This window comes from Oceanobacillus caeni (assembly GCF_019037185.1).
Classification (GTDB): Bacteria; Bacillota; Bacilli; order Bacillales; family Amphibacillaceae; genus Oceanobacillus; species Oceanobacillus caeni.
Genome location: NZ_JAHHXM010000020.1, coordinates 1 through 57,671 on the forward strand (window position 1 = coordinate 1; position 57,671 = coordinate 57,671).

54 protein-coding genes and 2 riboswitches (1 of these 56 running past the window's edge) are annotated in these 57,671 nt (G+C 36.1%); of the genes, 36 read left to right on the forward strand and 18 right to left on the reverse strand.

Annotation, left to right across the window (positions count from 1 at the left end; all coding sequences use genetic code 11):
• Positions 1-285 precede the first annotated feature (285 nt).
• Positions 286-364, forward strand: a riboswitch (glycine riboswitch).
• A gap of 162 nt (positions 365-526) precedes the next feature.
• The 3 genes from KM885_RS11465 (at position 527) to KM885_RS17920 (ending at position 3,477) form a co-directional block, all read left to right on the forward strand.
• On the forward strand, positions 527-1,891 hold the full coding sequence (locus tag KM885_RS11465) for an amino acid permease (protein ID WP_216883999.1): 1,365 nt from the start codon (positions 527-529) through the stop codon (positions 1,889-1,891).
• 111 nt (positions 1,892-2,002) lie between these two features.
• A complete protein-coding gene (locus tag KM885_RS11470; RefSeq protein WP_244986997.1) occupies positions 2,003-3,214 on the forward strand; it encodes a multicopper oxidase family protein in 1,212 nt (403 codons plus the stop codon).
• 2 nt (positions 3,215-3,216) lie between these two features.
• Positions 3,217-3,477: a multicopper oxidase domain-containing protein gene (locus tag KM885_RS17920; protein ID WP_338113678.1), complete on the forward strand. Its 261-nt coding sequence runs from the start codon at positions 3,217-3,219 to the stop codon at positions 3,475-3,477.
• 69 nt (positions 3,478-3,546) lie between these two features.
• On the opposite strand, the gene KM885_RS11475 is transcribed toward KM885_RS17920, so the two are convergent.
• The 5 genes from KM885_RS11475 to KM885_RS11495 all read right to left on the reverse strand — a co-directional run bounded on the left by KM885_RS11475 (position 3,547) and on the right by KM885_RS11495 (position 8,278).
• Entirely contained in the window at positions 3,547-3,828 is a 282-nt protein-coding gene (locus KM885_RS11475) for a hypothetical protein (protein ID WP_216884000.1), read from the reverse strand.
• A 27-nt stretch (positions 3,829-3,855) separates the two neighbouring features.
• Positions 3,856-4,113 carry a hypothetical protein gene (locus tag KM885_RS11480; RefSeq protein WP_047186808.1) on the reverse strand — a complete coding sequence of 86 codons (258 nt, stop codon included), beginning with the start codon at positions 4,111-4,113 and terminating at the stop codon, positions 3,856-3,858.
• 302 nt (positions 4,114-4,415) lie between these two features.
• Positions 4,416-5,753: a CitMHS family transporter gene (locus tag KM885_RS11485; protein ID WP_216884001.1), complete on the reverse strand. Its 1,338-nt coding sequence runs from the start codon at positions 5,751-5,753 to the stop codon at positions 4,416-4,418.
• A gap of 172 nt (positions 5,754-5,925) precedes the next feature.
• Positions 5,926-6,648, reverse strand: coding sequence for a response regulator (locus KM885_RS11490; protein ID WP_047186810.1), 723 nt, complete (start codon positions 6,646-6,648; stop codon positions 5,926-5,928).
• A 4-nt stretch (positions 6,649-6,652) separates the two neighbouring features.
• On the reverse strand, positions 6,653-8,278 hold the full coding sequence (locus KM885_RS11495) for an ATP-binding protein (protein ID WP_216884002.1): 1,626 nt from the start codon (positions 8,276-8,278) through the stop codon (positions 6,653-6,655).
• Positions 8,279-8,544: 266 nt separating this feature from the next.
• Between KM885_RS11495 and KM885_RS11500 the strand changes: the two genes are divergently transcribed.
• On the forward strand, positions 8,545-9,162 hold the full coding sequence (locus tag KM885_RS11500) for a DUF47 domain-containing protein (RefSeq protein ID WP_216884003.1): 618 nt from the start codon (positions 8,545-8,547) through the stop codon (positions 9,160-9,162).
• 13 nt (positions 9,163-9,175) lie between these two features.
• Entirely contained in the window at positions 9,176-10,162 is a 987-nt protein-coding gene (locus KM885_RS11505; protein WP_216884004.1) for an inorganic phosphate transporter, read from the forward strand.
• Between the two features lie 44 nt (positions 10,163-10,206).
• Here the strand turns inward: KM885_RS11505 and KM885_RS11510 are convergent, their stop codons facing one another.
• Both KM885_RS11510 and KM885_RS11515 read right to left on the reverse strand, forming a co-directional pair.
• On the reverse strand, positions 10,207-11,820 hold the full coding sequence (locus KM885_RS11510) for a glycoside hydrolase family 43 protein (RefSeq protein WP_068674197.1): 1,614 nt from the start codon (positions 11,818-11,820) through the stop codon (positions 10,207-10,209).
• A gap of 129 nt (positions 11,821-11,949) precedes the next feature.
• Positions 11,950-13,146, reverse strand: a complete 1,197-nt coding sequence (locus tag KM885_RS11515; RefSeq protein ID WP_216884005.1) for an ROK family transcriptional regulator — start codon at positions 13,144-13,146, stop codon at positions 11,950-11,952.
• 162 nt (positions 13,147-13,308) lie between these two features.
• Here KM885_RS11515 and KM885_RS11520 point away from each other — a divergent pair, with 162 nt between their 5' ends.
• From KM885_RS11520 to KM885_RS11530, 3 genes are all read left to right on the forward strand, one after another.
• Entirely contained in the window at positions 13,309-14,616 is a 1,308-nt protein-coding gene (locus KM885_RS11520; protein WP_216884006.1) for an extracellular solute-binding protein, read from the forward strand.
• A 118-nt stretch (positions 14,617-14,734) separates the two neighbouring features.
• The gene (locus KM885_RS11525; RefSeq protein WP_216884007.1) at positions 14,735-15,613 is read left to right on the forward strand and encodes a carbohydrate ABC transporter permease; all 879 of its coding nucleotides are present in this window, start codon (positions 14,735-14,737) and stop codon (positions 15,611-15,613) included.
• A 14-nt stretch (positions 15,614-15,627) separates the two neighbouring features.
• Positions 15,628-16,449, forward strand: coding sequence for a carbohydrate ABC transporter permease (locus KM885_RS11530; protein WP_216884008.1), 822 nt, complete (start codon positions 15,628-15,630; stop codon positions 16,447-16,449).
• A 43-nt stretch (positions 16,450-16,492) separates the two neighbouring features.
• Here the strand turns inward: KM885_RS11530 and KM885_RS11535 are convergent, their stop codons facing one another.
• Positions 16,493-17,110, reverse strand: coding sequence for a YesL family protein (locus KM885_RS11535; protein ID WP_216884009.1), 618 nt, complete (start codon positions 17,108-17,110; stop codon positions 16,493-16,495).
• A gap of 170 nt (positions 17,111-17,280) precedes the next feature.
• Here KM885_RS11535 and xylA (KM885_RS11540) point away from each other — a divergent pair, with 170 nt between their 5' ends.
• From xylA (KM885_RS11540) to KM885_RS11595, 12 genes are all read left to right on the forward strand, one after another.
• Entirely contained in the window at positions 17,281-18,606 is a 1,326-nt protein-coding gene (gene xylA, locus KM885_RS11540; protein ID WP_216884010.1) for a xylose isomerase, read from the forward strand.
• Positions 18,607-18,690: 84 nt separating this feature from the next.
• Positions 18,691-20,190: a xylulokinase gene (gene xylB / locus KM885_RS11545; RefSeq protein WP_216884011.1), complete on the forward strand. Its 1,500-nt coding sequence runs from the start codon at positions 18,691-18,693 to the stop codon at positions 20,188-20,190.
• Positions 20,191-20,296: 106 nt separating this feature from the next.
• Positions 20,297-20,947, forward strand: a complete 651-nt coding sequence (locus KM885_RS11550) for a ThuA domain-containing protein (protein ID WP_216884012.1) — start codon at positions 20,297-20,299, stop codon at positions 20,945-20,947.
• Between the two features lie 46 nt (positions 20,948-20,993).
• Complete coding sequence (locus KM885_RS11555; protein WP_216884013.1) at positions 20,994-22,073, forward strand: Gfo/Idh/MocA family protein; 1,080 nt, start codon at positions 20,994-20,996, stop codon at positions 22,071-22,073.
• A 64-nt stretch (positions 22,074-22,137) separates the two neighbouring features.
• Positions 22,138-23,106, forward strand: coding sequence for a sugar phosphate isomerase/epimerase family protein (locus tag KM885_RS11560; protein WP_216884014.1), 969 nt, complete (start codon positions 22,138-22,140; stop codon positions 23,104-23,106).
• Between the two features lie 23 nt (positions 23,107-23,129).
• Entirely contained in the window at positions 23,130-24,260 is a 1,131-nt protein-coding gene (locus KM885_RS11565; RefSeq protein WP_216884024.1) for a Gfo/Idh/MocA family protein, read from the forward strand.
• A gap of 59 nt (positions 24,261-24,319) precedes the next feature.
• Positions 24,320-25,303, forward strand: coding sequence for an aldo/keto reductase (locus KM885_RS11570; protein WP_216884015.1), 984 nt, complete (start codon positions 24,320-24,322; stop codon positions 25,301-25,303).
• A 305-nt stretch (positions 25,304-25,608) separates the two neighbouring features.
• Positions 25,609-26,214: a polysaccharide deacetylase family protein gene (locus KM885_RS11575; protein ID WP_216884025.1), complete on the forward strand. Its 606-nt coding sequence runs from the start codon at positions 25,609-25,611 to the stop codon at positions 26,212-26,214.
• A 273-nt stretch (positions 26,215-26,487) separates the two neighbouring features.
• A complete protein-coding gene (locus KM885_RS11580) occupies positions 26,488-27,999 on the forward strand; it encodes an endo-1,4-beta-xylanase (RefSeq protein ID WP_216884016.1) in 1,512 nt (503 codons plus the stop codon).
• A gap of 162 nt (positions 28,000-28,161) precedes the next feature.
• Entirely contained in the window at positions 28,162-29,487 is a 1,326-nt protein-coding gene (gene xylA / locus KM885_RS11585) for a xylose isomerase (RefSeq protein WP_216884017.1), read from the forward strand.
• A gap of 228 nt (positions 29,488-29,715) precedes the next feature.
• Entirely contained in the window at positions 29,716-31,149 is a 1,434-nt protein-coding gene (locus KM885_RS11590; protein ID WP_244986998.1) for an MFS transporter, read from the forward strand.
• A 109-nt stretch (positions 31,150-31,258) separates the two neighbouring features.
• Positions 31,259-32,308 (forward strand): aldose epimerase family protein, encoded by a 1,050-nt coding sequence (locus tag KM885_RS11595; protein ID WP_257455782.1) that lies wholly within the window; start codon positions 31,259-31,261, stop codon positions 32,306-32,308.
• A 131-nt stretch (positions 32,309-32,439) separates the two neighbouring features.
• Here the strand turns inward: KM885_RS11595 and KM885_RS11600 are convergent, their stop codons facing one another.
• Positions 32,440-33,630: a coenzyme F420-0:L-glutamate ligase gene (locus KM885_RS11600; RefSeq protein WP_216884019.1), complete on the reverse strand. Its 1,191-nt coding sequence runs from the start codon at positions 33,628-33,630 to the stop codon at positions 32,440-32,442.
• A 109-nt stretch (positions 33,631-33,739) separates the two neighbouring features.
• Here KM885_RS11600 and KM885_RS11605 point away from each other — a divergent pair, with 109 nt between their 5' ends.
• The 5 genes from KM885_RS11605 to KM885_RS11625 all read left to right on the forward strand — a co-directional run bounded on the left by KM885_RS11605 (position 33,740) and on the right by KM885_RS11625 (position 39,151).
• Positions 33,740-34,630, forward strand: coding sequence for a LysR family transcriptional regulator (locus KM885_RS11605; RefSeq protein WP_047186815.1), 891 nt, complete (start codon positions 33,740-33,742; stop codon positions 34,628-34,630).
• A gap of 82 nt (positions 34,631-34,712) precedes the next feature.
• Positions 34,713-35,291, forward strand: coding sequence for a DUF7010 family protein (locus tag KM885_RS11610; RefSeq protein ID WP_047186816.1), 579 nt, complete (start codon positions 34,713-34,715; stop codon positions 35,289-35,291).
• Between the two features lie 358 nt (positions 35,292-35,649).
• Complete coding sequence (locus tag KM885_RS11615) at positions 35,650-36,666, forward strand: DUF1646 family protein (RefSeq protein WP_047186818.1); 1,017 nt, start codon at positions 35,650-35,652, stop codon at positions 36,664-36,666.
• A 249-nt stretch (positions 36,667-36,915) separates the two neighbouring features.
• Positions 36,916-38,496 (forward strand): FMN-binding glutamate synthase family protein, encoded by a 1,581-nt coding sequence (locus KM885_RS11620; protein WP_047186819.1) that lies wholly within the window; start codon positions 36,916-36,918, stop codon positions 38,494-38,496.
• A 79-nt stretch (positions 38,497-38,575) separates the two neighbouring features.
• Positions 38,576-39,151, forward strand: coding sequence for a uracil-DNA glycosylase (locus KM885_RS11625; RefSeq protein ID WP_047186820.1), 576 nt, complete (start codon positions 38,576-38,578; stop codon positions 39,149-39,151).
• A gap of 122 nt (positions 39,152-39,273) precedes the next feature.
• Here KM885_RS11625 and KM885_RS11630 read toward each other — a convergent pair whose 3' ends face one another.
• Positions 39,274-39,876, reverse strand: a complete 603-nt coding sequence (locus KM885_RS11630) for a hypothetical protein (protein ID WP_047186821.1) — start codon at positions 39,874-39,876, stop codon at positions 39,274-39,276.
• A gap of 225 nt (positions 39,877-40,101) precedes the next feature.
• Positions 40,102-40,179: riboswitch (ZMP/ZTP riboswitch) on the forward strand.
• Positions 40,180-40,525: 346 nt separating this feature from the next.
• Between KM885_RS11630 and serC the strand changes: the two genes are divergently transcribed.
• Both serC and KM885_RS11640 read left to right on the forward strand, forming a co-directional pair.
• Positions 40,526-41,608, forward strand: a complete 1,083-nt coding sequence (gene serC / locus KM885_RS11635; protein WP_145524083.1) for a 3-phosphoserine/phosphohydroxythreonine transaminase — start codon at positions 40,526-40,528, stop codon at positions 41,606-41,608.
• A gap of 15 nt (positions 41,609-41,623) precedes the next feature.
• Positions 41,624-42,823 carry a phosphoglycerate dehydrogenase gene (locus KM885_RS11640; protein ID WP_060668612.1) on the forward strand — a complete coding sequence of 400 codons (1,200 nt, stop codon included), beginning with the start codon at positions 41,624-41,626 and terminating at the stop codon, positions 42,821-42,823.
• 59 nt (positions 42,824-42,882) lie between these two features.
• On the opposite strand, the gene KM885_RS11645 is transcribed toward KM885_RS11640, so the two are convergent.
• The gene (locus KM885_RS11645; protein WP_047186824.1) at positions 42,883-43,692 is read right to left on the reverse strand and encodes a YitT family protein; all 810 of its coding nucleotides are present in this window, start codon (positions 43,690-43,692) and stop codon (positions 42,883-42,885) included.
• A gap of 264 nt (positions 43,693-43,956) precedes the next feature.
• A complete protein-coding gene (gene csaA, locus KM885_RS11650) occupies positions 43,957-44,289 on the reverse strand; it encodes a chaperone CsaA (protein WP_047186826.1) in 333 nt (110 codons plus the stop codon).
• A gap of 146 nt (positions 44,290-44,435) precedes the next feature.
• On the opposite strand from csaA, the gene fabF reads away from it, so the two are divergent.
• The 3 genes from fabF to KM885_RS11665 all read left to right on the forward strand — a co-directional run bounded on the left by fabF (position 44,436) and on the right by KM885_RS11665 (position 46,836).
• A complete protein-coding gene (gene fabF / locus KM885_RS11655) occupies positions 44,436-45,677 on the forward strand; it encodes a beta-ketoacyl-ACP synthase II (RefSeq protein ID WP_204798564.1) in 1,242 nt (413 codons plus the stop codon).
• Between the two features lie 125 nt (positions 45,678-45,802).
• Positions 45,803-46,417 (forward strand): YpjP family protein, encoded by a 615-nt coding sequence (locus KM885_RS11660; protein WP_047186828.1) that lies wholly within the window; start codon positions 45,803-45,805, stop codon positions 46,415-46,417.
• Between the two features lie 122 nt (positions 46,418-46,539).
• Positions 46,540-46,836, forward strand: coding sequence for a rhodanese-like domain-containing protein (locus tag KM885_RS11665; RefSeq protein ID WP_047186829.1), 297 nt, complete (start codon positions 46,540-46,542; stop codon positions 46,834-46,836).
• Positions 46,837-46,884: 48 nt separating this feature from the next.
• Here KM885_RS11665 and KM885_RS11670 read toward each other — a convergent pair whose 3' ends face one another.
• Positions 46,885-47,601 (reverse strand): NAD-dependent protein deacylase, encoded by a 717-nt coding sequence (locus KM885_RS11670; RefSeq protein ID WP_047186830.1) that lies wholly within the window; start codon positions 47,599-47,601, stop codon positions 46,885-46,887.
• 140 nt (positions 47,602-47,741) lie between these two features.
• Between KM885_RS11670 and htpG the strand changes: the two genes are divergently transcribed.
• From htpG to KM885_RS11685, 3 genes are all read left to right on the forward strand, one after another.
• Complete coding sequence (htpG, locus tag KM885_RS11675; protein WP_047186831.1) at positions 47,742-49,619, forward strand: molecular chaperone HtpG; 1,878 nt, start codon at positions 47,742-47,744, stop codon at positions 49,617-49,619.
• 441 nt (positions 49,620-50,060) lie between these two features.
• Complete coding sequence (locus KM885_RS11680) at positions 50,061-50,675, forward strand: TetR/AcrR family transcriptional regulator (RefSeq protein ID WP_047186832.1); 615 nt, start codon at positions 50,061-50,063, stop codon at positions 50,673-50,675.
• Positions 50,676-50,726: 51 nt separating this feature from the next.
• Positions 50,727-51,137 (forward strand): Spx/MgsR family RNA polymerase-binding regulatory protein, encoded by a 411-nt coding sequence (locus tag KM885_RS11685; protein ID WP_047186833.1) that lies wholly within the window; start codon positions 50,727-50,729, stop codon positions 51,135-51,137.
• Between the two features lie 602 nt (positions 51,138-51,739).
• Here KM885_RS11685 and KM885_RS11690 read toward each other — a convergent pair.
• Positions 51,740-52,801: a YkvI family membrane protein gene (locus tag KM885_RS11690; RefSeq protein ID WP_216884020.1), complete on the reverse strand. Its 1,062-nt coding sequence runs from the start codon at positions 52,799-52,801 to the stop codon at positions 51,740-51,742.
• Between the two features lie 113 nt (positions 52,802-52,914).
• Here KM885_RS11690 and alr point away from each other — a divergent pair, with 113 nt between their 5' ends.
• Complete coding sequence (gene alr / locus KM885_RS11695) at positions 52,915-54,081, forward strand: alanine racemase (RefSeq protein ID WP_216884021.1); 1,167 nt, start codon at positions 52,915-52,917, stop codon at positions 54,079-54,081.
• 63 nt (positions 54,082-54,144) lie between these two features.
• Here the strand turns inward: alr and KM885_RS11700 are convergent, their stop codons facing one another.
• Together KM885_RS11700 and KM885_RS11705 are read right to left on the reverse strand one after the other, a co-directional pair.
• Complete coding sequence (locus tag KM885_RS11700; RefSeq protein ID WP_216884022.1) at positions 54,145-54,336, reverse strand: H-type small acid-soluble spore protein; 192 nt, start codon at positions 54,334-54,336, stop codon at positions 54,145-54,147.
• A gap of 153 nt (positions 54,337-54,489) precedes the next feature.
• Positions 54,490-54,828, reverse strand: a complete 339-nt coding sequence (locus tag KM885_RS11705; protein ID WP_052771799.1) for a hypothetical protein — start codon at positions 54,826-54,828, stop codon at positions 54,490-54,492.
• A gap of 322 nt (positions 54,829-55,150) precedes the next feature.
• Between KM885_RS11705 and KM885_RS11710 the strand changes: the two genes are divergently transcribed.
• Positions 55,151-55,714: an NADPH-dependent FMN reductase gene (locus KM885_RS11710; RefSeq protein ID WP_047186837.1), complete on the forward strand. Its 564-nt coding sequence runs from the start codon at positions 55,151-55,153 to the stop codon at positions 55,712-55,714.
• Between the two features lie 79 nt (positions 55,715-55,793).
• On the opposite strand, the gene KM885_RS11715 is transcribed toward KM885_RS11710, so the two are convergent.
• Positions 55,794-55,949: a small, acid-soluble spore protein, H family gene (locus KM885_RS11715; protein ID WP_128715745.1), complete on the reverse strand. Its 156-nt coding sequence runs from the start codon at positions 55,947-55,949 to the stop codon at positions 55,794-55,796.
• Positions 55,950-56,074: 125 nt separating this feature from the next.
• Complete coding sequence (locus KM885_RS11720) at positions 56,075-56,629, reverse strand: CDP-alcohol phosphatidyltransferase family protein (protein ID WP_047186839.1); 555 nt, start codon at positions 56,627-56,629, stop codon at positions 56,075-56,077.
• 377 nt (positions 56,630-57,006) lie between these two features.
• Between KM885_RS11720 and KM885_RS11725 the strand changes: the two genes are divergently transcribed.
• Positions 57,007-57,671: the 5' portion of an acetyl-CoA C-acetyltransferase gene (locus KM885_RS11725; RefSeq protein WP_216884023.1), read on the forward strand. Its footprint extends 520 nt past the window's final position; only the first 665 of its 1,185 coding nucleotides appear in the window; its start codon is at positions 57,007-57,009; its stop codon lies beyond the right edge, outside the window.

Consider the following 57,671-nt stretch of genomic DNA (forward strand, 5'->3'; position numbering starts at 1 on the left):
AGAGGGTTAGCTTGGTCAAATTCGTCAGCTACCAAAAGTGGCGATTACCCAAGAAGCCCCCACTTCAAGCAACCCGTGAGGGTGGTAAGAGGGGGTAGTTCACTTATTAAACTATAGCAAAAACAAACTAGAATAGATAGGGGGTTATAAGGATGGGTAAAAAAATTTACTATTGACAAATGGTACTAGCAGTTTTACAATTTACTATTATTAAGAAACAGTTTCTAGTTTTTAAGATAATTTAATAATTAGCTAGCTATGAATGCTATGGGTCACACTATAGCGGGAGCAGCTTCTGGAGAGACCGCTTGGTTAGCGGCGCCGAAGGGTTCACAATCTCAGGCAAAAGGACAGAAGAGTAATAAATATGTATTTGTTAAGCTAACGATTGCTAGCGTAACAAATGGTATTTACTATTCTTATGACCACGAGATTGGAGGACTTCCAATCTCTTTTTTTAATGTTCTTTTATCTGCTCCTTATTTCACATTGAAAGGCTAAACAAATTTTTTTGGAGGAGATATCATTGGCACAACAAGGATTAAAGAAGGATTTAGCAAGTCGGCATGTACAATTAATTGCCATTGGCGGTACGATTGGTACAGGGTTGTTTTTAGGATCAGGTAAAGCCATCCAACTTGCAGGTCCATCTATTATATTTGCATATTTAATCGTAGGAATGGCACTCTTTTTTGTAATGAGGGCACTTGGGGAGCTTCTGTTGTCAAATTCTGGTTATCAATCACTTACAGATATTGCTCAGGATTACCTAGGACCTCGGATAGCGTTCGTAACTGGTTGGACGTATTGGTTTTGTTGGATTATGACGGCTATGGCTGATATCATTGCAGTCGGTGTCTACGTAAGGTACTGGTTTGATATTCCACAATGGATACCTGCTGTCGTATGTTTGGTCATTTTATTAGGATTGAACTTACTTACTGTAAAACTTTTTGGGGAATTGGAGTTTTGGTTTGCCTTAATCAAGGTTGTTACGATTCTCGCATTGATTGGTATCGGAGTGATCATGCTAGTAATGGGCTCTAAGACAGATGCTGGAATAGTAACGATTCATAATCTGTGGGGGCATGGGGGGCTATTTCCGAATGGAGTTTCAGGTTTCTTACTTTCATTCCAGATGGTTGTGTTTGCCTATGTCGGTGTGGAATTAGTTGGTGTATCTGCAGCAGAGACAGCTAATCCAGAAAAAAATATTCCATCAGCGATTAACAAAATACCATTTAGAATTCTCTTTTTCTATGTGGGTGCACTTATCATTCTATTATCTATTAATCCATGGACGGAACTAAATGCGTCGGAAAGTCCCTTTGTTAAAACGTTCAGCTTAATTGGAATTCCACTTGCTGCTGGAATTATTAACTTTGTCGTATTAACTTCTGCGGCATCTGCTTGTAACAGTGGAATGTTTTCAACGAGTCGAATTCTCTTTAGTCTAAGCAATAATGGACAAGCACCTTCTAAAATGACGAAATTAAATAAAAATCACGTACCAAGTCATGCATTATGGATATCCACCATCGTCGTATCTGTAGGTGCTCTTTTGAGTAAGCTAATTCCGGAGCAGGCTTTTGGAATTGTGACAACCATCAGTGCCATTTGTTTTATTTGGGTTTGGGGTGTGATTTTAGTTTGCCATTTAAGATATAAGAAACAACGTCCTAAGTTACAGGCAAAATCAACATTTAAAGCACCGTTAACGCCATTTGTTAATTATGCGGTACTAATATTATTTGCAATGGTTCTTATCATTATGCTAGTGGCCAAAGAAACACGGCCAGCCTTATTGTTAACACCTCTATGGTTTATTATTTTATTTACTTTGTACTTATTTAAAGGAAAAAAAGAAAAAGATATAAAATTATCAGCTTAGCAGGGATATAGGGACAGAGTACATTGTCTCGGTCTGTATAAGTAATTTTGGGACAGTGAACCTGTCCTTGTGGTTCTTTTTTTACGGAATAGAAAGGAAGTAAAGCAGAAATTGAAATTATATAGGAGATTAATAGTTCCATTCGGTTTATTACTTGTCTTCGGATTGGCTGGTTGTAATAGTAACGAAACAGTAACAAATGTGGGGAAATTAGAATTTCAACAAGCCTTAAAAATACCGGAACTTCTCGAACCTACCATAGAATCCGATGGCACGAAGCACTTTTCCCTAACGATGGAGCCAGGAACTACAGAGTTTTTTCCAGGTGAAATAACGGATACATGGGGGATTAATGGTTCCTATCTTGGTCCTACTATTAGGGTTTCAAGGGGTGATAAAGTTTCGTTTGATGTAGTAAATAAATTGGGAGAAACATCAACTTTGCACTGGCATGGAATGATGCTACCTCCAGCTATGGACGGAGGCCCACATCAGATGATTGAAGCAGGAGAGACGTGGTCACCCCATTGGACAATTGATCAGCCATCTGCCACTACTTGGTACCATCCTCATTTGCATGGGAAAACAGCGCAACATGTGTATCGGGGGCTTGCAGGAATGTTTATCATCGATGATGAGGATTTTAAGAAACTACCTTCTAATTATGGGGTAGACGATATCCCACTCATCGTGCAAGATAAATTGTTTACTAGTGATGGGCAATTATCCGAGGATGACGATACACCCTATGGGATGCTTGGTGATGAAATACTCGTGAATGGGACATATGACCCTTTTCTTAAAGTTACGGCTAGTCAAGTTCGTTTTCGACTGCTAAATGGTTCAAATGCAAGAGCATACAATTTTGGCTTTACAGATGGTCGTTCTTTCCAACTAGTAGCAAATGATGCTGGTCTCCTAAATGAACCAGTTACATTAGAGCGTTTCATGTTAAGCCCGGGGGAACGTGCGGAAATTGTCGTGGCATTTGAACCGGAAGAGGAGACTATTCTTCGTAGTTATAGCAGTGGAGCTGGAATTACAAATGGTGAGTTTGACCTGCTGAAAATAGTAGCAGATTCCGAATTAACAGGGTCATCCCCAATTAGTAAGCAACTTTCTAGCATAGAGCCAATCGAGGTACCAGCAGATGCGAAGGTACGTCAATTTAAACTGACGATGGAGAACGAGATTAATGACAAATTGATGGATATGTATCGTATTGATGAAGTGGTTCCAGCAGGTACTAAGGAAATATGGGAAATTCACAACTTTGGCTCGGAGCATAATTCCATATTCATGATGCAGCATTCCGAGTACTAGATATTAACGATAAAGAGCCTCCAGAGTACGCAAGGGGAAGAAAAGATACTGTGTTCATCCCTCATGGAGCAAGCGTTAGAATTGCTGTGGAATTTGGGAACTATACGGATCTTAATTACCCGCTTATGTATCATTGTCATCTATTAAAGCATGAAGATGAAGGAATGATGGGGCAATTTTTACTTGTAGAACCCGGAACAGAATCACAAGCACCAACTGAACTTCGCGATGATGGAGTGGAACATCCACATAATGGTCATTAAGTTTTGAAAAATGGTAAATAAAACTTAAGAAAAAAGGCCGCCAATGACAATATGTTATCATTGGCGGCCTTAAATAAATTTACTCCGCACCACGATTTTTATCAAATTCGCCTTACTACCCTTTTCAAGTTCCATATTTGTTTCTTGAGGGTTTTCGTTATGTGCGCCCTGTTCTTTATCTCTTATATGATCCTCGTTAATTTCATCTGTGTTTGTCTCATCATCATATTTGACGGGTCGATAATCTACGTTTTCCGGGTCATTTGTTTCCTGTTCTTGGTTATTGTCTTCATTCATATTACAGCCTGCTAAAAAGGCTAAAGATAGAATGCCGCTAGAAGCTTTTTCCATTTACTTATCATTTTTATCATCCTTTTACTATAAAAATTGATTGATATGCTTAATTTGTGCAAGAAACAAAATTTTAGTCATAAAAGGAAGGATTATCCCGACATTTGGATTAGTTGCCTGGGTCTGATCTGTTTTCACTTCTGTTTCTGGCTCATTGTTTCCAACAAGTAAGCCACCAAGCGCCCCACCAACAACAAGGCCCCCAACGGTTAAACCAGAGTTTTTCAAAAAGTTTATCCTGGAATTGTTTGTTTCTTCTAATTTATCTTTATCCTTGTCTGACATGAAAAACCCTCCTGCTTCATAATTAGAAAAACAAAGGTATTGGGTTTTACCTTATTTAGATTGGTAAACTTTTGAGTAAAAACTAAATAAAAGGCATAGGTATTGCATTTTCCAAACAGTCTAGCCAATTTAAAATAAACATTTAATCTAAGAATTTTTAAGTGTTATGGGGAAAGATACCTTGTCTAAATAAATAAAGCACATAGCTACAAGGAGTGAACCTACTCTCTGTAGTTATGCGCTTTCGTACCGAAGGTTTTGTTTTCTTAAGAAAAGTGGAAGGGTGAATTTGTCCACCAGTATTAAATTTGAATGGTACCGATAAGTACAGCAATTGCTAATAAGACAAGACTAAGACCCCACATCCAAAATAGGGAGTAGCGTAAATGGCGTCCCATTTCTAATCCTGACAACCCTAGTGCAAGCCAAACCGCCGGTGCTAAAGGACTGACAAATGTACCGACGATATTTCCAATAATCATGGAATATGCTGTCGATAAGGAGTCTACACCAAAACCTGTTGCAATTTGTTCTACGACAGGGAATAAAGCAAAGTAATAGGCATCCGTACTTAATAATAAATCAAATGGAACTCCCAAAATACCAATAATGATATGCAAGTAAGGTGCAATTACCCCAGGAAGGACACTAACTACATCATTTGCTATGGCTGTTAGCATTCCTGTTCCGTTAAGAATTCCTAAGAATAAGCCTGCTGCAAGAATGATGGACGCCATTGTTAGCGCACTTGGAGCATGAGCTTGAATTCTTGCCATTTGATCTTTAACATTAGGGAAATTAATTAGTAATGCAATACTGACCCCTATCATAAACGCTAATCCTGCCGGGATAATGCCTGATACGAGTACACCAATAACAGCTAAAGCAAGTATAGCATTTACCCAAAGTAATTTTGGTCGAGCTAAATTTCCTTCTTCCGTAGGGGCATTTGAATTATCCGTGTAAGGATCAGATTCTACTTGTTCGGTGGCTGCCGCAACTTCTAAGGATCCATAATTCTTAATGATTCGACGTTGTTCTCTCATCCCAAGTAAAACAGCTAAAACTATCATTAGAACAACACCAATCAATTGAATTGGTATAAGTGGCCTCCATAAATCGGTTACATCTATACCAAGAACAGAAGCGGTTCTGCCTAATGGCCCTGCCCAAGGGAGCATATTCATAATACTTGCAGCTCCAGCTACTAATAAAAGCAGTAGATATGGATTCATTTTTAAACGTTTATATACTGGTAGAAGTGCTGGAACCGTTATTAAAAAAGTAGAGGCTCCGGATCCATCTAATTGAGCAACTACCGCAATAAGAACAGTTACTACACTAACTATGACCACATTCCCTTTTGAAAGGGCGACCATTTTATTAATCATCGGGTCAAATAGACCAACATCCTGCATAATTCCAAAGAAAATAATGGCAAATATAAACATGACGGCGACAGAGATTACAGATGCTACGCCATCCTCAAAAAAGGTGCCAACTTCAGAAAATGTAAACCCAGCTATAAGGGCCCCTATAATTGGTGGTAAAACCATCGCAACAATTGGAGTTACTTTACCACTAATAAGCAAAGCTACAATAACTAAAATAATAATAAAACCAATTAAACTAAGACTCATATTGTCTCCCCCTTCTGATAATCCCTACTTATAACATAATTAGCATCTACGTTGAATGCGTTTACAAGTTACACGGACAAGAACTATCTCCTAAAAGTTTAGATTAATATGAAAATAACACAAGTTTAGGAAGGAGGTAAATAATTTATCCATAAGTAGAATAAACTATATATTACTCATTTTGTTCATAAGTTTCACGGAGAATATATCTGCGTTCTGGTCTTCCAACACTTCCATAAATAAGTTTTGTTTCAATCTTATTTATGGAAACCAAATACTCTAAATACCTTCGTGCAGTGGAACGACTTGTCCCAATTTGCTTACTGAGCTCTACAGCAGTTATTCCTTCTATGTTTTTTTCCTTAAATAAACGATTAATCTCATTTAATGTAATAGAATCAATTCCTTTTGGTAGATTTGTTGTCGTTATCGTGGCAGAATTAGGTAATTCCTGAAAACCTATAATCCGATCAATCTCCTTCTGACTCAATTCTTTGTTTAATTCTAATTGTTGTCGGAAATCTTTATACCTTAATAGTGTTTGCTCAAAGCGTATGTTATCAAAAGGTTTAACTATAAAGTCAAAAATCCCACCACGAAACGTCTCCTGAATGGTTTCTACTTCCTTTGCTGCTGTAACAACTATAATATCAATTTCATGATACGTTTTACGAATTTCCCAAAAGAGGTTAACACCCTCCACATCAGGTATGTAAATATCCAATAAAATTAAATCAGGTAAACATTTTGTGTTTTTAAGAAAATGTAACGCATCTTTTCCACTATTAACCGTATCCATGACTTTAAATCCATTTACTTTTTCAACATATTGCCGATGAATTTCAGCTACTCTAAAATCATCCTCCACGATGAGTACAGAAAAATTTTGACTCATTTGTTTATCCCCCTAGTTCCTTTGGTATGCTAATGATAAAATAAGCTCCCCCTAATTCCGCTTCTTCTAAAATAATCTCCCCACCTACGGCATATACCGCTTGCTTGGACAATGCTAATCCTGTACCATGATGTACTCCCGGTTTAGTTGAGAATCCTTGTTCAAATAAGTGGGGAATATCCTTTTGTTCAACCCCTGCTCCAGAGTCTTCTATTTCAAATACAACTTCTTTTCCGATATCTGTAAAGAAAATAGATACTTTGCGTTCTTTCTCCATATTATTCTTCACTGCTTCGAATGCGTTCTCAATGATGTTGCCTAAAGAAGTTAAGATGGCATCCTGTTGAGCTTCCGAAAGTTTATATGTTAGCTGACTGTAAGGATTAATCGATAAAGTAACTCCAAGCTCAAGTGCTTGGTTGGATTTCCCCAGTAATAAAGCATGTATCAATGGATCAGTTACATTCTCTGTTAAAAATTTCAATCTTTCACTTTGCAGGTTATTTTCCTTTTTAATAAAATGTATGGCTTCTTTTATTTTATTGTTTAACAATAAGCCAAGTATAATATGCAGTTTATTAGAATGTTCATGTGTTTGTGCTCTTTGCGCGTTTGCATATTGCTTAATACGAGATAATTCTTCGGTTATTTTTTGTAGTTCGCTTTTTTTACGAAAAGTAATGACTGCTCCCGTAATAACATTTTCCGAATACACGGGTGTTTGGTTTACTAATACGACTTGGTCACCAAGAACCATTTCCCTATCATGAAATATCTCTTCCCTAGAATCAGTAATTGCTGGTAAGATTTGCTTGATTGAAGTCTTTTTATAATCATAATCTTGTTTGCATTGGAGAATTTGCATTGCGGCTGAATTGATGGTTGTGATAAATCCGTTATGATCAATCGCAATAATTCCCTCATGTGTGGACTGTAAAATAGCTTCATTCTGCAAATACAAATGAGAAATCTCCTCTGGTTCCATATTATACAATAATCTTTTTATATGATAGGAAATAATAATAGCGCCTATAATTCCAATTAGAACAATAATGCCTAATGTATACCAAATGGACTTACTCTGATTGGTAATAATATCTTGAATACTATCATTTAGAAAACCGACAGATACGACACCTATAATCTCTTGATTAGCGTATATTGGTGCTTTTCCCCGAATAGATAAACCAAGCGACCCCTCTTTTTTGGATATGTATGATTGGCCATGTAACAAAGCCCGATCATTGTCTCCCCCGACCATTTTCTTGCCAATTTTATTAGCATCTGGATGTGAATACCTTGTCCCGTTCCTATTGCCTACAACAATAAATTCAGCACCAACTTCTTCTTGTATAGGAGTGACAATATCCTGAATAACAAGTGAGGGATCCCCTAAAGAAAAGGCATTTTTTATCTCCGGAATATTTGCTATACTTTGAGCAACGCTTAGTGCTCTTTTGCCCATTTGATCTTCAATCGTTTTTGATAGGAAATGATGTAGAAATAAGGCAAAAGTAATACATATTCCGACAAGTAATAAGCTTATTAGCGTTATCATTTTCAACTTTAAATTAAACTTTACTTTCGGGTATATGCCAATTTTCCTTATATTTCGCTTCGTATTCGCCATATATGGATGACACCTCAAATTTTGAATGAATATATATCTATTATAGCAATTCAGGTGTCATGGGGATAGATTCCATTCCTACTAGCTGAAAAAAATTAAAGAAGATGACTTCTGGAAGTCATCTTTCTTTAACTTCTTTGAAAGGTAATGGTAATATTATATGGTAATTCCATTTTAGACATTTTAGCACCCTATTTTACATGTTATTCATAATAATGGGGAAGATAAAAAAACGTAAATTAGGGATGTATATTGGAGGATATAGCATGTTCAAAAAAGCGCCTGATAAGTTTTTACTTTATTTAGTGGATTTTGCTAAACATCTAGACAACACAGTGGAGTACTTTGTAGAGTATAAAGTAAAGGATGCAGAAACACTTAAGGAGTTTGCAGAAAAAATCAAAGAGTACGAATCGATTGCAGATGATAAGGTACATACAATCATCAAAGACTTAAATGAAACTTTTATTACACCGATTGAAAGGGAAGATATCCTTCAATTAACGATGAATTTGGATGATATTGTTGATGGAATGGAGGAATTCACCGCTTATATGGAGATCTTCCAAATTTTATCATCCAATGAATTTATGAATAGATTTACCGAATTTATTCATAAATGTTCCAAGGAAATAGTAACTTCCATAGAGTTATTAGCAAATGGGCGATTAAAGGATTTGGAAAGCCATGCGATTCAAATCAAGGATTATGAGAGTAAATGTGATAGTTTGTATCACGACTCATTAAAAGACCTTTTCCAAAATGAAAAGGATCCAATTAAGGTCATTCAATATAAAGAAATATACGATACGTTGGAGGATATTGCTGATTGTTGTCAGGATGTTGCGAGTACACTTCAAAGTATTATGATGAAAAACGCGTAATGAGGGATAACCAATGGAATTAGTCATCATATTAATAGTCATATCTGCATTAGTATTTGATTTTATCAATGGTTTCCATGATACTGCTAACGCCATTGCAACATCTGTATCAACAAGAGCATTGTCGCCAAGAAGGGCAATTATCCTTGCTGCTGTCATGAACTTTGTAGGTGCGTTAACGTTTACAGGTGTTGCACAGACGATTACAAGTGGAATTGCGAATCCTTTCGAGTTAGAAAACGGCCTAACTGTCATTCTGGGTGCTTTATTTGCTGCGATTGCTTGGAATTTAATTACTTGGTATTTTGGAATTCCGAGTAGTTCATCCCATGCCATTATTGGAGCAATTACTGGTGCTGTGATTGTTGCAGCTGGTCTTCAAGCTGTTCATTTCGGTGGATTTTTATCTATTTTAGAGGGACTTCTTCTTTCACCGATTATCGCATTTGTTGTTGGTTACTTAATTTATGCCATTATTAAAGTTCTTTTTAAAAATGCTAATCTTGCCAAGACAAATAAACAGTTCCGTAGCGTACAAATATTAACCGCAGCCGTTCAATCCTATGCACATGGGACAAATGATGCCCAGAAATCAATGGGGATTATCACGATGGCATTGATTGTCGGTGGTTTACATGATACAACAGATGTCCCTTTCTGGGTTCAACTTTCTTGTGCCACGGCAATGGCGCTTGGAACATCAGTTGGTGGTTGGAGAATTATTAAGACTGTCGGCGGTAAAATTATGAAAATACGCCCAGTGAATGGGGTAGCGGCTGATTTGACGGGTGCTGCTGTAATCTTTGGGGCAACTTTAATTCATTTACCTGTAAGTACTACCCATGTTATTTCCTCAGCAATTCTAGGTGTGGGATCATCGCATCGTGTTAAAGGAGTTAACTGGGGAGTAGCGAAGCGGATGGTCATTACTTGGGTTATTACCCTCCCAATTTCAGCTATTTTAGGTGGACTATTCTGTTTTGTTTTAAATCTATTTTAATTAAAAATCCCTAAGCATACCGATATGCTTAGGGTATTTTTAACCTATTTTTCTTCAGGCTTGTAAACAAAATAATCAAAGTCTGCAGCCTTTCCTTCACCAGAAGTATCTTGACACTGCATCCCAACAAATGCGCCGGTGAAGAATCCACCGCCACGGATATAATCATCAGATAGTTTGTAGGAGTAGAATTCTACAGGGATCCTTTCCCAATTGTCACCGTCAAAGGAATACGAATATTGATAAATGTTCGTTTTCACATCGACGCGAAGGTAAACATATTCCACGTCCTTAGGTATCACAATTTCATTACCTTGAAGAGGTTGATTAAAGGTAAAGTTATCACATGTTGTTAGATCAAGTACTCTTCCCTTTTCTTCATTCCAAGTAATCTGAAGGGCAGTCCAGTTTTCTGTATTATAGTAATTGACGATCCCAGCAGCTTGCTGGAAGGATTCTGGTTTGAATGCTACTTTTGTTTCTGCTGTGAAGTTGAAGTGCTGCCAACGTCTTGCTACATGAGCTTGTGTAAATTTAGAAGTTAAAGATTCCCTACCATATAGTCGTAAGTGGCCTGGATTATCTTTTAATGAAACAATGTTCTCTCCTAAAGGAATTCGTAAGGTTTGGAAATTTAAATTTAGTTTATCCGAATCAAAATCATCTTTTTCATTGTAATCGGGTTCCCATTTTACTTCGTCAATAGTTGGACCTTCTATTTCTAGGGAAGGCTGGTTTCCACCAACGATATAAGGCCAAGCATTTTTCCACTCTAACCGTTGAATCGCAGTTTCGCGGCCAAGTGGGCAAAATCCGCGTGGGTCTAGTAAAGGTTGTCCTTCTTTTGGTAATGGACGGCCTGTTAAATGAACCAAGAACCATTCGTCTGTGTGTGTTTGTACAATAGACGCATGCCCTGCTTTTTGCAATGGATTTCTTGGATGTGCAAAAGATGAGATTAATGGGTTATCAGGATGTACTTCGTATGGCCCTAAAAGGTCTTTGGAACGTGCAATGGTTGCTTGGTGATCATACTTGGTGCCACCTTCTGCTGTTAACAGGTAATAATAGCCATTCAATTTGTACAGATGCGGTGCTTCCGTTAATTTTATGTCAGTACCTTTGAAAATAACTTCTTTTTTACCAACAAGCTTTTGCTTTTCTGCATCATATTCTTGCAGTACAATACCATAAAAATTATGATTGCCGATGCGATGATCCCAAAGCATATTTAGGAAATATTTTCTTCCATCATCATTGTGGAATAGAGAAGGGTCAAACCCAGAGCTATTTATGTGAATTGGTTCGGACCATTCACCATCAATTGTATCGCAAGTAACAAGGTAATTATGGCTATCTTTCCACTGTCCTTCCGTTACTTTAACATCTGTATAAATGAGCCAGAACTTACCATCACTATAGGAAAGCGCTGGAGCCCAAATACCACCAGAATCTGGGTTTCCCATCATATTTAATTGACTTAAACGGTTTAATGGTCTAGAAACTAAACGCCAGTTTTTTAAATCTTTAGAATGGTAGATTCCTACTCCTGGGAACCATTCAAATGTGGATACCGCAATATAATAATCTTCACCTGCACGACAAATGCTAGGATCTGGGTTAAACCCTGTTAAGATTGGATTTTGTATTGTTGACATGTACCTTCACCTCGGTCAATTTTTTAGTATTAAAGAAAACCCTTACTTAATGTGAAAAATAGAAGGTCTATTAGGTTTAAATAGACCAGAGACTACAATGCTATACTATCATGCTATTTATGAAGCAATTTAAATTACTGAAATGTCATCATTGTATATATTATGATATAAAAAGTCCTCAGCAGAAAAGGCTGCAACTCCTAATGCGGTTGAGTGAGTTAATAGGTTGGAAAAGTCTACTTTAAGATCTTTCTGGCTAAACCATAACGTTTGATTTTTAATCCAATCAATTAATGGTTTCCTTATCCATTTTTCGGCCTCTGCCATACGATTACCAATAATAACCTGTTCAGGGTTAAATATATTAATTATATTGTTAATACCTACACCTAAATATTTTCCGGTTTTTTCAAATAAGTGTATAGAGTCAGATTCTCCAGAATTAGCACGATCAATAATTGTTTCTAGGCTGAAATCTTCTGTATTTTGTAAGTCAGACCGTTTTGCATCTAGTAATAAAGATTTTTCCGAAGCATATAACTCCCAGCAACCTTGATTTCCACAGCTGCATTTTGTTCCATTCACTTCAATCGTCATATGGCCCAATTCTCCAGAAAAGCCATTATTTCCACTATACAGGTTTCCGTTTAAAATAAGGCCAACACCAATCCCAATACCAACACTTACATAGACAATATTATTATGGTTTTTTCCAACTCCAAATTTTTTCTCACCATACGCTCCAGCGTTTGCTTCGTTTTCTATGATAACAGGAATGTTGTATTTTTCTTGTAATATTCCTTTTAAATCTACGTTTCTCCAATTTAGGTTTGGAGCAAGTAAGATTTTCTTATCTTTGTCTACTATTCCTGGAACACCAATTCCAATTCCTACTATTCCATATGGGCTTGATGGGGTAGAAGCGACAAGGGCGTCAATGATTTCGTACAATTCCTCAACCATTTCCTCGTACGTTAATTTGTTAAATGATACCTTCTTCTCAGAGCATATATTACCTTTTAAGTCGGTTAATATCCCTAAGATATAATTAACGCCTAAATCAATACCTATGGAATAACCAGCTACTTGATTAAAGAGTAGCATAACTGGTCTTCTTCCACCACTTGATTTACCTGGACCAGATTCATTTATTAATTTTTCATCCAGTAGTTCATTTACTAGAGATGATACCGTTCCCTTATTTAAACCGGTTGAACTAGCAATATCTGCTCTTGAAATAGGGGAGTTTTCTATTATTTCCTCTAGCACTAAAGATTTGTTTTCCTTTTTCACAACATGTTGGTTCCACGTTTTGTTCTGCCTCATGACTTTCCACTCTTTCTCCGATTTTTAAATAGTATAGCATGACATCATTTTAACACAAAATTAAACTTTGTTCATCCACTAGACAAACGTTGTTGTTTTTGCTATTATAAAAACAAGCTTATGAGAAATAAGCAAAAAAAATAATCCTGAGGGGGTTTCGTAATGAATTTAAGGAAAGCGATTACACTATTTGCGGTACTTCTAGTTTCAGTAGTAATGCTAGCTGCCTGTGGTGGAGGGGATGAAGAGAAAGAAAGTGAGTCTGCTTCTGGTGCTAAAACTGTAAAATTTATGCACTTATGGCCAGAGGGTAGTTCTGCTCAACACTACAAAGTTGTAAACGAAATCATAGCAGATTTCGAGAAAGAAAATCCAGACATTAAGATAGATTTAGAAGTGTTAAGTAACGAGCAATACAAAGATAAAATAAAAGTTCTTTCTACTTCTGATGAATTGCCTGATGTTGGTATGACATGGGCAGCTGGATATATGGAACCATATGTAAAAGGTAATATGTATGCACCACTTGATGACATAATTGAAAGCGATTTATCTGATAGTTTTGTATCAGGAACGACAGAAGCTTTTGCTGTGGATGGTACAACTTATGGTCTACCATTAGAATTAAATATTTCTACTATTTTCTATAACAAAAAAATATTTGATGAGTATGGATTAGAAGAACCACAAACATTAGATGAATTAAAAGAAATTGTCGCAACTTTAAATGAAAACGGTGTAAACCCAATTGCGCTTGGTAATAGAGATGCATGGACAGGTTCTATGTGGTATATGTATTTAGCTAATAGACTTGGCGGAGATGAAGATGTATTAACAAAAGCAATTGAGCGTGAAGGATCTTTTGAAGACCCAGCATTAGTTCAAGCTGCTGATGAGGTTCAAAAATTAGTAGATGAAGATTCCTTTGTTCAAGGATTTAATGGTCTTGCTGATGAAGAAGCAAAAAGTATGTTTATGGGAGAACAAGCAGCAATGTATTTAATTGCGACTTGGGATCTACCAAACTTTACAACAAACGAAGATGTTCCACAAGAATTTAGAGATTCTGTTGGTTACTTCAAATTCCCAACTGTAGATGGAAAAGGAGATACAAATAGTTATGTAGGTGGCCCTGGTGTAGGTCTGTTTGTATCGGAAAACTCTGATGTTAAAGAAGAAGCGAAGGCTTTTGCTTCCTACTTTGTACAACAATGGGGAGAAAGAGCAGTAACGGATGTAGGAATTATTCCTGCTACAAAAGTTAATGTCGATTCTCTAGATCTTCCACAAATGTATGTAGATGTTTTAAATGATTTAAACTCAGCAACGAATATTACTTTATATGCTGACGTTCAAATGAGTGCTGATGTAGCACAAGTACACTTAGATATGATTCAAGCACTATTTGGTGGCGAAATAACACCAGAAGAATTTGCGAAGACGCAAGAAGATGCACTTGCAGCAGAGTAATAAAACTCATCGATTAGATTTGTAATTCATTTAATTAATTGAAATAGAAAAGGACGTATCCTTATTAAATAATGGATAGTCCTTTTCCACTCTTAATAAAATTATGGGGTTGAGTGATATGAATAAAGTAATGTCCAATAAATGGATAATTTTCCTATATACGTTTCCTGCCCTCCTTTTAATTGCAGTACTTATTGTTGTTCCATTAATTCTGTCCGGATATTTCGGGTTAATGGACTGGGATGGTATAGGGGCGATGGAATTTATTGGTTTAGATAATTATATCGCTGCATTGCAAGATTCAAAGTTTTGGGAAAGTACATTACATTCCTTTTTACTAGCATTGTTTTCTGCAATCAGTTTAATAGGGTATTTAGCAGTTGCATTAATATTAGCTTCGAAAATTAAAGGTGCAAACCTTTTGAGAAAAATATATTTGATACCTATGCTTTTATCTTCTGTTGCTATTGCGCAACTATGGATTAAAATCTATAATCCCTCAAATGGTATGTTGAATAGCATTTTAATGTGGTTTGGAGTTGACAACCCACCAGCATGGTTAGCTGATCCAAACATTGTACTATATGCTATCTTTATTCCAATTATCTGGCAATATGCTGGGTTTTATATCTTAATCTATTATGCTGCACTAAAAAATATTCCAGAATCATTAATTGAAGCAGCAAAAATTGACGGAGCAACACCACTGCAAATCGCATTAAAGATTAAAGTTCCTCTAATTATGAATGTATTTAAAGTGACCATTGTCTTATCTATTGTTGGATCGTTGAAATACTTTGACCTAATTTATGTAATGACGAGTGGCGGACCAAACGGTGCTAGTGAAGTAATGGCGTCCTATATGTATAAATTAGCCTTCTCAAGTTATGACTTTGGCTATGGTAGTGCAATAGGGTTCTTATTACTAATCATAACTTTGATTGTTACGGTAGTTATTCAGAAATTAACTAAAAGCAAAGATGAGATTCAATATTAAAGGAGGTTCAAAGCATGCGTCGAATAGGTTATATCCTACTTTATGTTTGTTTAGGGCTTGTTGCTGTATTCCAAATATTTCCGATTTTATGGTTATTCATGTTCTCTTTAAAAACAAATCAGGAAATCTTTGCTGGTAATCCATTTGCTTTTCCTACTGATCCTAAATGGGAAAACTATTTAAAAGTATTTGATGGTGGAATTGGAACCTATTTCTGGAACAGTATATGGATTACAGTTGTTGCAACAGTTCTAACTATTTTGGTTGCAAGCATGGCAACATTCGCGATAACAAGAATGAAATGGAAAATGAGTGGTCTTGTTTTAGGATTAATTATGGTTGGTCTTATGATCCCAATTCACTCTGCGTTGATTCCATTATATAACATGTTTTTAAATGTAAACTTAATTGATAATCCGTTATCCATCGTCATTACGTATGTAACGTATAACTTACCAATTACTGTTATGATCTTACTCGGGTTCTATACAACCATACCACGAGAGATTGAAGAGGCAGCAATTATTGACGGAAGTTCGATTCATCGATTGTTTTTCCGAATTATTTTACCAATATCGGCACCGATTATGTCTACAACAGTTATCATCAACATGATTTATAACTGGAATGAATTCGTATTTGTTAATACATTTATAAGCTCTGATAAATATAAAACATTAACAGTAGGGATTCAAAACTTTATCGGACAGTATATGACTGACTGGGGCGCAATCGGGGCTACATTGGTTATCAGTGTACTTCCTATCATTATTGCTTTCCTATTCTTTAGTGACAAGATTATGGAAGGTATTACAGCGAGTGCGGTGAAAGGTTAATAAGAACACCTCACCATGCAAGTGATGAGGTGTTGGTTACTTCCTAATTATTCTGCTTCGCTTGTATTCTATCAAAGGCGTATAAACAAAGCCATGTTGTAAAAAAGGCAAAGGTTGTACCACCAAAGATGAAGAATAGAGCTGGAATTGCTCTCATGATAAAGTAAACAGAAACTAAGCAAATGACAATTAAAAAGGTGTAAAGTGGACTAATTAACATAATTAAAAAGGAATTTTTTATCAACTTTGGGATTTTAAGTTGAAAATGCACAAAGGCTGGAAATAAGTAAAAGATAAATAATAAGAAAATAAGCATAAAGGCAAATAAAGGAATATAGGTGAATGATAATAGATCATTATTGTTAGATTTAATATAGAATAAATCTAACCCAATTAGTATAATAATCAAGTCTAACAGTATTCCGAGTATGTTGCTCTTGATAAAGTCTCTTTTAAAGTATTTCCAGAATGTCTTGAATACAGGTAAGTCGGGATTGCCACGCAGCCAGTCTCTGACAATGGCAAACATGGCTATGGTAGATGGGTAAAAACCAAAGATAACCCCACCAACCAAGGTGAAAAGAATCCATAAAAGATTCACATAGGCAAATTTCGTGATCCATTCTAATATGGTATAAATTGCTGAGTATGTGCTATTCATAAAGGTATCCTCCTAGTGTAGTTCCATATAAATATATAATTAGTCTGTCTGATATGTAATATTTAATAAGCATGTCAATTATACTTTAATTGAGTACGTATACACAACTTTGTTTGTTCAATAGATGAACTTTGTGGTAAGATAATTAACGAATCGGAGGTAATGTAATAATGACTTATTTTAATAGTATCAACAACATCAAATATGAAGGACCAAAATCAAACAATCCATTAGCATTTAAATTTTATAATCCAGAAGAAACAGTCGGCGGAAAAACGATGGAAGAAATTCTTCGTTTTGGTGTCGCATACTGGCATACATTTACAGAGGATTTATCAGATCCATTCGGGACAGGTACTGCCATCCGCCCATGGGATAAATACCAAGGCATGGATCGTGCCAAAGCACGTGTTGAAGCAGCATTTGAATTCTTTGAAAAACTAAACGCACCATTCTTTGCCTTCCATGATGTGGACATCGCACCTGAGGGGGACACGTTGGCAGAATCCAACAAGAACTTAGATACAATCGTTGCGATGATTAAAGATTACATGAAAGATAGCAAAACTAAATTACTATGGAATACGGTAAATAATTTTAGTCATCCTCGTTTCGTCCATGGGGCAGGTTCATCAAGCAATGCAGATGTTTTCGCTTATGCAGCCGCGAAAGTGAAAAAAGGTTTAGAAGTTGGGAAAGAATTAGGTGCAGAAAACTATGTGTTCTGGGGTGGACGTGAAGGATATGAAACCCTATTAAATACAGATATGAAACTAGAAATGGACAATCTTGGCCGCTTCTTCCATATGGCGAAAGATTATGCGAAAGAAATTGGCTTTGATGCCCAATTCCTAATCGAACCAAAACCAAAAGAACCAACATCACATCAATATGATTTTGACGTGGCAAGTGGCTATGCCTTCCTACAAAATTATGGTTTAGAAGATGTATTTAAATTTAATATTGAAGCAAACCATGCAACACTAGCTGGTCATACATTTGAACATGAATTACGTTATGCACGTATTCACAATATGCTAGGTTCTGTGGACGCAAACCAAGGACATCCATTACTAGGATGGGATACCGACGAATTCCCAACAGATCTTTATGCAACTACATTAGCAATGTATGAAATCTTGAAAAATGGTGGACTTGGCCGTGGTGGCTTGAACTTTGATGCGAAAGTTCGCCGTGGATCATTTACTCCAGATGATTTATTCCATGCGCACATCGCAGGAATGGACAGCTTTGCCGTAGGATTAAAAGTGGCTCAACGTTTAATTGATGATAAAGTACTAGAAGATGTAGTAGAAGACCGTTATGCAAGCTATAAAGAGGGTATCGGTCTTGACATTGTGGAAGGAAACACAGATTTCCATAAACTCGAAGAACATGCCCTAGGCTTAACTGAAATTAAAAACGAATCTGGTAAACTAGAACGCATCAAAGCTACGATTAATCAATATTTACTAACGACATTTGCTGGTGAATAATCGGCATTTTTAACAAAACATATCACATGCAGCAGGAATCCTGCTGTATGTGTTTCACTTTATAAACTTGAGGAGTGGCTAAACATGAAATATGTCATCGGAGTAGATTTAGGAACGAGTGCGGTAAAGATTTTATTAGTGAATCAACATGGAGAAGTAACGAACGAAATTTCTAAACCCTATCCATTATTTCAAGAAAAGATAGGCTATAGTGAACAGAATCCAAATGATTGGGTTGAACAGACTATTGTTGGTATTTCTGAACTAATAACATCATTTGATGGAAATCCTGAAGATATTGAAGGATTGAGCTTTTCTGGTCAAATGCATGGATTGGTTCTACTTGATGAAAACAAGGAAGTACTTCGCAATGCAATTCTTTGGAATGATACACGTACTACAAAAGAATGTGAAGAAATATATGAACGTGTTGGTAGAGAACGCTTGCTTCATATTACGAAGAATATTGCTTTAGAAGGATTTACCTTACCGAAAATTCTTTGGGTAAAAAATCATGAACCGGAAATCTTTCATAAAGCTCAGTTCTTTGTCTTACCAAAAGATTATGTACGTTATCGATTAACAGGCCAGTTGCATATGGAATACTCAGACGCAGCTGGAACATTATTATTGAATGTAGCTGAAAAAGAGTGGAGTAAGGAAATCTGTAATATTTTAGGCATTAATCCGGAAATTTGCCCGCCACTTGTTGGCTCTCATGATGAGGTAGGAACCATCACTGCAGAGATTGCAGAGTCAACAGGGTTAAGCACTGCAACACGTGTTTTTGCCGGTGGTGCAGATAACGCATGTGGTGCGATTGGTTCAGGGATACTAGAAGATGGAAAAACACTAGCAAGTACAGGAACTTCTGGTGTTGTTTTATCCTATGAAGCAAATGGTGACAAGAACTTTGAAGGTAAAGTTCACTATTTTAATCATGCAGCACCAGATGTATTTTATACGATGGGAGTCACTCTTGCAGCAGGGTACAGTCTATCCTGGTTTAAGGATACATTTGCAAAAGAAATTAGTTTTGATGAATTACTAGCAGATATAGATTCTGTTCCAGTAGGATCCAATGGATTAATCTTCACTCCATATATTGTTGGGGAAAGAACCCCACATGTAGATGCTAATATTCGTGGAAGCTTTATTGGAATGGATGCTTCCCATGAAAGAAAGCATTTTGCTCGTGCGGTGTTAGAAGGGATTACTTTTTCTTTAAATGAATCCGTAGAAATCTTCAGGGAAAATGGCAAAAACATTGATACAGTAATTTCAATTGGTGGAGGAGCAAAAAATGAATCTTGGCTACAAATGCAGGCAGATATATTTAATGCTAAGATTGTAAAACTTCAAAGTGAACAAGGTCCTGGGATGGGGGCGGCTATGCTAGCGGCATATGGCTGTGGATGGTTTGATTCATTGAAGGAATGTGCCGATGAATTTTTGAAAGAAGATAAAGTATATCAACCAATTCCAGAAAATGTGGAAAGATATAAGGAATTGTTTGCTATTTACAAAACAGTTTATGGTGAGACCAGTGAACTGAACCAGAGATTAATGGAATATCGGAAGTAAAAGTAGAAGGCTATCTCAGAATGAACGCAACATAAAAAGTGGGATAGCCTATTTCTGCATATGTTTTACTTCTTAGGAATATATGAATGAAGGAGATAATTTTATTATGAAAAAAGCATTGATTTTCCAAGGTGGATGGGAAGGACATGAGCCTGAAGAAGTAGCCACTATTTTGGCTGGAATTTTAAGAGAAGAAAGTTTTGAAGTGAACGTTACAGATACTTTAACAACACTAGAGGAAGATGACTTAAGTAGTTATGATCTAATAGTTCCGAACTGGACACAAGGTACCATTACGAAAGAACAGTTACAAGCACTTATGGATGCTGTAGCAAATGGTACTGGTTTAGCTGGACTACATGGAGGAATGGGAGACTCCTTTCGAATGGAAACAGAATATCAATTTATGGTTGGAGGTCAATGGGTAGCCCATCCAGGTAATGATGGTATGACCTATCAAGTACATATTTTAGACCCTGATCACCCTTTAACAGAAGGAATGGAAGATTTCACTGTTGTCTCGGAACAATATTATATGCATGTAGACCCTGCGGTTAAGGTGCATGCCACAACTAGATTTCCAATTGCAGATGGTCCACATCAAGTGAATGGTGAGGTAGATATGCCAGTGGTTTGGACAAAAAAATGGGGAAAAGGAAAAGTCTATTATTGTTCCTTAGGACATGTTGCAGAGATTGTTAGAATGCCAGAGGTTATCAACTTAATGCGAAAAGGATTTGTTTGGGCAAGTAGATAGAAAGTCAACCAAGAAAAATGAAACGAAATAGAATGGAATGATTTGGATGGAAAAAGTAAAAGTAGGAATAGTAGGATGTGGCAATATAAGTGAAGTGTACTTTAAAAATGCAAAGATGTTTGATTCCTTTGACATTATTGCGTGTGCAGATTTGGATAGTAATCTAGCAAAACAAAGGGCAGAAGTGTTCGAAATTAATAAAGTCTATACGACAGAAGAGTTATTAGCAGATAAAGAGATTGATCTTGTTATTAATCTTACTACACCTAGAGTTCATGCTAAGATTGATCTAGCAGCTCTTGAAGCAGGAAAGCATGTCTACGGGGAAAAACCATTAGCTGTTACCCGTGAAGAGGGAAAGAAAATATTAGAAACTGCAAAAGCAAAGGGACTACTTGTTGGAAGTGCCCCTGATACGTTTTTAGGTGGTGGCATACAAACGTGTAGGAAGTTAATGGATGATGGTTGGATTGGTGACCCGGTATCTGCAACCGCCTTCATGATGAACCATGGGCATGAAAGCTGGCATCCGAATCCAGACTTTTATTATCAAGAAGGTGGTGGGCCAATGTTTGATATGGGTCCTTACTATCTCACAGCATTGGTCACATTAATGGGCCCTATTAAACGCGTAACAGGGTCTACCAAAATTACCTTTCCAGAAAGAACTATCACAAGTGAACCAAGATATGGTGAAAAAATTCAAGTAAAAACGCCAACACAAATCAATGGTGTACTTGACTTTGAAAATGGAGCAGTCGCTTCCATTATTACAAGTTTCGATACTTGGCATCATCATTTACCGAATATCGAAATATATGGTACAAAGGGAAGCCTAGTTGTGCCTGATCCAAACACATTTGGTGGACCGGTGTTTGTAAGACGACATGATCAATCTAATTGGTCTGAAATCCCCTTAACACATGGATTTACGGATAATAGTAGAGGGTTAGGTGTTGCAGATATGGCTCATGCCATTTTAGAAGGAAGACAGCCAAGGGCAAATGGGGACCTTGCTTTTCATGTATTAGATGTTATGCATGGTTTCCAAGATGCTTCAGATACAAATAAACATTATGAGCCAATTCGTACATGTGAGCAACCTAGCCCCCTTCCATTAGATTAATTCATGACATGATTGGTGAATGTATGAATCAATAATTTTTTAATATAAAAAGGAGTGGTTATCCATGAAATTAGGTGTTTTTGCTGTTTTATTTGGTGATAAAAAGTTTGAGGAAGCATTGGATGTTATCTCTGAAATGGGGTTAGAATCAATAGAAATCGGAACAGGTGGCTACCCTGGGGATGCGTATTGTGACCCTAAAGAACTACTAAACAATGAAAACAAACGAAAGGAATTTAAAAGTGCCATTGATGAACGTGGGCTAAAAATAAGTGCCTTAAGCTGTCACGGAAATCCCCTTCACCCTAATAAAGAAATATCTGGGAAGCATCATGAACAATTCCAAAATACAGTTCGTTTAGCTGAAAAACTTGGCGTGGATACGGTAATTACTTTTTCTGGTTGCCCCGGTGAATCTGAATATTCTCGGTTTCCTGTCTGGGTAACATGCCCATGGCCAGAGGATCACACAGAAGTATTGGAATGGCAATGGAAAGAAAAAGTCATTCCTTACTGGACAGAGCAAAGTAAGTTTCTAGCTAAACACGGTGTTCGAGTCGCAATAGAGCCACATCCTGGATTTGTAGTATACAATAACGAAACAGCGATACGCCTTCGCAAAGAATGTGGCGATAATATTGGAGTTAATTTTGACCCGAGCCATCTCTTTTGGCAAAACATGGATCCTGTTGCTAGTATCAAAGAAATTGCCAAACATGATGCACTATATCATTTTCATGCTAAGGATACTGCAATGGACCAACAGAACACAGCAACAAATGGTGTGCTTGATACAAAAGCCTATAGTGATGAATTAAATCGATCTTGGATATTTCGAACGGTTGGTTATGGTCATGGCGAGGAAACTTGGCGCAAGATTATTAGTACACTACAGCTAGTTGGCTACGAAGGCACTATTAGTATTGAACATGAGGATAGTCTTATGTCAGTTGAAGAAGGGTTTCAAAAAGGTGCTACATTGCTGAAAAATATCCTAATAAAAGAAAAGGTTGGTGAAATGTGGTGGGCGTAAATCAAAAGGAAATTAGAATTGGCATGGTTGGCTATCAATTTATGGGAAAAGCACACAGTCATGCATATCGTGATTTACCGTTTTTCTTTGATACAAAGTTAAAACCAGTACAAAAGGCGATTTCAGGAAGAAATGAAGCCGCTGTGAAGGAAGCAGCAGCGAAAATGGGATGGGAATCATACGAAACGGATTGGCGCCGTTTAATTGACCGCGAGGATATTGATGTTATTGATATTGTTACTCCAAATCATACTCATGCTGAAATTGCAATAGCTGCGGCAGAGGCGGGAAAACACATCATTACTGAGAAACCACTGGCACTAACACTGGAAGAAGCACAACGAATGTACGACGCTGTTCAAAAGAATAATGTGACTCATATGATATGTCATAATTATCGCTTTGCTCCTGCAGTACAGTTTACTAAAAAACTGATTGATGAAGGACGATTAGGGAAAATTTATCATTTTCGAGCCAATTATTTACAAGATTTCATTATGGATCCACAATTTCCACTTGTCTGGCGCTTAAAGAAGGAAGTTTCTGGATCTGGCGCTCTTGGTGATATTGGTGCACATAGTATTGATTTAGCTCGTTATTTAGTCGGTGAGTTCAAAGAGGTGGTTTCCATGATGGAAACTTTCATTAAAAAAAGACCGATTGGAGAAATGTCTGGAGGGCTTAGTGCTACCTCTGATGATAATAGTTCCTTAGGTGAAGTCACAGTTGATGATGCTGTAGCATTTTTAGCTAGATTTGAAAATGGAGCAATGGGGACCTTTGAAGCAACTAGATTTGCTGGTGGAAACCGGAATAAAAATAAGTTTGAAATTAATGGGGAAAAAGGTTCTGTTCGTTGGGATATGGAAAATATGAATAATCTTGAGGTTTATTTTGGTGATGATGAACCGGGATTACAGGGGTTCCGGACGATTAATTGCACGGAAGAAATTCATCCATATGCAGGTGCTTATTGGCCGGCTGGACATATTATTGGTTATGAACATACATTTATTCATCTATTATATGAATTTTTGAATGGGATTGCTGAGGATTACCAACCAGCACCAAATTTTGAAGACGGTTTAAAAAATCAAAAGATATTATTGGCTGTTGAAAAGTCAGCTGAGGCGAGACAATGGGTGAGGATATAGAAAATCTATGTAGATAAAAGTCATATTAAAAAGTCATGGTAAAGAATAGGAGGATAAAATTGAATTATAAACAACTTGGAAATACAGATCTAAAAATTAGCGAACTAAGTTTCGGAACTTGGGCAATTGGTGGTTCATGGGGAAAGGTAAATGATACAGAGGCATTAAAAGGATTGCAGCGTGCAATGGATTTAGGCGTGAACTTCTTTGATACAGCAGATGTTTATGGGGATGGACATGCGGAAGAATTACTGGCAAAAGCGACAAAAGGAAAGGAATCAGAGATATATATTGCCTCGAAGTTTTGCCGTGCTGGTGATATTCATGATTCCAATAATTATTCAGAAGAACGAGTGAGGGCATATTGTGAAAGTAGCTTGAAGCGTTTAAACCGCGAAACAATTGATTTGTATCAAATTCATTGTCCACCATTAGAAATCTTACAAGATGGTAGTGTATTTGATGTTCTTGAAAAATTAAAAGCAGAAGGAAAAATTCGTTATTATGGTGTGAGTGTGGAAACAGTAGAAGAGGGGCTATATTGCATTGAGAATACGAATGCGAGTTCCTTACAAGTAATCTTTAATATATTCCGGCAAAAACCAATGGAGGAATTGTTCCCACAAGCTGTAAAAAATGGGATAGGAATTCTTGCAAGAGTTCCATTAGCTAGTGGATTACTTACAGGAAAATTTAGCAAGGATACGACATTTGAAGAAGACGACCATCGTCGATTTAATCAAGACGGGGAAGCGTTTAATGTAGGAGAAACTTTTGCCGGGCTTGAATTTAAAAAAGGTGTTGAGCTAAGTAAACAGCTGGAATGGATTGCAAAAGGAAGAGAAAATATGACGAAAGCTGCTTTAAAATGGATTTTAGAACATGAAGCAGTAACAAGTGTGATCCCCGGCTTCCGCAATGTAAAACAGGTAGAAGATAACTTGGGTGCGCTTGAAGTGAAAGATTATACTCAAGAAGAAATGGAACAACTAAAAACCTTCTATCATGATAATGTAAAGGATTATATTCGTGGTGTTTATTAATAAGATATGGTCGTTGTGCAAAGAGGATGGGACATAACTAAACTTCTTATTCAAAAGACGAACAAAGTGCTATTTTAGCGTAGGAAATATACGTAGACTCCTGCGGGAGGAAAGGCCTAGGTGAGACCCCGCAGTGCGACAGCACGAGGAGGCTCAACAGCCGCCCGCGGAAAGCGAAGTATATTTCCGGAGCGCATATATGCTCCAACCATTATATCGTTCGGATTTTTCTTCGATTAAATTCCTTTTGTCCCGGCCTCTTTACAATGATAGGAATCATGAAGGGGGCGAAATGATTGAATAAAATGATTAATGAAGTACCGAATACACAAAAAAGGATAGCCATTACCTTTGATGATGGACCAAATCCTATTTTTACACCAAAGATTTTGGATATTTTTGCAAAAGTGGAAGGAAAAGCAACATTTTTTATGATTGGTGAACAAATAGATAACTATCCTGATATCGCTAGAGAGGTTGTTAGACAAGGACATGAAATTGGAAATCATACGTATTCACATGTTAATTTAACTGAATTAAGCCCACTCGAGTGTTTGGATGAATTGAAACGTAATGAGAATTTAATCCAGAAATTTACTGGAACAAAGCCTCTTGTGTTTCGTCCTCCTTTTCTTGCATATGACGAAAAGACTATTTCAATGCTGAGGGAGAGGAGTTACCAAATGATTGGTGCGCTGAATACAGATGCCCTAGATTGGGAACAGCCTGGAGTTGACTTTATTTTATCAAAATCAAGAAATCACGTGAAAAATGGAAGCATCCTTATATTCCATGATGGATATGGCAATCGTTCACAAACGATAGAAGCAGTAAGTGTGCTAGTACCTGAACTTAAATCACAAGGTTATGAGTTGGTAACAGTAAGTGAATTATTGAAAGCAATTGAGTAACCTCTCTTTAGTTGATAAGGAAGCATCTAACTAGGATGGAGGACTAATTTTTAGAAACTTCATTCAACTAATGGATATACTAAGTTTATTACTGTATAATAAAAATGATAGGGCTTTCATCTTAGAGTTTACGATATTAATACTAGTTTTTAAAAAGGGGTGATTTCTAAACTATTCCAAAAACTAACAAATGAGGTGATACGAATCCGAGTTTTTAATCATCTTAGTTCAATCATTAAACGGACAAAGTATTAATGGAGAAGGAGATATATTATGTTAAAAATTTTAAAGAAACCGATGATTACAGGTATGGCTTTAACATTAATGCTGCCATTGGGAGTAAATAGTGTTTCTGCCGAAGAATCAGATGCAATCCATGCGACTGAAGTAGCTCCAATGGATCAAAGATATGAAGATTCTTTTAAAATTGGTGCAGCGGTTGAACCTGATCAATTGGAGGGTGAATCAGCTGAAGTTCTGAAGCACCATTATAATAGTATTGTGGCAGAGAATGCAATGAAGCCTATGTACATCCAACCAAAAGAAGGAGAATTTTATTGGGAGGATGCCGACAAAATTGTTCAGTTCGCTAAAGAGAACGATATGTATTTTCGTTATCATACCCTTGTTTGGCATAGTCAAGTACCAGATTGGTTCTTTCTAGATGAAGAAGGAAAACCAATGGTGGATGAACAAGACCCAGAAAAACGTGAAGAAAATAAACAGCTTCTACTAGAGCGAGAAAGGACACATATTAAAACAATTGTAGAACGCTATAAAGACGATGTGGATGCTTGGGATGTTGTTAATGAAGTAATTGACGATGGTGGTGGACTCCGTGAATCCCCATGGTATGAAATAACTGGCAAAGACTTTATTAAAGTAGCTTTTGAGACAGCAAGAGAATATGCTGGTGAAGATGCAATGCTTTATATTAATGATTATAATAACGAAGTAGATGATGTAAAAAGAGATGACTTTTATGATCTAGTAAAAGAACTAGTGGATGAAGGGGTTCTAATTGATGGCGTTGGCTTCCAATCACATATTCAACTGGGCTGGCCATCCATTGAGGAAACTAGAGAATCCATTGAAATGTTTGCGGATCTAGGGCTAGATGTACAGATTACGGAATTGGATGTTAGTATTTATGGTTGGCCACCAAGCGGTGAATATAATACAGAAGATGAAATTCCGAATAGTATTTTAGAAGAGCAAGCAGATCGATATAGGGACCTATTTGATTTATATGAAGAATTGGATGATAAAATCAGCAACGTAACATTTTGGGGAATTGCTGATAATCACACTTGGTTAGATGATCGTGCACAAGAACATAGTGATGATGGTAAGGGTAAGGATGCACCATTTGTATTTGATTCCGAATACAATGTAAAACCTGCTTATTATGCAATGATGGACTTAGTAGATCCAAGAGATTTATCTAGTACCTTCTTTTCACCAATCAAGTCAGGTAAATTAAATAGTATGAAACAGGGAAGAACAGTTCCAGTTAAAATGGAGTTAGTGGATGAGCAAGGTAATGATGTATCAGGTGAAGAAGCGAAACTTTATATAACAGAGGTTTCTGCTGATGGTACATTAGGTTCTAAGAGGGAAGCCGTATCCAGCGGAAAAGCAAATCAGGATAATTTTTTCCGTTCATCAGGTAAAGGAAAGTATATCTTCAATTGGAGCACGAAATCATTGGAAAAAGGAACATATCAGCTTAGCGTAGAAGTGGATAACTATACCATAGATACAGTTCAAGTAAAATTAAAATAATAGATAAAATATCGGAATACAAGAAAGGGGTTTACATTTAGTGAACCCTTTTTATGTTATAAGAAAAAGTTTACAATAACTTTGTTCATTCGATGGACAAACTAAGATTTAGCTGTTATAATGAATTTGTAAACAGTTACAAAAGCTATTGGAGGTATATAAATGACTTATTTTAATAATATCAATAGAATTCAATATGAAGGACCAAAATCAAATAATCCATTGGCATTTAAATTTTATAATCCGGAAGAAAAAGTCGGCGGTAAAACGATGGAAGAAATTCTTCGATTCGGTGTAGCATACTGGCATACATTTACAGAAGATTTATCTGATCCATTTGGTGCAGGTACCGCTATCCGCCCTTGGGATAAATACCAAGGCATGGATCGTGCCAAAGCACGTGTCGAAGCAGCATTCGAGTTCTTTGAAAAAATAAATGCTCCTTTCTTTGCATTTCATGATGTGGACATCGCACCTGAAGGGGATACATTGGCAGAATCCAACAAGAATTTAGATACGATTGTTGCGATGATCAAAGAATACATGAAAGACAGTAAGACCAAATTACTGTGGAATACTGTTAATAATTTCAGCCATCCACGTTTTGTTCATGGTGCGGGTTCATCAAGTAATGCAGATGTTTTTGCTTATGCAGCTGCTAAAGTGAAAAAAGGATTAGAAGTAGGAAAAGAATTAGGTGCTGAAAACTATGTATTCTGGGGTGGCCGTGAAGGTTATGAAACACTACTAAATACAGATATGAAACTAGAAATGGACAACCTTGGTCGTTTCTTCCATATGGCAAATGACTATGCAAAAGAAATTGGATTTGACGCACAATTCCTAATCGAGCCAAAACCAAAAGAGCCAACCTCTCATCAATATGACTTTGATGTAGCAAGTGGTTATGCATTCTTACAACACTATGGCCTTGAAGATGTACTCAAATTTAACATCGAAGCAAACCATGCAACACTTGCTGGTCATACGTTTGAACATGAATTACACTATGCACGTATTCACAACATGCTAGGATCTGTGGATGCTAACCAAGGTCATCCATTACTAGGATGGGATACAGATGAATTCCCAACAGACCTTCATACAACTGTATTAGCTATGTATGAAATTCTAAAAAATGGTGGACTTGGTCGTGGAGGATTGAACTTTGACGCAAAAGTTCGCCGTGGTTCATTTACACCGGAAGATTTATTCCATGCCCATATTGCAGGGATGGACAGCTTTGCAGTAGGATTAAAAGTAGCTCAACGTTTAATAGACGATAGAGTACTAGAGGATGTACTAGAGGATCGTTATGCGAGTTTTAAAGAAGGCATTGGTCTTGACATAGTAGAAGGAAATACAGATTTCCACAAACTAGAAGAACATGCCCTTGGCTTAACAGAAATTAGCAATAAATCTGGTAAACTAGAACGCATCAAAGCTACGATTAATCAATATTTACTTACGACATTTGCTGGGAAGTAAATGTAGCATTTTGAACCTAATATGAAACAATAGGGAGATCGAACAATAGATTTGTTTGATCTCCTGATAGAATTCGCAAAATTAATATTATAGTTTGTGAGCGTTTTACAGTATAATAAGGAAGCGCTTCCGTTTTTTCTTTTTAAAAGGATAAGTTTTTGACTTGAAATTAATAGAAGAATCTTTGTTTAATACTGAAAGCGATTTAATGACTAGGTGGGGTTTATTTTGGAAAACGTTAAACAAGAATTTCACGGAGCAGAACAACTACAGGCATCAAGGCCGGATAAAACACCTAAACTAAAGATGACGGAAAAACTTACTTTTGGTTTAGGGGACTTTGGAGCAAATTATAGCTGGACCTTTATTGCTTCCTTCATTACTATTTATATGACTGACACAGTAGGCATTAGTGCAGGTATTATTGGTACGATCATCTTACTTGCCCGTATTTTTGATGGTTTTAGTGATATATTTATGGGGACCATCATTGATAATACGAATACAAGATGGGGGAAAGCAAAACCATGGGTGTTCATGACTGCTCCTATTTTGGGTGTTTTAACGTTCATGCTATTTAATGTACCAGGAATGTTTGGTCAGACTGGTAAGATTGTTTATGTATTTATTGTATACTTTCTCATTTCAGTAATATTTTATACTGCTAACAATGTAGCGTATTCTTCCCTTACTTCCTTTATGACAACGGACGAAAAAGGCCGTGTTTCTCTAGGAAGTATACGTTTTATCTTTGCTAATGTTGCCGTACTATCTATTACAACATTTACAACTATATTAGTAGATGCGTTTGGTGGTGGGCAACAAGGTTGGACATGGACAGCTGCTATATATGGACTGTTGTGTGCAGTACCACTGATGATTACTGGATGGTTTGTAAAAGAACGTAATGTTGCTGAAAAGAAAGATAAAGAACAAAAGACTTCTTTTGTGCCAATTATGAAAGTTTTGTTCTCGAACAAATATTTTATTCTTGCAATTGTTTTATACCTACTATGGTACTTAAGACAAACCGAAACAGGTGCAAGAATTTATTATGCAACATACATTTTTGATAATCCCAATGTGATGGGGATTTTAAGTACAGCATCCTTATTGCCGCTAATCATTGGACTGTTCTTTGCACCCCAGATTGTCGGACTTTACGGTTTAAGAAAGAGTGTAAATGTTGGATTGTTAGTTTCTGTACTAGGAACTGGTATGATGATATTCTTTTCGGAAAACTTAACAGGATTGGTTGTTGCAACAGTTATTAATGCGTTAGGTCTAGTTCTATTACAAGCTGGGCTTAGTGCGATTGTAGCAGATGTTGGAGATATCGTTTATTGGGAGTCAGGTGTTCCTGTTCAAGGATCTGTATTTAGCTTAACTAGTGCTGGTATGAAAATTGGACAAGGTCTAACAGCGGCTTTAGTAGGTTGGGCGCTACAATTAGGTGGATATGTTGCCAATTCAGCTATTCAACCTGATAGCGCTATCTTTGCGATTAAATCGATGTTTATCTACTTCCCACTAGTAATGATTGTTCTTATGTTTATTGTAGTACTACTACTAAATTATGAAAAATTCATGCCGCAAATTAGAGAAGAAATACATGAAGGTCGTGTTGGAGAAGATCGAACAAAGTATATCATGGAAAAATAGAATCTATATAAGTCTTATAAAAGGCAGGAGCATCATAATGGCATCCTGCTTTTCTAATACTTATAATTCAAACTCTTGTTTGTAGCGAATGAATTGGGGGGATTTTATAGTGAAAATTGATACTAAAAAAATACAAGTAGAGAGTGGAGAGACATGGAAACAATTTACATTAACCAATGATAATGGTGTGACAGCAGAATTTCTCGATTATGGTGGAATCATAACTAAGATTTTAGTACCTGATAACAAAGGAAATATCGAAAATGTTGTCCTTGGTTATGAAAACTTAGAGGATTATAAAACCAATCCTTTCTATCTTGGGGCTTTAATTGGTAGAGTTGCTGGGAGAATTAAGGGAGCCACCTTTCATTTGAATGGGAATACTTATTCAGTGGAATCGAATGATGGGGAAAATTGCCTTCATGGTGGTTCAGTTGGCTTCAATCATGTTTTATGGGAAACAACTTCGTTTCAAACGGAAGATAAGATTGGGGTTCATTTAATTTATAGAAGTATGGATGGAGAAGGTGGATTTCCCGGTAATGTAGATATTGAGGTTACTTATACGTTAACCAATTATAATCAATTCATTATTGATTACTATGCAAAAAGCGACAAAACTACACCACTAACTTTGACTAACCATTCTTATTTTAATTTAAGTGGAAATTTAAAACATACGGTTCATCAACAACATGTTGTTTTAGATAGTAGGAAGTTTGTAGAGTTGGATGAAGCGCTTATTCCAACTGGGAAACTTGTGAATGTAGAAGGAACATCATTTGATTTCAGGAATGGTCGTAGGTTAGGTGAAGGGTTTAATGAGCATACGAAACAAAATAGTATAGCAAATGAAGGATATGATCATTATTTTCTTTTTGACAATGCATTAGAAAACAACATTGTTATGAAAGATATTGATTCAGGTCGTATATTATCAGTACGAACCAATCAACCGGGAGTTGTCATGTATACTTCTACGACTCTACCGGAAGGGCTTCGTTTAGCAGAAGGTCTATCGGAGAGATATTTAGGAGTATGTTTTGAAACACAAAGTTCTCCTGCATCGTTGCATGAGGAGGATTTTCCAAGTGTGATTTTAGAGCCAGGGGAACCTTATGAAAAACAGACAGTATTTTCTTTTGATATAGAAGACTAGTCTTTAATTGAAATAATTGGGTGTTGGATGAAGACTTGAGTGTAAGAAATGAAGAAATTGAAGAAGTATATGGTGGGAAGGAAATGAATAGTGGAAAGGACTGTTGGAAGAATTAACAGCCCTTTCCATATTTACTTCGTATAATTATCAAAATATCCTTGGATAAAGACAATAGGTGTACCTTTATCTCCACTTCCTGAAGTTAAATCAGATAGGGAACCGATTAGGTCAGTTAGTTTTCTTGGTGTTGTTCCTTGTGATTCCATGGCACCGACAAGGTCTTCCTCTTTATTATTAATAAACTCAGAAATAGCCTTTTGTAATTCTTCTCCTTTAAGGTCAGAGAAGTTATTGTCAGCAAGATATTTTAGTTTCACTTCATTCGGTGTTCCGTTAAGTCCAGATGTATAAGCTGGCGAAACTACCGGGTCAGCCAACTCCCATATTTTACCGACAGGATCTTTAAATGCTCCATCTCCGTAAACCATCACTTCTACCGTTTTGCCCGTTTTTTCTTGAAGGAGTTGTTGAATTTTATCAACGACCGGTTGGCAATCACGTGGGAAAAGTTTTACACGGTCTTCCGTCGCTTTATTAGACCCAAGTAAACCATATTCCTCATTATAACCACTACCATCGACAGACTCTGATAAAATATTATCAAGACTATATATCTTTTCTGCACCATTGTCTTTCAGGATTCTTTTCGTTCTCAATCTAGAATGAATGTCACATGCTAATACGCTTTTCGTATATTCCAATATAGATTTCGGATTATTAGAGAAAATGACTTCACATTCGATTCCATATTCTTCAACAATGGATTTGTAATAATCAATATAATCAACACCAGTAAAAGTGTGTTTGTTTTCTCCAAAAAGCTCGCGGAATTGATTTTCTGTTAAAACATCTGTCCAAGGATTTACTCCCTTTTCATCAAGTTGATCAATATCGACTAAATGGTTACCTACTTCATCAGATGGATAACTCAACATAAGAACGATTTTCTTCGCACCTTTTGCAATTCCTCTAAGGTTAGTAGCAAAACGGTTACGACTTAAAATCGGGAAAATAACCCCAATGGTATCATCACCAAATTTTGATTTCACGTCTTTGGCGATATGGTCAATTGTTGCGTAGTTACCTTGAGAGCGGGCAACAATGGATTCTGTTATTGTTACGATATCTTTATCTTGAATAGAAAAACCTTCTACTTCAGAAGCTTTCAATACGCTGTCCACGACAATCTCTTCTATTTGATCCCCTTGGTTAATAATGGGGCAACGTAAACCTCTAACAACAGTTCCAACTACTCTTTCCATTTGAATCGCTCCTTAAATAAGTGAGTTAATAACTTCTATTTCCACTATACATTTTTTAAGAATATAAGTAAAATTAATATATATAATAGTAGATATAAGAGGTGGTTATATGGTGAGTAAATTAGACTTATACAAAGTCTTCTGGATGGTAGGTAGGGAAAAAAGTTTTTCCAAAGCGGCAAAAAAGTTATATACTACTCAGCCGGCCGTAAGCCAGTCCATCATGCAATTGGAGAGGGAATTAGGAACCCGTTTATTTAATAGAACTGCAAAAGGGGTTTCTTTAACAGATGAAGGGAGCCTTCTATTTGAGTATGTCCATTCATCCCTTAATCTAATCGATACGGGTGAGCAAAAAATATTAGAAATTAAAAATTTAACGGCCGGTGAATTAAAGATAGGGGTAGGTGACACCATTTCTAGACACTTCTTACTGCCCTATTTAGAAACGTTTCATAATAACTATCCTAAGATAAAATTTAAAATACTAAATGGAACAACCTTTGAAATATTATCCTTTTTAAAATCCGGGGAGGTAGATATTGCAGTTTGTAATCTTCCAGTGGATAATCAATCGTTTGAAGTAATTCCTTACATTGATATTCATGATACATTTGTTTGTGGAGAGAAGTATAAGAGCATCCTTTCCAAACCATTAGATTTAGAGGACCTAGCAAAGCTTCCCTTAATTTTTCTTGAGCCTAGTTCTAATTCTAGGAAATATGTGGAGGATTATCTTTTATCAAAAGGGTTTAAACTTTCCCCAGAGTTTGAATTAGGTTCTCATGACTTGTTATTAGATTTTGCGAAAATTAATTTAGGATTAGCTTGTGTAACCAGAGAGTTTTCGCTCGATTATTTAAATAGAGGATTCGTATATGAAGTACAATTGAAAGAAGAAATACCGAAGAGAAGTATTGGGGTATGTTACTTAAAAAGTGTCTCTCTTTCACCTGCAGCAGCCAAATTTGTGGAACTAATCGGAGAAAGGAGATTGTGAATTTTAGGGGGAATGGGTAAATTTCCGATAATTCTGTGTTAGACTATTTGTATCATAGAAGTATTAATTTGGGGGATTTTTAATGAATGTAAAAGAAGTACAAAATGACTTAATGCAACGAACAAAAAAAGGGGTAACCATGTTTTATGTTGGAAGCCTTTATTGGTTTCTAATGGGAATTTTAGGTCTTTTCGATATGCATATTAACCTGTTAGGATTAATTTATTTAATAGGTATTGGAACGCTATTTCCATTAGGTATCTTAGTCTCGAATCTGCTTAAGATCGATTTTATTGCAAAGGGTAATGAGTTATCGAACTTTGCCGGTGTAATTGGAGGAATGCAACTATTTTTTGCTCCGATTTTAATCATCATTTATATGGAGAAAATTGAGTGGTTACCATTTTTTATTGCTGTCTTGACTGGTGCTCATTTCCTTCCATTTAGCGTTCTTTATAAAAGTAAAGGATTTATATTTCAATCCATGGCGGTTGTATTGTTTTCTTCTATTGTCGGATTTGTTTTTATGGATTACGTTTATAAAATTTTACCTTTTGGCTTAGGAATCATATATTTAATAACTATTATTTTACTTCTGAACGAAAATAAAAAACTGACTCTTGAATTAGAAGGACAATTGAACAAAGAGATGCAAATTTAAAGAAACAAATTTTTACAAAAAACGAGATGTATTTCCCGGGGAATATTTTAATTTGCCATATAATATGGAGAAGTTTGTCGTAATTTTGGTGGAGCGTTTGTCTGCCACTTTTAGGAAAACTTTACCTAAATTAAAAGGTTTAAGTTGGAGAGAATAGTCATTAGACCCATGTTAAGTCTATTTGTATTGGCAAAAAATTACGTATAGTTTTAAAAGTGAAAGTAAACATCTAAAGTAAATTATGGTAAAATAGTGGAATGAACTAAATGTAATATTTTCGCAAATTATATTTTGTCAATTTTGTTTCATTACATATTTTTAGCGAAATTTAAATTATTTAAATTGGGGGGAATATACTATGGTTATTGGTCTTGTTATCATATTATTACTAGTTTTATTTTTACCATTTCTAGTAAAACCCATTGAAGAGAATTTAGAACCTTTCTTATTTGTTATGGGTTTGTTGGCAGCAATTGTAAGTGGAGTGCTTAACAAGGAATTATGGTTCGACGCCTTGAAGGATCCAATATTCATTACATTAGCTGTACTCATCGCTGGATTACTATTTAAATGGATGAAGGGCCCTATTGAAAAGTCCATATTAAGTATTAGTCAGAAAATGAACATCCGCTTATTTTTGGCTTTAATCATTATTATTTTAGGATTGTTATCTAGTGTGATTACTGCAATAATTGCTGCAATCGTGTTAGTATCCATTGTAAGTACATTGAAGCTAGATAGAAAGACAGAAATCCGTGCTGTTATTTTAGCTTGCTTTTCTATCGGATTGGGTGCTGTGTTAACCCCAATTGGTGAGCCGTTATCAACCATTGCTACAAATAAATTAAACGAAGAGTTCTTCTATTTATTTAACTTAATCGGTTTAGAGGTTATCTTTGCTGTAGTTGCGATTGGTATTATTGCATTCTTTACATTAAAACCAGGTAAAAGTGACAGTAGCTTAGAAGGTAGCAATGAGGCTGAGGGATATCCAGAAATTATCATTCGTTCCATTAAAATATATCTATTTGTTATGGGACTAACACTTCTTGGTGCAGGATTCGAGCCGCTTGTAAATATGTACCTATTACATTTACAGCCGGGCGTACTGTATTGGATCAATATGATTTCCGCTATTCTTGATAATGCTACACTAGCTGCTGCGGAAATTAGCCCATCAATGGATGCCGGTACAATTCGTTTCTTATTATTAGGGCTTATTATTAGTGGAGGAATGCTCATCCCAGGAAATATTCCTAATATTATTTCAGCCAACAAATTAGGAATTACGAGTAAAGAATGGGCGAAGTTTGGAGCTCCTTTTGGTTTAGGTGTAATGGTTTTATTCTTTATCTATCTTTTGATTGTTGGATAAGGGATCCATTTAAGACTTAGCAAATGGACAAGCTTTTATTAATAATTAAATATTGGTTAGGGAGTTATGCTCATGCAGAAAGAAAGCTTTATACTCCCTTGCTACCAAAGAAATCCATCTTGTGAAACAAGGTGGATTTTTAATATGTTTAAAAAGAAATGTTAGACCTCCACACCTTTTGTGAAAAAAAAGACTTGTAAAAAGTGAATGACGGGGGACACTAAGTTACTAGTTAAGGAGGTATTTTACTTGAACATAGCAGATACGATGACCATTATAGCATTTATCTTTAGCGCTTTTATTTTGGCGTCTATCATTGTGATCCTACTCTATTTATTTTTTGTAGATCGAAATCAAAGGCAACATCCGGTTTTACGAAATTATCCAGTTTTGGGACGGGTAAGGTATTTCCTAGAACAGATTGGTCCTGAATTAAGACAATACTTATTTAATAGTGATTTAGAAGGAAAACCATTTAATAGAGATGAATACCAGCATGTTGTAAAGAAAGCGAAATATAAACGTGATGTGATTGGGTTTGGATCTTTAAGGGACTTTGAAAAGCCGGGTTACTATATACGTAATTCAATGTTTCCAAAACTGACAGAGGAAATTAATATGGACGTTGATAGTAAGGTGACAACAAATAGATACTTGCTACTTCAGGAACCTTTATTTATGCACCGAAAGGAAATACTGGAAAGTCATGAATCACCTGCATATTTATTAAAAGATGAAGATGCCATCGTAATTGGTAAGGATTGTGAACAGCCTTTCGTTGTGAAAGGACAAATTGGAATGTCTGCGATGAGCTATGGATCATTGGGGAAAAAAGCAATTACAGCACTCTCTGAAGGACTGGGCATGGCAAAAGGGAGTTGGATGAATACTGGAGAAGGCGGACTATCTGAATACCATCTTAAAGGGAACGTCGATATTATAATGCAAATTGGTCCTGGACTTTTTGGTGTAAGAGATCCGAAAGGGAATTTTAGCTGGGAGGCGTTAAAGGAAAAGGCAAAAGTTCCCCAAATCAAAGCATTTGAATTAAAACTAGGACAAGGTGCCAAAACTCGAGGTGGCCATATTGATGCGGAAAAGGTAACAGAAGAAATAGCAAGAATTCGAATGGTGGAGCCATTTAAGTCGATTGATAGTCCGAATCGCTTTAAAGAGTTTAGTGACTTAGCCTCTTTATTTTCATTTATGGAGGATGTACGAACGACGACAGGAAAGCCTATTGGAATGAAAGTTGTTATTGGTAGTTTCCATGAAGCAGAAGAATTAGCAAAACAAATAAAAGAGACTGGAGTAGGGCCCGATTTTATTACAGTAGATGGTGGAGAGGGAGGAACAGGTGCATCTTATCAGGAATTAGCTGATGGGGTAGGGTTACCTATTAAGTCTGCCTTACCATTAGTCCACAAAGCTTTAGTGGACTACGGGGTAAGGGATAGGGTCAAGATTATTGCCTCTGGTAAACTCATTTCTCCGGATCGCGTAGCTGTTGCTCTAGCCATGGGAGCAGATTTAGTAAATATTGCAAGGGGATTTATGATCACAGTTGGATGCATTCAAGCATTGAAGTGTCATTCCAATGCTTGTCCTGTAGGGGTTGCAACGACAGACCCTGACTTACAAAAGGCCCTTGTCATTGAGGAGAAGAAACATCGAACTGCAAACTATGTAATATCGATGAGAAAAGGGTTATTTCGTATAGCTGCTGCTGCTGGCTTAGATTCACCCGTGAAGTTTAAAGAGGAGCACGTCGTATATAAGGATGAAAAAGGTAAGGTATCGCCTTTGGAAGATAGGATATTCTTGGAATAATTCCCCCAAGGGGTTAGCCGTTTTTCAGTCGAAATAAAAGGATTCCTATATATTTTCTATGTCTCAAGGAGTGAACTGTATGTCTTGTTTTTGCCCAGAGATTTGGCCAGAAGATCCAACGCCAAAGATTCAAAAAGACTGTAAAGAATGCGGGTTGTATGATCAAGGATCACGTATGATTTGGGGAGAAGGAACTCCTAGGGCTCCAATTATGATTGTATTAGATAATCCAGGAGCAAGAGAAAATCGTGAAGGAAGTCCCTTTGTATGTGGAACAAGACAGACTTTGCAAAAGGCGGTCTTTGAAACAGGATTAAAGAAAGAACAGATTTACGTTACTTATATTTTAAAAAGAAAACCTATTCGTGCATATGAGAAGGACAGAACAAGGGCAATCTGCATGCGTCATTTGGAAAATCAACTTGAGGTACAAAAACCGTCTCTAATTTTGTGTTTAGGAAATGTCGCGGTACAGTCATTTTTCCGTAATCAGGAGTTGGATGTAAAAGGATTGAGAGGGAGCTGGTATGAAGTCGGAGGATACCAAACAACAGTTGCTTATCATCCACTTGCCGTTCGACGTAGGCCAAATTTATATCCATTATTTCTGGAGGATATGCAATTCGTTGCAGCAGAGTTGAAGGCTAAAAGATAGATGTTGGGATTCATGGGTTAATAAATAAGCTTATAAAAAGGCTTGCCATATCGAGTCATGGAGAGCCTTTTAAAATTTACGAATATAGTCTTCAATGTCTGCTATTCCTAATTTTAATGTTATTACAATATAATATTAATTTCATCTAAAATTTCAATCTCCTCTTTTATGAACAAATCTTTAATCAATCTTAGGTCTTCCCAAGCGGAAGATCCAAGAATAAATAACCCTTGTAAATCATAAGAAAAACAAAGTGTGGGACTTTTTGCTGCTTCAGAAATCCTTATACTTAGGTCATCTAAACATAGCCCTAAGGCTTCTTCTTCATTTGTAACAGCGTTAAATAAAGAATCCGTTCCTGACTCAGCCCAAATTGGAAAGAATACTTCTAAATCATACATACTCTTTAGTGAAACTTGAAAAACCTGTGTCCCTTGAGTCTTTTTATGCAATCTGTAATGTATATGATTTTCATTAAGTACCTTTTCAACTTCTTCTCCTGAGTAGGTTTCTATGAACCCTAATATAGGAAATGAACCGAATGAACCATAAGCGGAATCAATAATTTTACGTGCTAATGGTAGGTATAAGTAGGCTGAACTATTTGTTCGTTCCTCAAAAGAAGTTAATTCAATTAAACTCTTTTGTGGAGTAATAAAACGGAAAGGTAATAAAGATTCAAATGAACCTTTGTTCAACGTATATTGACTTACAGAAACAAACATTTGTGAATTCCCCTTTAGAAATAGCATTTTCCTTTTTGTATTTTACAAATTTTTTAGCAGGGTCGGTAACCTATATACAACCAGAATATCAAGGTAATAACAACTTTTGAAGTTTAACCATCTGGTTGTTTAATTCCGAATGCTGAATTGTTTCCCATAATACTACACTACTATAAAAAGGGTTGAATGAGGTCGGAAATTTTGTTAAGATTAAATTAAATTTAAAGGGCTATGTGTAACTGGCGAACGCGGATTACCGCGAGGGAGCACATAGTTTATAAGCCGTTCGCCTGGGCAGAGGTAAGGGATTTGATCGTTCGCGATAGACCCTTGCCTCTTTATGTTTTTAGATGTTGTTCAAAAAGTCCGGTGAAAATGACACTTCGCATTTCTTCGTTGGCTTGCTTTTCCGCTCCTCACGTATTAGTTGCATACGTTCCGGTACTCAAAGCTACGCCGCCTCGAACTGCTCGGTCCTTTTCATCCTCTTTTTTGAACACGGAATTTTAGTGGGAAAATTTACAAAAGGGAAATTTGACCTACTAATAAGTCCTAGATTGTTGTAAAATATAATTACTTTGTTAATTGTTTTGAGTATTACATTTATTTTCATAGATTTTTTATCAAACATAAAGGTGTGAAGGTAACAATGAATAGAGTCTACAATTTCTCAGCAGGTCCTTCTATGCTTCCATTACAAGTATTAGAAAAGGCTCAAAAGGAACTAGTCAATTACAATAATTCCGGAATGTCCGTAATGGAGTTAAGCCACCGTTCAGGTTGGTTTACTGATATTATCACGGAAGCAGAGCAACTTTTAAGAGAATTAATGGGGATTCCTGAAAATTATAAAGTACTTTTCCTTCAAGGGGGAGCCTCTCAACAGTTTGCGGCAATTCCTATGAATTTATTTGGTGAAAACAAAAAGGCAGATTACGTTAATACAGGTTCATGGTCTAAAAAGGCTATAAAAGAAGCGGAGAAATTTGGTGACATCCGTGTTATTGCTTCTTCAGAGGATAAAAATTTCACCTATATACCAGCTGTAAACAAAGGAATGATTGATCCTGAGGCAGCTTATGTTCATATTACTACAAACAATACAATTGAAGGTACAGCTTTTCGCGAAGTTCCAGATATAGGAAACGTACCATTAGTAGCTGACATGTCTTCTAATATTCTATCTGAAGAAATAGATGTTTCGAAATTTGGTTTAATATATGCTGGGGCTCAAAAGAATATTGGTCCAGCGGGATTAACGGTAGTCATTATCCGTGAAGATCTCATTGGTAAGGCACAAGATAACTGTCCAACCATGTTGGATTTCGAAACACATAGTGAAAGTGGCTCCTTATACAACACCCCTCCAACTTTTGCTATCTATATGGCGAAATTAGTTTTTGAATGGATCAAAGAACTAGGTGGGTTAAAAGAAATAGAAAAAGTGAACCGCGAAAAAGCGGACATTTTATACCGTTGTATTGAAGAGTCTAACATGTTTACTTCTCCTGTTGAAAGAAGTTCAAGATCTATCATGAACATACCTTTTGTTACTCCGTCAAAGGAATTAGACGCTTTGTTCGTGAAAGAGGCAAAAGAAGCAGGGTTAGAAACATTAAAAGGCCATCGTTCTGTTGGTGGAATGAGAGCTAGTATTTATAATGCAATGCCGGTTGAAGGAGTTCAAGCGTTAGTAGAGTTTATGAAGAAATTTGAACAAAAACATCAATAAAGGGCGGGAATATAAATGGCTACAGTAACGATGAGTAAAGTAAAAACGATTAAAACATTAAATCAAATTGCTGAAATAGGTCTGAAGGAATTTGATCCAGAAAAATATACAGTTGATCATGATGTTGAAAGTCCAGATGCGGTTTTAGTTCGTAGTTTTAACATGCATGGCATGGAATTTGACCAAAATTTAAAAGCAATTGCACGCGCAGGAGCTGGGGTTAATAATATCCCAATCGATCAATGTACAGAAAATGGAATTGTTGTGTTTAATACACCTGGCGCGAATGCAAATGCTGTAAAAGAACTTGTGATTACTTCTTTAATGGCGTCTTCTCGTAATCTATTTGAAGGAATCACTTGGGCTAAAACAATTGAAAATAAAGGCGAGGAAATTCCTAAACTTGTAGAAGCGGGTAAAAAGCAATTTGTTGGTAAGGAAATTAAAGGAAAAACATTAGGTGTTATTGGATTAGGTTCTGTTGGTTCTCTTGTAGCGAATGATGTTCTACATTTAGGTATGGATGTTATTGGATATGACCCATTTATCTCAGTCAATACAGCATGGAATTTGTCCCGTAATGTACAACGTGCGATGTCTTTGGAAGAAGTATATGCTAATTCTGACTATATTACGGTTCACGTTCCTTTAACGGATGATACAAAAGGAATGTTCAATAGAGAAGCATTTAAGGTTATGAAAGACGGTGTTCATATTTTAAACTTCTCTCGTGGAGAATTAGTAAATGAGGTAGACATGGAAGCTGCACTTGAAAGTGGAAGAGTAGGAAAATATATTACAGACTTCCCTAATGAAACAGTACTCAAAATGAATAATGTTGTTTCTATCCCACACCTTGGTGCTTCAACTAGTGAATCTGAAGAAAACTGTGCAGTAATGGCAGCTCATCAAGTGAAAGACTTTTTAGAAACAGGAAACATTGTAAATTCTGTTAACTTCCCGAATGCAACGCTTCCTTATACAGGTAGACGACGTGTTGCTGCTTTTCATCATAATGTAAAAAACATGGTTGGTCGAATTACATCCGTGATTTCTGAACATGACTTAAATATCGCTGACATGGTTAACAGAAGTCGTGGAGATTATGCCTATACCATGATTGATATCGATGAAGAAGTTAACGGAGATGTTGTTCCTAGCTTGCTAAAGGCTATCGGTGAAATCGACAATATGGTTACTGTTCGCATCATTTAACTAAGATACTCTAAAAAAACAACCTGTTCCTTTCGTGAGGTACAGGTTGTTTTTAGTTGTTAGGTATTTTTTGCAAATTCTCCATCGACTTCAACGGTTTCAAAAATATTTATAAATGCTTTTGCATCGTGTTTTCTAACAATTTCCTTTACCTTTATGGTTTCATAGCGAGTAACGATGATCATTAAGATTTGTTTTTTCTCTAACGTGTATCCACCATAACCATCTGTAATGGTAATACCGCGATATATAGATTGTAATAGATCCTGACGTATTTGTTCTCCTTTTGTCGTAACAATTTGCATCGTAAGCTTAATGTGGTTCGTGTGAATCGCGTCAATAATTTTACCCGTGATATAGATAGATAATAATGTATATAAAGCAAGATCCCAACCAAAGATAAAGCCTGAGAACAGGACAATAACGCCATTCATTGCAGTTAATAGAAGTCCAACACTTACATTACTAGTTCTTGATATAATAATTGCAATAATATCTAAACCGCCCGATGACCCAGAGTACTTTAATATCAGACCAACACCAATTCCACTAATGACTCCACCGAAAATAGCGGATAGTAATGTGTTCTCCGCTATAGCGTGAACTGGCAATACATATAAAAAGATGGAAAGAGAAATGACGCAAAGAAGCGTATTATAGGTAATTTCCTTGCCTAGTTTATAGTAACCAAGAATGATAATAGGTAAGTTTAGTACAAAGTTTAATAACCCAATATCGAATGGAGTGATTAAACCAATTAAAATAGCAATCCCACTAAGTCCACTACTTAAAATTTCATGAGGAACTAAGAAGAAATTAAAGCCAAAGCTAATAATAAATGAACTAATAATAACAATAAAGTATTTCATAAATGATATCTCCTCTTACTCATTTCGGTAAGTTTTCTTACCAAAGCCCCATGGAATGAGTTTCTCTTATTATGACCAGGGGATTCACTTTTTAACAGATAGAAGGGTATAAATTTTCTCACGGTATCATTAATCATGTCAAGCTTTCCTAGTGTAACGAACCTTAACAAAACTGTCCAACTAAAATTGTAACCCATTTAACCTTCTTTATTTTCAATTTGGAAATAAAAAGAACACCTCTTTTATTTAGAGGCATTCTCCATGTTAAGCAATAGGTGTTCCGTTTTTAACCGGCTCGTCAGGTTGTAGGAGGACAACATCGCCTTCTTCTGGTACACCACCAATTACTAAAACTTCTGATTTGAATCCTGCAATTCTCATAGGAGGGAAGTTAACGACACTAACCACTTGTCTGCCTATTAACTTTTCAGCCTCATATCGTTTTGTTATTTGTGCCGATGAGTTCTTGAATCCAACTTCTTCTCCAAAATCAATTTTTAACTTGATTGCGGGTTTACGCGCCTCGGGGAAAGGCTTGGCCTCAACAATTGTACCAATTCTTATGTCTAACTTTTGAAAATCGTCAAACGTTGCCATTTGATTCACCTCATTTTTGTTCTTGCTATTATTTTAGCAATATTTGGTAATTTTTAGTATACAAACTTAAAAGTTTTAAATTCTAGGGTTCAGTCTATATAATGTAACGTATGAATAATAATAAATGATAATAGGAGAGAAACCTTGTGAAAAAAAGAGTCGTAATTACAGGAGTTGGAGCAGTGACTCCACTTGGAAATGATGCTTTTACAACTTGGGATAACATAAAAGCAGGTAAATCAGGTATTGCGGAATCTACATTAATAGATAAGGAGAAGGTAGATGTTAAGATTGCTGGTGAAGTAAAGGATTTTAACCCCAGTGATTTTATGGATAAAAGAGAAGCAAGAAGAATGGGACGCTTTAGTCAGTTTGCTGTTGCAGCAAGCAAAATGGCCATGGATGATGCCGGGATGAAAGTTGGGAAAGACGTAAGTTCGGAAAGAATTGGTGTATGGATCGGCTCTGGGATAGGTGGTCTAGGTGAATTTGAGGCTAACTTCAAAAAGTTCGCAGAAAAAGGCCAACGTAGAGTAAGTCCATTTACTATCCCTATGTTCATACCGGACATGGCTGCTGGAAGGGTTTCTATCGAGCTCGGTACAAAAGGTATGGTGAATTGCTCTGTAACAGCATGTGCCTCAGGGACAAACTCCATTGGTGATGCCTTCCGCGTCATTCAAAACGGTCAAGCGGATGTAATGGTTTCCGGAGGATCGGAGGCATGTATTACGAACATGTCGGTTGCTGGCTTTTCTAATATGACTGCACTTAGTAAAAATTCTGATCCAAACAGTGCCAGTCGGCCTTTTGATAAAAATAGGGATGGATTTGTCATTGCAGAAGGATGCGGAATTCTAGTGTTAGAGGAGTTGGACCATGCTTTATCGCGTGGAGCGACTATATATGCTGAGTTAATTGGATATGGTGCAACAGGTGATGCCTATCATATTACCTCACCAGCACCGGATGGAGAAGGTGCAAAGCGTTCAATGGAAGAGGCTATAAAAGACGCAGGAATCTCACCTGATCAAGTTGATTATATTAATGCTCATGGGACTTCCACTTTTTATAATGATTTATATGAAACAATCGCAATCAAACAATTATTTGGCGAGCATGCCTACGAATTATCTGTAAGCTCAACGAAGTCAATGACAGGTCATCTATTAGGAGGAGCGGGTGGAGTAGAGGCTATTTTCTCTATTCTAGCTATTCGTGACTCTATCATGCCACCAACTATTAACTACGAAACCCCAGATGAAGAACTTGATTTAGACTACGTACCAAATGTAGCTAAAGAAAAGAATCTTAATATAACGTTATCCAATTCATTAGGATTCGGCGGACATAATGCTACCATTGTTTTTAAGAAGTTTGTTCAATAAAAGGAAGAATAGAAATGAATGGTGTATTCGCACCATTCATTTCTATTTTTAATGTTTTTGAAACATACAAATAACTCTTTCACATGTTAAAATAAAATATATAGGTTTGAAGAAGGTGAGACGTTATGAAGGTATGGTTCAAAAAAGTATTAGTAGTTCTGACAACGGTTGCAACATTAGGGATGTACACACCAACGGCATTACTAGAAGTGCAAGCAGACCAGGCAAAAGATAATCTCCCTAATTCAGATCAGAATGAGGATTCTTCTAATACAACGGTTCCCATTCAACAAGAGAAACCTATAGATATACAACGTGAACAAACTTTACATCATCATAAAGAATATTTTATAAATGATATGCTCAATCAAGCGAAAGACCAAACGATGACTAAATTCGGTCCGAGAATGGTTAATAAAGTGGAAGATGAATTTACGAATCAAATTCTCCCTACAATGGAGTCTGTACTTGCAACTCTTGTGGATGACGCGGGAGATGATTATATTCATTATGAAATAACAGAAACTCCATCTAATGGTTATGGGGAAAAAATCTTTCATGTCTATGATCATAGAAAAGGGCAAGATGTTGCTAGATTCGATGTTCGCAGGGAGAATCGCCCCTTAGAAGGATATTTTTTTAATTTCCACTATCATCTAAGTAAAGATGGATTTAATGAACATCATGAAATAGGGGATTTATACTGGGATAAAAACATTCCACCTAAATGGATGGCATAATAACGGAATTATTGCTTTGAACCAATCAATTTATTTCAGTAGATGGTTTAAAGTAGGTATCTAATTTTGATTTAAGAATTAGATGCGTTAAAATATAGTGAAATAGGTTTGGAGGGATTGTAATGAAGGAAATATCTGCTAAAGATTTACAGGAAAAATTAGAAAAAGGTGAAAACCTTCATTTAATAGATGTTCGTGAAGATGATGAAGTAGCGCAAGGAATCATACCTGGAGCACTACATATTCGCCTTAGTGAAATTCCAGAACGTATGAACGAACTGGACAAAGATAAACATTACTACATGATTTGTCGATCAGGTGGACGTAGTGGTCGGGCAACGGAATTCCTTAACGAACAAGGATATCATGTAACAAATATGGCTGGCGGTATGTTGGCTTGGGAAGGCGATGTGCAATAATACATTAGGGCTAAACCTCAAATTACTTGAGGTTTAGCCCTTTTCGTTTTAGGAAAATAGCTCCTTATCCAATTCCTGTAGTAGTTCGCCAATTTTCTTGTCTTGTATCACTTGATCTGCATAGTGGTCTAATTCTGTCTTTTCTTGGTTAACAATGACTAGCTTAGCGCCATGTTCCTTTGCAATAAGAGGAAATTGATTTGCTGGTGTAACACTTAATGAAGATCCTAAAACGATAAATAAATCAGATTTTATTGCCTCTTCCTCAGCAAATCGGAAAGCATCCTGCGGCAACATTTCACCAAAGAGTACTATATTAGGACGCAAAATCCCACCACAGCTACAGTGATATTCCTTGTTTACGTACTCATCACTGTCGTATTCCTTCCCGCAGGATTGGCAACGTAAATGTTGTAAAGAACCATGAAGCTCAGCAACACGTTTACTTCCCGCAAGCTGATGAAAACCATCCACATTTTGTGTAATAATGGATTGTAGCTTTCCCTTTTCCTCCCAATCCGCCAGAATATAATGTCCCTTATGTGGATTGAATTCCTTTACTTTTAATACACGTTCTCTGTAAAAATCAATAAATTCATCCACATTATCGTTCAATGCCTCGGTACTTGCAATTTTACTAGGGTCTTTTTTTCGCCAAAGCCCATTATTGGAGGAGCGGAAATCTGGTAGCCCACTTTCTGTTGACATACCGGCTCCGGTAAATACAACCATATTTTTAGCATTTTGAATCCAAGTTTTTAGCATTTCATTCCCTCCATGATTATTATACTATTCATTATAACAACTAATTCCATTGACATGAAAAAATGAATGTGTTATTACATTTTATAGGGATTATCACTCAAACCTTAAGAGTGCTAATAAAAGATGAAGGAGATGTAACCATGGCAAAACAAGAGTTCAAGGCAGAGTCCAAGAAGTTATTGGATATGGTAATTAATTCCATATACTCCAAACGTGAGGTATTCCTAAGGGAACTTATTTCTAATGCAAGTGATGCAATTGATAAAATCTATTATCGCGCATTAACAGATGATAATATTACTTTTAACCAAAGTGATTACTATATAAAAATTGATGTGAATAAAGATAATCGTACATTAAAAGTAATTGATACAGGTATTGGAATGACGAAGGAAGACCTTGAATCCAACTTAGGAACTATTGCCAGGAGCGGTTCTTTCGATTTTAAAAATGAAAATGAATTAAAAGATGGATATGATATTATCGGTCAGTTTGGTGTAGGATTTTACGCAGCGTTCATGGTTGCTGATAAAGTTACTGTGATAAGTAAAGCGTTAGATAGTGACCAGGCATACGTTTGGGAATCTGCAGGAGCGGATGGTTTTACCATTGAACCTACAGATAAAAAGGACGTTGGTACGGAGATTATCTTATCTGTCAAAGAAAACACAGAAGATGAAAATTATGATGAGTACTTAGAAGAGTATCGTATTAAACAAATTGTAAAAAAATACTCAGACTTTATTCGTTACCCAATTAAAATGGATGTAACGGAAAGTAAACTTAAAGAAGGCACAGAAGATGAGTATGAAGATGTGATAGAGGAACAAACGATTAATTCTATGGTACCAATTTGGAAGAAGAATAAAAGTGAGCTAACAGATGAAGATTATGAAAACTTCTATACAGAAAAGCGTTACGGTTTTGATAAGCCATTAAAACATATTCACCTTAATATTGATGGTACAGTTCGTTATCATGCGATTCTTTATATTCCAGAAAATGCGCCATTTAATTATTATTCAAAGGAATATGAAAAAGGCCTTGAATTATATTCGAATGGTGTACTGATTATGGAGAAGTGTGCAGACCTATTGCCTGATTACTTTAGTTTTGTAAAAGGAATGGTTGACTCCGAAGATCTTTCTCTAAATATTTCTAGAGAAATGCTTCAACATGATCGTCAATTGAAAGTTATTGCAAAGAACATTAACAAGAAGATTAAAAACCAATTATTAAGTATTTTAAGAGATGAACGTGAGAAATACGAGAAATTCTATGAATCCTTTGGTCAACAGTTGAAGTTCGGGGTTTATAGCGACTATGGCATGAACAAAGATGTATTACAGGATTTATTACTATTCTACTCATCGAAAGAGAAGAAACTCGTCACGTTAAAAGAATATGTATCTAGAATGCCGGAAGATCAAAAATACATTTATTATGCTACAGGAGATTCAATTGAGCGAATTGAAAAGCTCCCACAAACAGAAATGGTAGCAGAAAAGGGCTATGAAATCCTATATTTTACAGACGAAATAGATGAATTTGCTATTAAAATGCTCATGAATTATGATGAAAAGGAATTCCGTTCTGTCTCAAGTGGCGATTTAGGAATGGAAGAAGATAATAAAGAAACAAAAGAACTAGAAGAAGAAAACAAAGATTTATTCGATGCAATGAAGGAAATTCTATCTGATAAAGTAAAAGAAGTAAAAGCATCTAAACGACTTAAATCTCATCCTGTCTGCCTAACAGCTCAAGGGGATATTTCCATCGAAATGGAAAAAGTAATTAATGCTATGCCTGATAATCAACAAATTAAGGCAGATAAGGTGTTAGAGATTAATGTAAATCATGATGTTTTTGAGTCCTTGAAGGAAGCTTATGATCATGATAAAGATAAATTAAATTTATACACGAATCTATTATATAATCAAGCACTGTTAATTGAAGGTCTACCTATTCAAGACCCAGTGGATTTTACAAATGATATTTGTAAAGTAATGGTTAAATAGAAGCAAGCCTCTACTTTCCTAGTAGGGGCTCATTTTATTTTACAAGGATATATCCACTTATTTTTCTATTAATCTACTAAAGTATATTTTTTAGAGAAAAGGATATACTTTTAAATAGAACGGGTATTGATTAAGGAGTTTTATTTTATCCCACTTTAAGCTTCTTGGGAAACATAGAAGGTAAGTGGAAGATCAACTGACCGTAAAGGCGATAGGAGCGACTAACCATTAGTGAGGGATGAAGGAAAATCCCCACCTATGGAAGTCTTCTTTATCCCATGATTCTGCCACAATTACATGGTAGGGTATATTTATAGGGCAATATGATCAAGAATATGACAAGTTGTCACATGAATTGGTTGACAAATGACATCGTGTCACTTAAACTTAAATTATACAAAAAGTGACATCGCGTCATAAGGGGAATTTGGAGGAAGTGCATTGCCGAAACAAACGTTTTTTAATTTACCCGAGAAAAAAAGGCAACATTTAATTAATGCCGCGGAAGAAGAGTTTGCAAGGGTTCCTTTGCATGAAGCATCTATAGCCAATATAGTAAAATCTGCCGGTATTCCTCGAGGAAGCTTTTATCAGTATTTTGAAAACAAAGAGGATATATATTTTTATCTACTAAAAGAGGAGACAGATGCTAGGAGAATTAAATTTTTCCAAAAGCTGGAGGAACATGACGGTGATATTATAAACGCTGTGACGGATTTTTATTATGAGTTTTTAGTTGAACTCCCCGATGATAGAGAATTTGACTTCCTAAAAAATGCTCTGCTCCATGTAACACATAAAATTGAAGATGCTTTTACAGCAGCTTTTAAAGGGAAACATGACACAGGATTTTTCAATGAAGTAATTGAAATGATTGATAAGGATCGTTTAAATACTAAAAACGATACGGAAATCTACCATATGTTACAAATTGTCATAGCAGTTGTGTTTCGAAACTTTGTAGAAAAGTTTTCAAAAGAGTTGTCTGATGATGAAGCAATTGAACATTTTACAATTGAAATGAACTTATTAAAGAATGGACTATATAAAAACTAATATATTTAACGAATACTATACTAGAATATTTAGGAAAATGGGGTATGATAAATGACAGTTAAAATATTTGGCGCATCTTGTTCATCGACGAGGAAAGCAAGACAATGGTTTAAAGATCAGGACATTTCATTTGTAGAAAGGAATATTTTAAAGAACCCACTAACTGTAAACGAACTTCAAGGGATATTACGAATGACAGTGGATGGAACAGACGAGATTATTTCTACTCGTTCCAAAATTTATAAAGATTTAAATCTAGATATGGACGCGATTCCACTACAAGAGTTACTTGAATTAATTCATCAATATCCAAGGTTGCTTCGAAGTCCGATAATAATGGATGAAAAGAGACTACAAGTAGGGTATCATGAAGATGATATTCGTCAATTTTTACCTCGAAAAACGAGAGAGTATCAGTGGTTGAAGTGGCGAATGAATAATATCCAATTTGCTGAAGGGTAAAACTACTACGAAAGTGCGTAATGTTCATTAATTAAACCCACTTAGGGGGGAGTCTTATTAAAGTAATAGCTGAGCAATCTTATGTAAAGGTTGAAAGGCAGATAAATAGTGTTGAGATGACTCGGGTTGAACATCAACGTACAATATACCTTTATGATAACCGAATTGTAACGGAACATCGCGAATTTCCAATAAAAGATGTTCTGGATATCTCCTATCGCTTCATTGGTGGGGATGGGGGTCTTCTCTATCTATATACATCTTGTGGAGTGTATTCCTACATCGTAAAGTCATCACCGGAAGATTTTGTTCAAACGTGTAAAGAGCATATTTTAAATTATCCTCATTCTTAAAGGTGGAAGTATAGCTGATATACTTCCACCTTTTGTTGCTTATTAGAAAATTATAAAATTTGTGCGGCTATGGATAACCTTAGATACAGAAATAGCCACGTCCGGCTCCAGCGCCCAGCGACTAGCGAGACTTCCTTCACCTCCGTACGATAAGTCAACATCGACTCACTCCGTTCGTCGTGTTTCCTTTATCTCCTACGGCTCAGTCCAGTCCGTACGTCGCTAAACGGGCGCTTAAGCCTTTGTTCTTTATTCATGACTTCTCTTTCTAAATTGCATTCGAAAAAACGTAACAATCAAAGTACCAATCAATACTAGTCCTAAGTAACCAATGAGTGGGTAGAATTGACTTACTAAATCAGTAAAGCCGATAAAGCTTAGAATATATCCTAAAATGAGGAAAATAGTCAAGAGCACTTTAAACCTTCTTGTTCCAACTTTTGCAAAACGTGCAGTTAAAGAGAAAAACATACTAATAGCGGTATTGAATATCATCCCAAAAAGGATAACAGACATGATACTCCCAAGTATTGGGGATATACTATTCACGATGGAAAGCATAGGCATATCGTCCGCTGCTACCGTTTCAATTTTTGAGAAGATGGCTAAATTACTTAAAATGATTAATGCACCGAGACCAAGTCCTCCAACGAGACCACCAAGTGTTGCCGTTTTAATATTTTTTTCTGCTCCACCCATAACTAATGTCATAGAGGCACCTAACGCAATATTAAAAGATACATAATTGATGGTAGAAATAATCCAGTTCGGTAGTGGTGTATATACTTCTCTTGCTATTGGATCAAGATTGGCAAAGGATGTATCAAGTGTAAAAAAGGAGTAAATTGAAATAATGATAATGAATAAAACTAGGAATGGAGTGATACTACCAATTACGGAAACTACTTTGTTAATTTTTAACATACCAGTAGTAAGAATTAGAATTGCCATTAGAGTTGTTCCAACGAAGTAAGGTAAACCAAACTGTTGGTTAAGGTTTGACCCAGCTCCAGCAACCATCACAACTCCAACACCGAATAAAGTAAGTATTAGAATAATATCAACTAGTACACCGAGATAGGGGCCGCTAATGGCATAAATCGCATCCTTATGAGAGCTTGTCTTCGTCTTACTACCAATTAACATAAGTACCATTCCGAGAAAGGCAAATAAGGCAGTAGCGATAATTCCCCCAATAATACCTAATAGACCAAAACTTGTATAATACTGCAAAATTTCTTGACCTGAGGCAAAACCTGCCCCAACAATAATTCCGATAAAAGCACTAGCTAATTTCAAAATTTCCCTCATAACGTCCTCCAAAACTTGCTACTTTGCTATTTTATTATAAAATGAAATAATTATAATATATCACTTAACAAAATCAATTACGATTAGTTTGCTTAAAATTGGAGGAAGTAATCATGGCAGTAGGAAGCTATCGAGATACATGGGTTGAAATATCACTAGATGCTTTAAAAAGCAATGTAAAGGCATTTAAGAATCATATTAACCCAAAGACAAAATTAATGGCTGTGATAAAGGCGGACGGCTATGGCCACGGCGCGATTGAAGTTGCACAAGCAGCACTGGAAGAAGGAGCGGATTATTTAGCCGTTGCTATATTAGATGAAGCATTACAAATCCGAAAAGCCAAGATCAATGCTCCTGTCTTAGTATTAGGATATACAGGAATAAGTACAGAAACAGCCGTAGAGGATGCTATAAATTCAAATATAACGTTAACTGTTTTTACCAAGGAAATAGCTAAGGAAATAGTAAAAACAGCTGAGGAATTAAAAAAGATCGCAAAAGTGCATATTAAAATAGATAGCGGTATGAACCGAATTGGAATTAGAAAAAGAGAAGAAGCATTAGAACTCATATCATTATTAACATCAAATTACGTACAAATTGAGGGGATCTTTACTCACTTTGCTGATGCAGACAATTCAGATTCCACATATACAGATAAACAATTTAAACATTTTTTGTCAGTGGTTGATTATTTGGAGGAACATGACATTCAAATACCAATTAAACACTGTTGTAATAGTGCAGCAACTATTTCTTATCCTCACATGCATATGGACATGGTACGGGTTGGTATAAGCTTATATGGATTATATCCTAGTGAACATTTAAAAAATAAAATTAAACTTATACAAGTTATGAGTTTTAAGACGAAACCAGTCCACATTAAAAATGTGGATATCGGTGAACCGATAAGTTATGGTTGTACATTTTCAACGAAAAGTCATTCAAAAATCGCCACGATTCCAGTCGGTTATGCAGATGGTTTTACAAGAGCATTATCGAATAAAGGGAATGTCTCCGTAAAAGGAAAAAGGGCACCAATTGTAGGACGGATTTGTATGGATCAATCGATGATAGATATAACGGATATACCCTATGTTAGCAAAGAGGACACTGTCACCATTTTTGGCGAACCTAGTGAAGGTTTTATTTCTTTGGATGAAGTTGCGGAACAGTTACAAACCATCCACTATGAAATAGTCTGTTTAATTGGAAGACGTGTATCACGCGTCTATATTCAAAATGGAAAATTACATCATGCAAAAGGATTATAATAATGAAGTAGTAATGAATAAACACTCCGTAAACCTAAGCGCAGGTTTACGGAGTGTTATGTTTCACTGTATTAAATTCACCTGATTTAACCCGTTTAAATCGACTTCTTGTACATGGTGCATATCATCAAGAGGAAAAATAGTTGCAGTTCCTTCCTGTTCGTTTACTGCTTGAATATATACAGGAATGCCATGGTAGTTTACATTAATCATCTCAATGGATTCCAAAATATCTTGTGCTGTTTTACTATCCATGATGTCCTCCTTAACTTGCATTTTACGCCTTTTCTAGCTGTTAGGGGATGGAAGAATTCATTTACTTATATTTTTTGTAGGAGGGACCGAAATATTCTAATTGATATCATCCATTTTCTTCTAGAGATCCACTGAGAATCTAATTATTTAGTTTTAAAATAGTAATCGTGACCATGGATCTCTACGATTAGTGTTATCACGGTCATCATCATGGTGATGTCTTTTACGGTCGGAACCTCCGTCTTTGTCATCATGATGATGTTTCTTGTGGTCAAAATCACCGCCTACATCATCATGGCGATGTCTCTTACGGTCGGAATTACCGCCATCATCATCATGGTGACGTTTCTTGCGGTCAAAGTCTCTATCCCTAACATTATCATCTTTTACAAAAACTTCTTTCGCCTTAATGAAAACTCTGCTTGCATGAATGTTAACGTCATTTACGTTATCATGGTCCTTCTTACTTTTTCTATCCTCACTGTGAGACATGCAATTTCCTCCTTTCCATATAATAACCTATGTTTATCTAAAAGTAGCTGAATAGGTAAAGGCTCAGATTTATATAAAATAGACTAACAACTATTCCTCGATAGAAAATAGAGATTGCTTAACATGGTTTGAGGTAAAAACATTATTAATGACCTTAAATATTGGACTAAATGAATCATTTATTACTTTTAGTAACCATATAATAAAAGGGAATTAAATATCTTGCAATAAGTTGAAAATGATGTTATATTATTATCAATTAAAGTATGTTTAATTAAAAATAATTTGGCATACATTTATCATATAGGAGGAATATAAGTCTATGTTAAAAATAGGTATTATTTTAGGAAGTGTACGTCAAGGACGTAATGGAGAAGCTGTTGCAAACTGGACACTTGACTTTGCTAACAAACGTAACGATGCTGATGTAGAATACGAATTAGTGGATCTTGCCGATTACAATTTGCCATTTCTAGGTGCTGAGATTCCAGAAACACAACAAGCCGAAGCTGAAAAGGCAATTAAAGCATGGTCAGAAAAAATTGCTTCTTTTGATGGATATATCATTATTGCACCAGAATACAACCATGCAATTGGTGGAGCATTGAAGAACGCATTAGATTATTTAAACCCAGAAGTGAACAATAAAGCTGCTGGATTCGTTGGATACGGAAGTTTAGGTGGAACACGTGCTCATGAGAACCTACGTCTAATTTTAGGTGAACTTCAAGTAGCAGACGTTCGTACTGCAGTAACATTCTCATTATTAGCCGACTTTGAGAATTTCAGCGTATTCAAACCAGCTGATTACCATGAAGCTAATGCAACTGAAATGTTTAATCAAGTAATTGCTTGGAGTAAAGCTCTTAAAACAGTTAGAGGTTAATTATTCGTAGTTTTCGTTCTTGTGAAGATTTAAAAAAAATAGAGTGCTAAAGGATGCACTCTATTTTTTATTAAATGACTCATTCAATTGGGACAATTCCACACTTATCAAGGGGAATTACTTTAACCATATGACTATGTTCATCATATTGATTCATAACAACGGACCTACCATTATAGTTCACAGGGATTAAATCATGGGAATCCATAATTTCTCTTACCCTCTTCTTATCCACTGCATAACCACCTTATTCTTTAGGTAATTATTAATATTCTCTCCACGTTATAATAAAACCATGCAGTTGAAGTCTGATTTAGAACAAAAAAGCAAATTGCATCATAACAATCTGCTTTTGTTCACTCAGGCTCTATATAAATGAATAAATTCAAGGGCGTACATAATGAAAGAAATAGTAAGGAAGATTCCAGTAGTAATGACTAGAATAGCTGCTACTTGTAAGTTTAATTCCGGAAATGCAATAAATAGGCCCATAGCAACATAGAATACCGTGGTTGATACTTTTCCAAACCACTTTGAACCATCTAGCTTTTTTCCTTTTTTTAATAAAATAAGTCCATTGATACCCATAAATAATTCTTTAAGAACCACTAATAATACTAAAATCCACATATATGGGTAATGAAATACAAGGCAAATGACAATTGCGGCTTGGGTAAGTTTGTCAGCAATAGGATCCAACGTTTTTCCGAGTTCTGTTATTTGGTTGAATTTTCTTGCTATAAAGCCATCTAATAAATCAGTTAAACCAGATAAAAAGATAATAAATGCTGCAATATAATAATCATTTGTCTCCGTTGCACTGAAGTAGATATAGATAAAGAAAGGAATAAGCAAGATCCTGATGCAAGATAAAATATTTGGGATAGTCAACCATTCCCTTTTGGTTAGCTTCACACCAACATCCTCCTAAATGTTTTGTAAGTTTTATCCCACCTAAACAGGCAGTAAGACTCTCACCTCAAGATTGAGGGAGATCAACTGCCCGTAAAGATTCGATAAGTACGGCTAACCATCAATAGGAGATAAAGGAAAACCCTTACTGATGGAAGTCTTCTTTATTGTATCATTTTTATCATGTTAATAAGACTATTTCTACTTCTGGCAAATAATATCCATCATTAACTAAAAATTATGTAACAGTCGAAACTAGGATTCTATTGTTTATTTAGGTAAAATATACATACGTTCATCTATTATTATAATTTATGGTTCAAATAAATGTTTTATTATTTAAACATAGACGGAAAGAAGAAAAAGCGGGAGGTTAAATAATGAGAGAAGTAGTTATTGTTAGCGCGGTACGTACAGCGATAGGAAGCTTTATGGGGATGTTGAGTAATACACCAGCAACCGAATTAGGTACGATTGTTATAAAAGAAGCACTACATCGTGCAGGATTAGAAGGTAACCAGGTGGATGAAGTTATTATGGGAAATGTCCTTCAAGCGGGATTAGGACAAGGACCAGCACGCCAATCTGCACTTAAAGCTGGTATACCTGAGGAAGTTCCGGCAACTACCATTAATAATCTATGTGGTTCCGGTCTAAAATCTGTTCACCTTGCCACCCAATCCATTCAAGTAGGTGATGCAGAAATTGTGGTTGCTGGTGGGATGGAAAATATGAGTTTAGCTCCATATCTTTTACCTAAGGGAAGAGAAGGCTTCCGAATGGGGGACGGTAAAGTTGTCGATAGTATGATCAATGATGGTTTACAATGTGCTATCAATGAGTATCATATGGGGATAACAGCGGAAAATATTGCTGAAAAATATAGTTTAACGAGGGAAGAACAAGATGAATTTGCTGCCTGGAGTCAGCAAAAAACGGAAAAAGCAATTAAAAATGGTAAGTTCAATGAGGAAATAGTTCCTGTTGTTATTCCTAGACGAAAAGGAGATCCAATAACATTCGCTCAAGATGAGTTCCCACGTGA

What these genes read in the sequence shown, in the direction of transcription:
- KM885_RS11475 (WP_216884000.1), bottom strand. Translation starts at nt 3,828, where the DNA reads ATGGAAAAAGCTTCTAGCGGCATTCTATCTTTAGCCTTTTTAGCAGGC.
- KM885_RS11480 (WP_047186808.1), bottom strand. Translation starts at nt 4,113, where the DNA reads ATGTCAGACAAGGATAAAGATAAATTAGAAGAAACAAACAATTCCAGG.
- KM885_RS11485 (WP_216884001.1), bottom strand. Translation starts at nt 5,753, where the DNA reads ATGAGTCTTAGTTTAATTGGTTTTATTATTATTTTAGTTATTGTAGCT.
- KM885_RS11490 (WP_047186810.1), bottom strand. Translation starts at nt 6,648, where the DNA reads ATGAGTCAAAATTTTTCTGTACTCATCGTGGAGGATGATTTTAGAGTA.
- KM885_RS11495 (WP_216884002.1), bottom strand. Translation starts at nt 8,278, where the DNA reads ATGGCGAATACGAAGCGAAATATAAGGAAAATTGGCATATACCCGAAA.
- KM885_RS11500 (WP_216884003.1), top strand. Translation starts at nt 8,545, where the DNA reads ATGTTCAAAAAAGCGCCTGATAAGTTTTTACTTTATTTAGTGGATTTT.
- KM885_RS11505 (WP_216884004.1), top strand. Translation starts at nt 9,176, where the DNA reads ATGGAATTAGTCATCATATTAATAGTCATATCTGCATTAGTATTTGAT.
- KM885_RS11510 (WP_068674197.1), bottom strand. Translation starts at nt 11,820, where the DNA reads ATGTCAACAATACAAAATCCAATCTTAACAGGGTTTAACCCAGATCCT.
- KM885_RS11515 (WP_216884005.1), bottom strand. Translation starts at nt 13,146, where the DNA reads ATGAGGCAGAACAAAACGTGGAACCAACATGTTGTGAAAAAGGAAAAC.
- KM885_RS11520 (WP_216884006.1), top strand. Translation starts at nt 13,309, where the DNA reads ATGAATTTAAGGAAAGCGATTACACTATTTGCGGTACTTCTAGTTTCA.
- KM885_RS11525 (WP_216884007.1), top strand. Translation starts at nt 14,735, where the DNA reads ATGAATAAAGTAATGTCCAATAAATGGATAATTTTCCTATATACGTTT.
- KM885_RS11530 (WP_216884008.1), top strand. Translation starts at nt 15,628, where the DNA reads ATGCGTCGAATAGGTTATATCCTACTTTATGTTTGTTTAGGGCTTGTT.
- KM885_RS11535 (WP_216884009.1), bottom strand. Translation starts at nt 17,110, where the DNA reads ATGAATAGCACATACTCAGCAATTTATACCATATTAGAATGGATCACG.
- xylA (WP_216884010.1), top strand. Translation starts at nt 17,281, where the DNA reads ATGACTTATTTTAATAGTATCAACAACATCAAATATGAAGGACCAAAA.
- xylB (WP_216884011.1), top strand. Translation starts at nt 18,691, where the DNA reads ATGAAATATGTCATCGGAGTAGATTTAGGAACGAGTGCGGTAAAGATT.
- KM885_RS11550 (WP_216884012.1), top strand. Translation starts at nt 20,297, where the DNA reads ATGAAAAAAGCATTGATTTTCCAAGGTGGATGGGAAGGACATGAGCCT.
- KM885_RS11555 (WP_216884013.1), top strand. Translation starts at nt 20,994, where the DNA reads ATGGAAAAAGTAAAAGTAGGAATAGTAGGATGTGGCAATATAAGTGAA.
- KM885_RS11560 (WP_216884014.1), top strand. Translation starts at nt 22,138, where the DNA reads ATGAAATTAGGTGTTTTTGCTGTTTTATTTGGTGATAAAAAGTTTGAG.
- KM885_RS11565 (WP_216884024.1), top strand. Translation starts at nt 23,130, where the DNA reads ATGGTTGGCTATCAATTTATGGGAAAAGCACACAGTCATGCATATCGT.
- KM885_RS11575 (WP_216884025.1), top strand. Translation starts at nt 25,609, where the DNA reads ATGATTAATGAAGTACCGAATACACAAAAAAGGATAGCCATTACCTTT.
- KM885_RS11580 (WP_216884016.1), top strand. Translation starts at nt 26,488, where the DNA reads ATGTTAAAAATTTTAAAGAAACCGATGATTACAGGTATGGCTTTAACA.
- xylA (WP_216884017.1), top strand. Translation starts at nt 28,162, where the DNA reads ATGACTTATTTTAATAATATCAATAGAATTCAATATGAAGGACCAAAA.
- KM885_RS11600 (WP_216884019.1), bottom strand. Translation starts at nt 33,630, where the DNA reads ATGGAAAGAGTAGTTGGAACTGTTGTTAGAGGTTTACGTTGCCCCATT.
- KM885_RS11605 (WP_047186815.1), top strand. Translation starts at nt 33,740, where the DNA reads ATGGTGAGTAAATTAGACTTATACAAAGTCTTCTGGATGGTAGGTAGG.
- KM885_RS11610 (WP_047186816.1), top strand. Translation starts at nt 34,713, where the DNA reads ATGAATGTAAAAGAAGTACAAAATGACTTAATGCAACGAACAAAAAAA.
- KM885_RS11615 (WP_047186818.1), top strand. Translation starts at nt 35,650, where the DNA reads ATGGTTATTGGTCTTGTTATCATATTATTACTAGTTTTATTTTTACCA.
- KM885_RS11625 (WP_047186820.1), top strand. Translation starts at nt 38,576, where the DNA reads ATGTCTTGTTTTTGCCCAGAGATTTGGCCAGAAGATCCAACGCCAAAG.
- KM885_RS11630 (WP_047186821.1), bottom strand. Translation starts at nt 39,876, where the DNA reads ATGTTTGTTTCTGTAAGTCAATATACGTTGAACAAAGGTTCATTTGAA.
- serC (WP_145524083.1), top strand. Translation starts at nt 40,526, where the DNA reads ATGAATAGAGTCTACAATTTCTCAGCAGGTCCTTCTATGCTTCCATTA.
- KM885_RS11640 (WP_060668612.1), top strand. Translation starts at nt 41,624, where the DNA reads ATGGCTACAGTAACGATGAGTAAAGTAAAAACGATTAAAACATTAAAT.
- KM885_RS11645 (WP_047186824.1), bottom strand. Translation starts at nt 43,692, where the DNA reads ATGAAATACTTTATTGTTATTATTAGTTCATTTATTATTAGCTTTGGC.
- csaA (WP_047186826.1), bottom strand. Translation starts at nt 44,289, where the DNA reads ATGGCAACGTTTGACGATTTTCAAAAGTTAGACATAAGAATTGGTACA.
- KM885_RS11660 (WP_047186828.1), top strand. Translation starts at nt 45,803, where the DNA reads ATGAAGGTATGGTTCAAAAAAGTATTAGTAGTTCTGACAACGGTTGCA.
- KM885_RS11665 (WP_047186829.1), top strand. Translation starts at nt 46,540, where the DNA reads ATGAAGGAAATATCTGCTAAAGATTTACAGGAAAAATTAGAAAAAGGT.
- KM885_RS11670 (WP_047186830.1), bottom strand. Translation starts at nt 47,601, where the DNA reads ATGCTAAAAACTTGGATTCAAAATGCTAAAAATATGGTTGTATTTACC.
- htpG (WP_047186831.1), top strand. Translation starts at nt 47,742, where the DNA reads ATGGCAAAACAAGAGTTCAAGGCAGAGTCCAAGAAGTTATTGGATATG.
- KM885_RS11685 (WP_047186833.1), top strand. Translation starts at nt 50,727, where the DNA reads ATGACAGTTAAAATATTTGGCGCATCTTGTTCATCGACGAGGAAAGCA.
- KM885_RS11690 (WP_216884020.1), bottom strand. Translation starts at nt 52,801, where the DNA reads ATGAGGGAAATTTTGAAATTAGCTAGTGCTTTTATCGGAATTATTGTT.
- alr (WP_216884021.1), top strand. Translation starts at nt 52,915, where the DNA reads ATGGCAGTAGGAAGCTATCGAGATACATGGGTTGAAATATCACTAGAT.
- KM885_RS11700 (WP_216884022.1), bottom strand. Translation starts at nt 54,336, where the DNA reads ATGGATAGTAAAACAGCACAAGATATTTTGGAATCCATTGAGATGATT.
- KM885_RS11705 (WP_052771799.1), bottom strand. Translation starts at nt 54,828, where the DNA reads ATGTCTCACAGTGAGGATAGAAAAAGTAAGAAGGACCATGATAACGTA.
- KM885_RS11710 (WP_047186837.1), top strand. Translation starts at nt 55,151, where the DNA reads ATGTTAAAAATAGGTATTATTTTAGGAAGTGTACGTCAAGGACGTAAT.